This is a genomic window from Nocardioides albus, assembly GCF_014648255.1.
Taxonomy (GTDB): Bacteria; Actinomycetota; Actinomycetes; order Propionibacteriales; family Nocardioidaceae; genus Nocardioides; species Nocardioides albus.
Map to the genome: position 1 here is coordinate 56375 of NZ_BMQT01000002.1, position 56696 is coordinate 113070.

A 56696-nucleotide genomic window follows, 5' to 3' on the forward strand; every position below is an offset into this window, starting at 1 on the left:
GCTCACCGCCGACGACCTCGCGGTGCTGCGGGAGGTGAGGGTCGATGCCCGGCCCCATGACGTCGAGCTGCCCCACCACGGCACCTACCGGGTGATCGCCCAGGCGGCCGTGAACACGAGCACGGGACAGACGATCGTCGTCGTCACCGGTCACTCGACCGCAGAGGTCGAGAAGACCATCGGGAGCCTGATCTTCTGGGAGGTGCTGCTGACCCTGCTGGGCGTCGTGGCCGCCGCGGGCGTCGGCTACGTCGTCGTACGCCGCCAGCTCAGCCCGCTGCGAGAGGTGGCCGCCACCGCGCACGCGGTCGCCGGACTGCCGATGTCCTCGGGCGAGGTCTCGGTGACCGAACGGGTCCCCGAGCGGCTCACCGACGAGGACACCGAGGTCGGTCAGGTCGGGGCCGCGCTCAACTCGCTGCTCGACCACGTGGAGACCTCCCTGGCCGAACGCCACCGCAGCGAGCAGCAGGTGCGTCAGTTCGTCGCCGACGCCTCCCACGAGCTGCGTACGCCGCTGACCACCATCCGCGGCTACACCGAGCTCGCCCAGCAGCGGCCCGAAGCGGTCCCGATGGCGCTCGGCAAGGTGGAGGAGGAGTCGCTGCGGATGACCACGCTGGTCGAGGATCTGCTCCTGCTCGCCCGCCTCGACCAGGGCCGGCCGCTCGCCCGAGAACCCGTCGACCTGACCAGGTTGCTCCTCGAGGCCGTCGACGACGCCCGGGTCGTCGCCCCGTCGCACAGCTGGCGGCTCGAGCTGCCGGCCGACGTCGACGCCGACTCCGATGCCGACTCCGATGCCGACTCCGATGCCGTCGAGGTGATCGTCACCGGAGACGACCAGCGACTCCACCAGGTGATCAGCAACCTGCTCACCAACGAGCGCCGACACACGCCCGCCGGCACCACGGTCACCGTCCGCGTACGTCCCGACGGGTTCGACGTCCACGACGACGGGCCCGGCTTCCCGCCGGACCTCGTCCCGCGGGCCTTCGAGCGCTTCACCCGCGCCGACGAGGCCCGTCAGCGCGACGGCGGTGCCGGCCTCGGGCTGGCCCTGGTCCACGCCATCGTCTCCGCCCACGGCGGCACGGTGACCCTCGAGAGCGCACCCGGCGACACCACCATCGCCGTACGTCTCCCGCGCTCCTCCGAGGGGTGAGGTGGGGTTTTCCCTACCCGGGTCGGCTCCCTGAGCCCATCGTGGGCTGACGACGCATTCCATAGCGTCGAGGGGTGACATCAGCCACCCCGAACCCCAGGAGCCATCCCATGACCACACCTGCCTTGGAGGTCGTCGGCCTCACTCGGATCTACGGCACCGGAGCGGCCGCCGTGCCTGCGCTCAACGGACTCGACCTGGCGTGCGCGCCGGGTACGTTCACTGCCGTGATGGGGCCTTCCGGCTCCGGCAAGTCCACCTTCCTGACCTGTGCCGGAGCGCTGGAGCAGCCGACCGAAGGCCGCGTCCTGATCGCCGGCCAGGACGTCACCGAGCTCTCCGAGGCGCGCCGCACCAGGATGCGCCGCGAACGCATCGGGTTCGTCTTCCAGGGCTTCCACCTGCTGCCCTACCTCACCGCCGAGCAGAACGTCGCGCTGCCGCTGCGCCTGGCGGGGCGTCGGATAGATGCGGCCGCCCGTCGGCGGATCCGCGAGCTGCTCGACCGGGTCGGTCTGGGAGATCGCGCCGGTCATCTGCCGACCCAGCTCTCCGGCGGCCAGCAGCAGCGGGTCGCGATCGCCCGGGCATTGGTGACCGGCCCCGACATCGTGCTCGCCGACGAGCCCACCGGGGCCCTCGACTCCCACACCGCCGCTTCGGTGCTCGCCCTGCTCCGCAGCCTCGTCCACGAGCTCGGCGCGACCGTGGTGATGGTGACCCATGACCCGGTCGCCGCCGCGTACGCGGACAGCGTGGTCTTCCTCGTCGACGGCCGCGCCGTCGGGCGGATGGAGAACCCCGTTGCCGAGGCTGTCGCCGGCCAGATGGCACACCTCGACGAGCTCACCGCCCGGACCGAGCGGGAGATGGTGTGATGTTCACCCTGGCACTGCGCTCGCTACGGCACCGCGCCACCGCCATGACCGCGACCTTCGTCGCGATCCTGCTCGGCACGGCGGTGATGGGTTCCTTCACGCCGCTGATCCAGGTCGCTCTCGATCCCGGCACGCCGAGCGCCGAGCAGGAGACCCTGCTCGTCCTCGGCGGCGTGGTCGGAGCCTGGGGGACCGTCATCGCGCTCTTCTCGGTGGTCTCCACCGTCGGCATCACCGTCCGACAGCGAGAGGTCGAGATCGGGCTGCTGCGCACCGTCGGTGCCGAGCCCCGTCAGGTCCGTGCGCTGGTGCGGGCCGAGACGCTCGTGGTCGCGCTCGTCGCTGCGGTCCTCGGCGCGCTCGTGGCGAGCCTGACCAGCCGCGCGCTCCTCGAGCTGCTGCAGTCCGGTGGCGTCGTCGGTGAGCAGGTCGTCCACTCCGGGGGAGGGGTCGCGCTCGCGGCAACCGTCGTCCTGCTCCTGGTCGTCTCCTTGGCCGCGGCCGGCCTGGCCGGATCACGCGCTTCCCGGGGGCCGGCGACGGTCGCCCCGTCCGAAGGCCGGGCCGGGTCCGGCCGGATCGCCTGGTGGCGTTGGGCGGTGGCCCTGGTCGCGGTCGGCCAGACCGCGACCATGGTCGCGATGACCATGGCCACGGGCAAGGACGCCGCCAACCCCTACGACGCGATGGCGATGACCGGCTCTCTCGGTCTCCTGCTCGCGGTAGGGCTCGCCGCCCTGGCACCGCTGCTGCTGCGGGCCGGCAGCTGGCTGCTGCGACCGCTCCTGGTCGGGACGAGCGGTCATCTGGCGGCGTACAACACCTCGCGAAGGTCCCATCTGCTCGCCGGAGTGCTCGCGCCGGTGATGGTGCTCTCGGCGGCAGCAGTGAGCATCCTGATGCTGGTCGGAATCGACGAGCGTACGCTCCCCGCCGGTCTGTCGCCGGAGCTCACCGAGGAGTTCGAGACGATCAACCTGCTCAACAACGTGGTCACCGCGATGATCTGCGCGTTCGCGGCGATCATGGTCGTCAATGCCTTCGCCGCGGTCCTCGCCGACCGGCGCCTGGAGCTGCACCGGCTGCGGCTGCTGGGCGCCACCCCCGGTCAGGTGCGCGGCTCCGTCCTTGCCGAGGCCGGCATCGTCGCCGCGGTCGGCGCCGTCGTCGGTCTGCTCGCCGCCCAGGCGACGATCGTCCCGTTCGCCTACGTCCGCGGTGAGGGCGTGGTCCCCGACGCACAGCTCTGGCTGCCGCCCCTGCTGCTCGCCGGTGCGGTGGCGCTGACGTTGGCCTCCGCGGTCGGCGCGACGAGCCGGGCATTACGCGCGACGTCCGACGCCCGCTGATGTCACACTCACTCCTGATGACCGAGTGGGATGCACCGATCCGGAGCGTGCGGCCGGAGCCGTTCAGCGGGCAGGCGCTCGTCGAGCGGCTCCGGCTGACCGGGCTGTCGCTGGGCTATGCCCTGATGATGGCGCCGGCCCTGGTGCTGGCGATCCTCACGCTGCTCTCGATCCCGCTCGGCCTGGTGTTCGGGGTCGGCATCGTCATCGCCCTCGGCGCGGTGCCGGCGACCCAGGCCGTCACCCGCGTGCATCGGCGGGTGAGCGGGAGCCTCCTCGGGGAGACCATCCCCGAGACGTACGCGGACCTGAGCTCGCAGCCGGTCCTCGGCCGTCCGTTCCGATGGATCAGGGAGCAGCCTCGGTGGCGCGACTTCGCCTTCTGCTGTTTCTCCGCGACCGGCGGATTCGTGCTCTCCTTGCTGCCCGCTGCACTCCTGACCACGCCCCTGACCTGGCTGATCCTGGCCCTCACCGGCATCGGCTGGGTGGCTTGGCTGCTGATCCTGCTCACCGGTCCGCTGCTGCTGGCGTGGTGGGTCGCGACCCCGGCGATCGTCCGGGCGCGTGCGCTGGCCGAGCGCGGCATCTTCGGTCAGGGCGACGCCGCTGCGTTGGCCGCCAGGGTCGAGAAGGTCGAGTCGACCCGTGCCGAGACGCTGGACCACTCCGCGGCCGAGCTGCGCCGTATCGAGCGTGACCTCCACGACGGTGCCCAGGCCAGGATCGCCGCCGTGGGGATGAGCGTGGGGCTGGCCGAGAAGCTGATGGCGACCGACCCCGATGCCGCCGCCGCGCTGCTGCGGGAGGCCCGTGAGACCACTGTGTCGGCGCTGGAGGACCTGCGGGGAGTCGTACGCGGCATCCTGCCGCCCGTGCTCGCCGACCGTGGTCTCGTGGGGGCCGTCGAAGCCTTGACCGCCGGGCTGCCGCTGCCGGTCACCGTCGCCATCGAGCTGCCCGGGCGCCTGCCCGACCCCGTCGAGTCGGCGGCCTACTTCGCCGTGGCCGAGTGCCTGGCCAACGCGGTCAAGCACTCCGACGCCGACCGCGCATTCGTACGCGGCAGCCACAATGGGCAACGGCTGCGGATCGTCGTGGGCGACAACGGCCGCGGCGGCGCCGATGCCTCCGGCCACGGGCTCGCCGGGGTGGCGACCAGACTGGCCGCCTTCGACGGAACCGTCGAGGTCGAGAGCCCGTTCGGCGGACCGACCCTGATCACGCTGGAGGTGCCTTGCCGGATCTGAGGGTGGTTCTGGCAGAGGACCAGGCGCTGCTTCGTGTCGGTCTCACCCGGATCCTCGAAGCGGGTGGCATCGAGGTCGTCGAGGCCGTCGACAACGCGCCCGCGCTGGCGCGGGCCCTGGTCCGACCGGACGTGGACGCGGCGGTGGTCGACGTACGCCTTCCTCCGACCTTCACCACCGAGGGCATCACCGCTGCGATCGAGGTCAGAAGGGTGCGGCCAGGGTTTCCCGTGCTGGTGCTGAGCCAGTACGTCGAGCCGCTCTACGCGCGCGACCTGCTCGCAGGCGGAGAGGGTGCGGTCGGCTATCTGCTCAAGGACCGCGTCGCCGACGTCGACGCCTTCCTCGGGGCGGTCGGCCAGGTCGCCGGCGGCGGGACCGTCCTCGACCCTGAGGTCGTGGCCGCCCTCCTCACCCGCCGCGAACGCCCGCTCGACCGGCTGACCGAGCGAGAGCGCGAGGTGATGACCCTGATCGCCGAGGGCCGCTCCAACGCCGCCATCGCCGCCCGGCTCTTCGTCACCGAGAAGGCGGTCGGCAAGCACATCAGCTCGATCTTCACCAAGCTCGACCTGCCCCAGGCGAGCGACGACAACCGTCGCGTGCTCGCCGTCCTGGCCTGGCTCAACGACACCTGAGCGAGACGTCACTCCCGTCGGCCGAGACGTCGCTTACGTCGGCCGAGACGTCACGCCGGTGACAACTCGGCCGACGTAAGTGACGCTTCGGCCGACGTACCTGACGTCTCGGCCGACGTACCTGACGTCTCGGCAGTGCTCGTTGGTCAGTCCTTCTCGGTCTTGCCGGGGAGGTCGAGCATCCGCTGGAGGGCGAGCTCGGCGTAGTGAGCGGTGTCGGGGTCGACCTCGATGCGGTTGACGACCTGGCCCTCGACGAGGGACTCCAGCGCCCAGACGAGGTGGGGGAGGTCGATGCGGTTCATCGTCGAGCAGTAGCAGACGGTGCGGTCGAGGAAGACGATCCGCTTGTCGGAGTGGGCGGCGGCGAGACGCTTGACCAGGTTGAGCTCGGTGCCGATCGCCCAGGCCGACCCGGCGGGGGCGGCCTCGATGGTGTTGATGATGAACTCGGTCGAGCCGACCAGGTCGGCCTTGAGGACGACCTCGTGCTGGCACTCGGGGTGGACCAGGATCTGCACGCCCGGGATCTCGGCGCGCAGATCGTCGATGGTGTCGGGGGAGAAGCGACCGTGGACGGAGCAGTGGCCCTTCCACAGGATCACCTTCGCCGCGCGCAGCTCCTCGGCGCTGAGGCCGCCGCCGGGCTTGAGCGGGTCCCAGACCACGCAGTCGCCGAGCGACATGCCGAGCTTGAGCACGGCGGTGTTGCGGCCGAGGTGCTGGTCGGGGAAGAAGAGGACCTTGGCGCCGCCGTCGACATCAGCCTTCTGGTCGAAGGCCCACTCCAGCACGGCCTGCGCGTTGGAGGAGGTGCACACGACGCCGTCGTGACGTCCGCAGAACGCCTTGATGTCGGCGGAGGAGTTCATGTAGGTCACCGGCACGACCTGGTCGGCCACGCCTGCCTCCTCCAGAGCCGACCAAGCCTTCTCGACCTGGCCCAGTCGCGCCATGTCGGCCATCGAGCACCCGGCCGCGAGGTCCGGAAGGATGACCGCCTGCGACGGCGAGGTGAGGATGTCGGCCGACTCGGCCATGAAGTGCACGCCGCAGAAGACGATGTATTCCGCGTCCGGCCGCGCGGCCGCGTCGCGGGCGAGCTTGAAGGAGTCGCCCATGACGTCAGCGAACTGGACGACCTCGTCGCGCTGGTAGTGGTGTCCGAGGACGAACACGCGTTCGCCGAGCTTCGCCTTGGCGGCGAGCGCGCGCTCGACCAGGTCGGGGTCGGAGGCGGCCGGCAGGTCGCCGGGGCACTCGACGCCACGCTCGGAGTTCAGGTCGACGCCGCGCCCCAGGGGGAGCAGCGGGAGGTCCACAGTCGTCATGATGACGATAATACATGTCGCGGGGTCGATGCCTGGGTGGCGTAGGTCACACGGTGGACCGCGCTCAGGCGCGGAGCGGGCGGACGGCCTCCCACGCCGGGTCGGTGTCGACCCGGGTGACGACGTCGCCGTGGGCCCAGTCGCCGACCGTCGCCTCCAGTCGCTGCGGAGCCGAGGTGGTCGGGTCGACGTAAGCATGGAGAAGACGGACCCCGTTGGTGGTCTCGTGCGCGACGACACGGCCGTCGGGCCCCAGGGTCGAGGCGAGGCGGTCCTCGAGCCGGCCGAGATCGCGCAGCGCATCGGCCGAGGGAAGACCGCGCTCGGCGAAGCCGACGTACGGGACCATCACGCCCACGTGGTGGGTCAGGTTGGGGGCGATGACCGGGTGCAGCGGGACGACCGCGCTCGCCACCACCGGACCCTGTGGGCTCTCCCCGCGGAGCAGGACCCAGGCCGGGTTGCCATCGGGGTCGACGTACTCCTTGCGGAGATTGCGTACGGCGGCACGCAGCCCGTCGAGGCCGAAGCCGTCGCGGGGGCGGGCCGCGGTGGTCTCGACCTCGCCGATCCACAGCTCGGTGCTGGACTCGCCCAGCGTGGTGTCGAGGGCGTGGAAGGCGACCTGCAGGCGGGCGTCGTCGGCAAGATCCGCGAAAGCCGGGTGGAAGAGCGTGAGATCGAAGTGGGCGCCGTTCTGCCGAGCGCTCACCAAGACGTCGGCCAGCCGGATCGCGGCTCCGTCTGATGTGGTGAGCACCGTCTGAGCCGGCTCGTCGACCGGCGGTCGCTGGTCGCTGAACTCCCAGGGCGAGACACCGTCAGGCTCGGGGGCGGCGAGCAGCCAGCGGCGGGCCAGCGCGCGATGGTCCGGGTTCCCACCGGCAGAGACGACCAGCAGCCGTCCGCCCAACGGCCCGGGCCCGACCTCCCAGCTCAGACCCGCCTCCATCGCGTCGACCCGTCTGGCCAGCAGGTTGACCAGCGCGTCCTGGTCGTCGGCGTCGAGCGCGGCACCGCAGGCGAGCGCGCCCTTCTGCGCCCACCAGGTCCAGAAGCCACGGATCCGTCTGGTCTCTGAGTCGCTGGCTCCGCGCCGCCGGAAGATCCCCACGAAACGACCTTAACCCGACGCATGCGCAATGGTCGGTGCATTGAGTTGCCCATCGAACGCCCGCTGGAACGGGTGGCAGCTTCGGTGCGCGGGTAGGTTTCGGCCATGCGAGTCCTGATCGCCCCCGACAAGTACGCAGGCACGCTCTCCGCCTCCCAGGCTGCCGCCGCGATCGCCGAGGGGTGGCGGCGTACGGCTCCCCGCGACGAGCTCTCGCTGGTGCCGATGGCGGACGGAGGACCGGGGTTCCTCGCGCTGCTGCACGAGGCGCTCGGCGGAGTCCTCCACGAGCTCGAGGTCAGCGGCCCGCACGGTGAGCCGGTGGCCGCACAGCTTCTGGTCGAGGGCGAGACCGCCTACGTCGAGTCGGCCCAGGCGGCCGGCCTGCACCTGACCGGCGGGAAGGGGGCCGAGCAGGCCTCCTCGTACGGTGTGGGCCAGCTGATCCTCGCCGCTCGGGACGCTGGAGCGGCCAAGGTCGTGGTCGGCCTCGGTGGGTCCGGCACCAGCGACGGGGGAGCGGGCCTGCTCGCCGCGTTGGGCGCCACGGCGGACCGTCCGCTCGACGCCGGTCTCGTGGGGCTCGAGGGAGTCACCGAGGTGGCGCTGCCGGCGCCACTGGGCCTCGAGATCGTGGTCGCCAGCGACGTGGACAATCCGCTGACCGGGCTCTTCGGTGCAGTCAAGGTCTACGGCGCGCAGAAGGGGTTGGCGGAGGACGTCATGCCCCGCTGGGACGGTGCGCTCCAAGACCTCGCAGCCGCCACCTCGCGCAAGACCGCGACCGAGAAGGGCGCCGGAGCAGCCGGCGGGATGGGATTCGCGCTGCTGCTTCTCGGAGCCAGGCGGCGGCCGGGTTTCGAGGTCGTCGCCGATCTGCTCGGGCTCCCCGAGCAGGCCGCCTGGGCTGACCTGGTGATCACCGGTGAGGGATCCTTCGACCCCCAGAGCACCGCCGGGAAGGTCCCGGTCGGGGTGGCTCGCCTGGCCGAGCAGTCGCTGAGGCCCTGCATTGTGCTGGCAGGGAAGGCCAGCATGAGCGGACGGGAGCTGCGAACGCTCGGCATCGATGCCGCCTACTCGCTCGTCGACAGCGTCGGCGAGGAGCGGGCGCTCGGCGAGGCGTACGACTCCCTGGTCCAGGTCGCCGCCAGGGTTGCCCGGACCTGGTCCGCCGACCACTGGGAATAACCGAGGATGTGCGACGATTGAGCCTTAAGACACACCCGCACCCACGCACAGGGAGCCCAGCTACATGACCGAGCAGACGACCGAACGCCGCGCCGACTCCATCAACGTGAGCGACGTTGCCGCCGCGAAGGTGAAGAGCCTCCTGGAGCAGGAAGGCCGCGACGACCTCAGCCTGCGCATCTCGGTGCAGCCCGGTGGCTGCTCCGGCCTGCGCTACCAGCTCTTCTTCGACGAGCGCACCCTCGATGGTGACGTCGTCACCGACTTCGACGGTGTCTCCGTCGTCGTCGACCGGATGAGCGTTCCCTACCTCAACGGCGCCATGATCGACTTCGTGGACAGCATCGAGAAGCAGGGGTTCACCATCGACAACCCCAACGCCACCGGTTCGTGCGCATGTGGAGACTCTTTCCACTGAGCCGAACCTGGCCCCAGTACGTCAGCAGCCCCTGCCGCGTAGGCAGGGGCTGCCGGCATTTGGTGGCCCCCTCGGTGCGGGAGGCCGGCGCGATCAGGTCAGGGCGAGACCGTCGGCCACGTGCTCGCAGGCCTCGAGCATGGCGGTGTCGCCCGGCTCGCGGTCCTGCATCCGGACCGTCGGCGCCGGGCGATACGCCGCACGCACTCTCGGCGCGGGCAGGCTCAGCGCGTTGTCGGCGGCGGCACAGTCGGAGCAGAGCTGCGCCGGGCTGTCGGGGTCGTCGTACGGAACGCGCTTGTCTGTCATGCAAACGACGGTAAGCACTACCAACCGGTAGCAGAAGGCCGACTCGACGGTAATATTCATCTCCCGTCCACGGCCGAGTCTTACCGTCGCCCGAGGTCTCGCCGGTAGGGTTCCGCGCATGTCCGGTTCACTCCTGATCGCAGGCTCCATCGCCACCGACCACCTGATGAGCTTCGGTGGAAAGTTCGCCGACTCGCTGGTCGCCGACCAGCTCGACAAGCTCTCGGTGAGCTTCTTGGTCAACGACCTCGAGATCCGCCGTGGCGGCGTCGGCGCCAACATCTCCTTCGGCCTGGCCAACCTCGGTCTCGCGCCCGTGCTCGTGGGTGCGGTCGGCGAGGACTTCGCCGACTACCGCTCCTGGCTCGAGCGCCACGGCGTCAACTGCGACCACCTGCGGGTCTCCGAGACGCTGCACACCGCGCGGTTCGTGTGCACCACGGACACCGCGATGGCGCAGTTCGCCAGCTTCTACCCGGGTGCGATGGCCGAGGCCCGTGAGATCGAGCTCGGCCCGATCGCGGAGAAGGTCGGCGAGCCGTCTTTCGTGCTGGTCGCGCCCGACGACCCCGACGCGATGAAGCGCCACACCCAGGAGGCGCGCCAGCGCGGCTACACCTTCATCTCCGATCCGAGCCAGCAGCTCGCCTTCGGTGACGGTGAGCTGATCCGCGAGCTCGTCGACGGCGCCGCCTACCTGTTCACCAACGAGTACGAGTCCCACGTCCTCGAGCAGAAGACCGGCTGGTCGGCCGAGGACGTCCTCGCCCGAGTCGGCACCCAGATCACCACCCTCGGCAAGGACGGCGCCCGCATCCAGGGCAAGGGCGAGGATGCGATCGAGGTCCCGGCCGCGAAGAACGTGAACGCCATCGAGCCCACCGGCGTCGGCGACGCCTTCCGGGCAGGCTTCCTGGCTGCGCTGGCCTGGGACTGCGAGCTGGAGCAGGCCGCGGAGGTCGGCTGTGTCCTGGCCGCCTACTGCGTCGAGACCGTCGGCCCGCAGGAATACTCCTTCACGGCCGAGGAGTTCGTCGCTCGCGTCCGCGAGTCCTACGGCGACACCGCCGCGGACCAGATCGCCCCGCACATCAAGAACTGAGCTTCTCCGGCCGTCCCTGCTCAGCTCAGACGGCGTATCCGATACACGGGTACGCCGTCTTCTGCTTCCACCTCGCCGACGAACTCCTGTCCGCGCATCCGGGCCCAGGCGGGCACGTCGTGGTGGGCGGCGACGTCGTCGGCCGCGACGGCGATGACCTCGCCGACCTCGACGTCGCCGAGGTGGCGGCCGAGCTCGATGATGGGCCGCGGGCAGGCCTGTCCGCGACAGTCGAGGGTGAGGATCTGCTCGCTCACAGGCCCGCCTCGGCGCGCAGGTCCTTGATGATCCCGGGCAGTGCGTCGAGCACGCGCTCCACATCCTCTCGCGTCGTGTCGCGGGTCAGCGACAGCCGAACGTTACCGTGCGTCAGCGCTCCCATGGCAGCAAGGACGCGGGAGGGCTCGCGGGTGTCGGAGGTGCAGGCAGAGCCGCTCGCGACCCCGGCGCCGAGGCGGTCCAGCGCGGTGACCAGCGCCTCGCCATCGACGTACAGCGCCGAGAACGTCACCAGGTGGGGGAGTCGCTCGTCGGCAGGACCGGCCACGTCCACGTCCGGGACCTCTGCCCGGACCCGCTGCCTGACCAGGGAGATCAGCTCGTGCTGGCGGGCGTTGACGGCTTGGCGCTCGGCGACCACAGCCTGCAGCGCCGCCGCGGCGGCGAGCGCCCCGGGGATGTTGGAGAACCCCTGGTCCGTACGCGACCACTCATCGCCCGGGAACGGCCAGCGCCACCTCGCCGACCTACGTACGACCAGCACTCCCACGCCGCCGGGGCCGCCCCACTTGCGAGCGGAGCCGGCGATCACGTCTCCGACCGAGGGCAGCGGCAGCCGTCCCATGGCTGCGCAGGCGTCGACGAAGAGCGGCACCGGGCCGGCGGCGGAGGCGACCTCGTCGAGAGGCTGCAGCGTGCCGACCTCGTGGTTGGCCTGCTGGACGGCGATCACGTCGACCTCTCCGGCGTGGACGGCGTCCCGCACGGTGCCCACGTCGACCCCTGCCTCGCCGTCCACGGCGAGCTCGGTGACGGGGGAGCGCTGCGACCATCTCGCGGCGTCGATGACCGCCTGGTGCTCCACGGCACTGTGACCGATGCCACGCGATCCGAGGCCCAGCAGGCCCGCGTGCACGGCGGAGGTGCCCGACGATGTGAAAAGCACCTCATCGCGGCGTACCCCCAAGGCCTCGGCCACGACCTCGCGAGCGTTCGAGAGCAGCAGCCCTGCGTTGCGAGCCGGCCGATGGAGGCGGCGGGGGTCGGCGTACCCCTGATCCGCCGCGGCCAGAAGCACTTCCCGCGCGGCGGGATGGAGCGGTTCGGCCGATGCGGCGTCGAGGTAGGTGAAGCGTTCGGTCACAGAAGACAACGGTAGCCAAGCACGACATGAGGAACCCCTGAAGATGAATCCGGAGCCGCTCGCGGTAGTCTGCCGACATCTGAGTGTTCGCATGAGAGAGAGGCTCGTAGTGGGTCTGCACTTGCCAGGGACCGGATCGACTCCGTCCCACGCCCGCGCCCGACGTGGTGCGCTGGTGGCGACGCTGACGGCCGGCGCCCTCCTGCTGAGTGGCTGTTCGGACGAGGCGGCGCGTTTCGGCTTCCCCGAGCCACGTTCTGAGCAGGGGGAGCACAACCTCGCCCTGTGGCAGGGTGCGTGGATCGCCGCGTTGATCACAGGTGTCCTGACCTGGGGGCTCATCTTCTGGGCGATCTGGCGCTACCGGCGCCGCAGTGACGCCGACATCCCGGTCCAGACGCGTTACAACCTGCCGTTGGAGATCTTCTACACGATCGCCCCGGTCCTGATGGTGATCGTGTTCTTCGACCACACCGTCAAGGTCCAGAACGAGATGTTGGACAACGGCAACCCGACCAACGTGGTTGAGGTCACGGGCCAGCAGTGGCAGTGGACCTTCAACCACGGCATCGGTGAGCCCGACCTGAGCGCCGACGACAACCTCGTCGACGACGAGTACGCCTACGACAGCTACGGCTACGTCGTGGGCACCGGCTCGCACATCCCGACGCTGGTCCTCCCCGAGAAGACCACCACGCGGTTCAACCTGCGCTCGGCCGACGTCATCCACAACTTCGGTGTCCCGGACTTCGGCATGCGGATGGATGTCGTCCCCGGTCGGGTGAACCACTACTCGATCACCACGAAGGAGGCCACGGCCACCTTCGACCCGAACGCCGAGGACCTGATCGAGGGCAAGACGTTCCGTGGCGCCTGCTATGAGCTCTGCGGCGTCTACCACGCCCGGATGATCTTCAAGGTCGCGATCCTCTCCGAGGCCGACTACAAGTCCTACGTCGACACGTTGGCGCAGAACGGCTTCGAGGCCGAGCGCCCGCTGCTCGGTGGCGGCAAGTCCACCCGCACCACCGACGACATCGCCAGCCACAACGAGGAGGAGGGCGAGTGACCGCCACCGCTGCGCGCCCGGTCACCGGGGGCCCCAAGCCGCTCGGCAAGCAGATCTACCAGCTGCTGACCACCACCGATCACAAGCTGATCGGGAAGATGTACCTGGTCACGTCGTTCTTCTGGTTCCTCGTCGGCGGCCTGATGGCGCTGCTGATGCGTTCCGAGCTGGCGTTCCCGGGTCAGCAGGTCGTCAACGACGAGCTGTTCAACCAGCTGTTCACGATGCACGGCACGATCATGCTGCTGCTGTTCGCGACGCCGCTGTTCTTCGGCTTCTCCAACGTCATCATGCCGCTGCAGATCGGCGCCCCTGACGTCGCCTTCCCGCGGCTGAACATGTTCAGCTACTGGCTCTACCTCTTCGGTGGCCTGATCGCGGCCAGCGGCTTCTTCACCCCGACCGGTGCAGCCGACTTCGGTTGGTTCGCCTACACGCCGCTCTCCAGCGCGCAGTACTCGCCAGGCGTCGGTGGCGACCTGTGGATCATGGGCCTCTACATGAGTGGTCTGGGCACCATCCTCGGGTCGGTCAACTTCATCACCACGATCATCTGCATGCGCGCACCGGGCATGACCATGTTCCGGATGCCGATCTTCACGTGGAACACCCTGATCACCGCGCTGCTCGCGCTGATCGCGTTCCCGATCCTCGCTGCCGCGCTGCTGATGCTCGAGTCCGATCGTCAGTTCGGGTCCCACGTCTTCGACGCCTCCCACGGCGGACCGATCCTGTGGCAACACCTGTTCTGGTTCTTCGGCCACCCCGAGGTCTACATCATCGCGCTGCCGTTCTTCGGCATCATCTCCGAGATCCTCCCGGTCTTCAGCCGCAAGCCGATCTTCGGCTACGTCGGTCTGGTGGCCGCGACCCTCGGCATCGCGATCCTCTCGGTGGCGGTGTGGGCGCACCACATGTTCGTCACCGGCGCGGTCAACCTGCCGTTCTTCTCCGGGATGACATTCCTGATCGCAGTGCCGACAGGTGTGAAGTTCTTCAACTGGATCGGCACGATGTGGGGCGGGTCGGTCAGTTTCGACACCCCGATGCTGTGGTCGATCGGCTTCCTGACGACCTTCCTCTTCGGTGGTCTGACCGGCATCATCCTGGCGAGCCCGCCGCTCGACTTCCAGGTCTCCGACTCCTACTTCGTGGTCGCGCACTTCCACTACGTGGTCTTCGGGACCGTCGTGTTCGCGATGTTCGCCGGCTTCTACTTCTGGTGGCCGAAGATGACCGGTCGGATGCTCGACGAGCGCCTCGGCAAGGTCCACTTCTGGCTGCTGTTCGTCGGCTTCCACGCCACCTTCCTGGTCCAGCACTGGCTCGGTGTCGAGGGCATGCAGCGGCGTATCGCCGACTACCTGCCCAGCGACGGGTTCACCTTCCTGAACCAGTTCTCGACCGTGGGTGCGTTCCTGCTGAGCCTGTCGATGCTGCCCTTCTTCTACAACCTCTACATCTCCCGCAAGGCGCCGCTGGTGACCGTGGACGACCCGTGGGGTTGGGGCCGCTCGCTGGAGTGGGCCACCGCCTGCCCGGCGCCGCGCCACAACTTCGTCTCGATCCCGAAGATCCGCTCGGAGTCCCCGGCCTTCGACCTCCACCACCCGGAGATCGCCGCGCTGGAGCACGATGAGGACGATCTCGTCTCCACCAGCTCCAACAAGGAAGGCTGAGCCCGATGAAATCTGAAGCCTGGATCTTCGTGGTCTGCACCGTCTTCATGGTGCTGGTCACCCCGGCCTACTGGTTCATCACCGCGGCCTCCGAGGAGGGCGGCGACTGGACCGGCACCTCGGCGCTGGTGATGTGCACGCTGCTGTTCGCGATGATCACCGTCTACCTCGGCTTCCACGCGATCAAGATGGACCCGCGTCCGGAGGACCGTGGGGACGGCGACATCGCCGAGGGCGCCGGGGAGTACGGCTTCTTCCCGCCGTTCTCCTGGTGGCCGCTGTGGGCCGCGCTGACCTTCGGTCTGGTGGTTCTCGCGGTTGCGATGGCCGCCTGGTGGCTGGTCATCATCGCCGCTGTGCTCGGCATGCTGGCCACCGCCGGCTGGAATTTTGAGTACTACCGAGGCGAGTTCAAGCACTAGGCGCCGCCCGGCACGCACGCTTGCGGCGTTGTGGATGCTCGACGACCGGCTTCGCCCTGAAGGTCGCCTTCGCACCCACGCCTTGCGATCGCACGCACCGGACGACGCCTAACAGACCGTACGCGGGGCCCGATCCAGCTGGATCGGGCCCCGTTGGTTTTTCTTGGGCAGCTCTTGGAGATGCCCGGTAGGGTTATCGCGCCCGCGCCCCTGATTCGGGGCGTCGGGGGTAAATAAACAGGTCTGGAGCAGTCTCACCGTGTCAACGCAGTCACCGTTTCGCCGTTCGTCCCCGCTAGCCCGCCGTCGGGTGCTGTTGACCACCGCGGCAGCGGCTGCTGCGCCGGTGCTCGCTGCGTGCGGGGCTGACCCGGCCTCGAAGGAGCCCAAGAAGCCCGCCGAGCCAACGGTGCAGATCACGCCCAACATCGAGGACAACGCGGCGGGGGTGGCGGTCGACAAGGTGGTCAAGGTCGACGTGGCCAAGGGGCGCCTCGACGAGGTCATGCTGACCGGCGCCAAGGGCACCAAGGTGCGCGGCACCATCACCGAGGACGGTCTCAGCTGGAGCGCGGGTGAGGTGCTCGAGCCGACCGCGTCCTACACCCTTGCGGTGACCGCCACCGGTGACGACGGTCTGCAGAAGAAGAGTCAGATCACGTTCGCCACCGAGGATCTTGGCCTGGATCGCCAGGCCTACCCCTCGATCGCACCGCTCGACGGTGAGACCGTCGGGGTCGGGATGCCGATCATCGTGACGTACGACCTTCCGGTGAAGAACAAGGCTGCCTTCGAGAAGAAGATGATCGTCGAGTCGACCCCGAAGCAGGAGGGGTCGTGGTACTGGGTGAGCGACAAGGAGGTCCACTACCGTCCGCGCACCTACTGGCAGGCCAACTCCACGGTCAACGTGAAGCTCAACATCAACTCGGTCCCCGCCGGCGGCGGCATCTTCGGTCAGAAGAACCGCCAGATCACGTTCAAGACCGGCGACGCGCACATCTACCGCGCCAACGCGCAGACCCACCAGATGGAAGTCTTCAAGAACGGGCAGAAGATCAAGACCATCCCGATCACGACCGGCAAGGAAGGGTTCATCACCCGCAGCGGCGTGAAGGTGATCATCGAGAAGTTCAAGCGCAAGACCATGAACTCCGAGACCATCGGGATCAATGAGGGCGACCGGGAGTACTACAACATGGAGGGCGTCAAGTGGGCCATGCGGCTGACGTTCTCCGGTGAGTTCATCCACGGCGCCCCGTGGTCGGTCGCGCAGCAGGGCAACGCCAACGTCTCCCACGGCTGCACCGGGATGAGTGACGAGAACGCCAAGTTCCTCTACGACATGACCCGTCGCGGTGACGTCGTCGAGACGGTCGGCACCAACCGCGGGATGACCTTCAGCAACGGGTGGGGCGACTGGAACACCTCCTACGCGGACTACCGGGCAGGGTCCGCGCTCGCCTGACCGGCGGCACGCCGGACGTCGCCTGACCGGGGGAAGCGGCTCGGGCCGATATCCTGGGCAAGGTAGGCAACGCGTGACAACACGGTCGTTGCCGCTTGCGTCCGGAAGAGTCTTCACCGGCCTTCCGTTCACGACGTGATCGCGATGCGCAGGGTCGACCCCGACGGCCCGCGCCCTGGAAGGTGGACTCGTTGCCTCGGCCTGTGCTGGTGCTCGACCTGGACGGAACGGTGTGTCTGGGAGACACGCCGGCACTTCTCTACGCCACCCGGGTGGCGGCCCTCACGGACGCCCCTGAGGTGCTCCTGGAGACCACGGAGGCCTTTCTCGGGCAGAGACTGCCCGAGAATGCCTCGAAGACGCTCACAGGCGCTCAGGACGGCTACGAGGCCGTCAAGATCCTCGGCCTGGCGGCCGGGGTCTCCGAGGAGGAGCTGAGCGCGGCGTACGTCTGGAGCCGGACGGCGATGAGCGAGCAGCCAGGTGACATCCGCACGCCGGAGGGACTGGTCGATCTGCTCGCCGGGGTCGACGCCCACCGGGTGATCATGACCAACTCGCCGGCCAAGGGGCTGGACGCGATCCTGGAGCATCTCGGCGTGCGCGACGTGGTCGACGAGGTGCACACCGACGCGCTCAAGCCGACCCGGATGAGCAGGCACCTGGACGAGCTCCTCGATGCCGTCGGTGCGGCCGACAGGCCGGAGTGGCTGATGTCGGTCGGCGACATCTGGCGCAATGACCTTGCTCCAGCCGTCGAGCGTGGTTGTGTTGCTGCGTACGTTGACGTCTTCGACCGTCGGCAGGGCCCGGCACATGTTCGTGCAGGATCGCTGGTGGACCTGTACTCCGCGGTCTTGGACTGGTCGAATGACCCGTCAGCCTTCATCGCAGCTCACCCCCTCAAGGAGTCTGTCCAATGTTGAGAACCCCCAGGCTGTTGGCGGTCGGTGCCGCCGCATCGCTCGTCCTCTCGCTCGCCGCGTGCGGCGGCAGCGAGGACAGCACTGCGCCCGCGGAGGACCCCGAGGAGCTCGTGCTGTCTCTGGTGCCCTCCGGCGACGTCGACTCGATCACCGAGAGCGCGAAGGGTCTGGAGTCGTTCCTCAGCGACAAGATCGGGATCCCCGTACGTGCGGAGGTGACCGAGAGCTATGCCGCCGCGATCGTGGCGATGAAGTCGGACCAGGCCCAGGTCGCGATGCTCGGGCCGATCGGCGTGGTCCAGGCCGAGGACCAGGCCGGTGCGGTGCCGGTCCTGCAGTCGGTCCGCTACGGCTCGGTGAGCTACCACACCCAATGGTTCACCAACGACCCTGAGACCTACTGCGCCGACGAGGTCACGGTGGTCGACGGCCTGAAGTACTGCAACGGCACCGACGCCGCCAAGACCGGTCCCGCCGGCGAGATCGCACTCGCCAAGATCAAGCCCGGCACACCGATCGCCTTCGTCGACCAGGGCTCGGCGGCCGGCTACTACTACCCGGCCACCCAGTGGGGGGCGGTCACCGGAGGCGACGCCCTGGTCGACCTCGACGCGCAGTTCGCCGGCGACCACGACGCCGCGGTCCTCGCCGTGGCCCGCGGTGACTACCCGGTCGGGGTGAGCTTCGACGACGCCCGGGAGGACGTCCTGGCCGACGAGCCGAAGGTCGCCTCCGACGTCGTGGTGTTCGCCTACTCCGCCGAGATCCCCAACGATGGCGTCGTCGTCGCCGGCGGGCTCTCCAAGGAGCTGCGTACGAAGGTGACCGACGCGTTCACCACGATGGCGAAGGATCCCAAGGGCCTCAAGACCCTGAAGGCGGTCTACGACATCGAGGGCCTCGTGAAGGTCGACCGGGCCGCGCTGAAGAAGGCGAAGTCCGTGGAGGAGAACTTCGGCGAATGAGCGGCTCGGATCTCGGGGATCGGGCCGGTGGCGGTTCCGATCATGGGTCCGCGGGTGGGCCCGAGGGTGGGCACAGCATCGTCTTCGACGATGTCTCGGTGGTCTACCCCGACGGCACCCGCGGGCTCGACGGGGTCTGCCTGACCATCCCACCGGGGGAGTTCGTCGTGGTCGTCGGGCTCTCCGGGGCCGGGAAGTCGACGCTCATCCGCACGATCAACGGCCTGGTGCCGGTCACCTCGGGATCGCTGTCGGTCGGCGGGATCGAGGTGGCCACGGCGCGCGGGCGCCGGCTGCGTCGGCTGCGTGCCGAGATCGGGATGATCTTCCAGGGGTTCAACCTGGTGACCCGCCGCTCGGTGATGGGCAACGTGCTCACCGGGCGGCTGCACGCCCAGTCGTGGGTGCGGTCGGCGCTCGGGATGCACACCAAGGCCGACAAGGAGATCGCCTTCGAGGCGCTGGAGCGCGTCGGGATCGTCGAGAAGGCGTGGGTACGCGCCTCTCAGCTCTCCGGCGGGCAGCAGCAGCGGGTCGCGATCGCCCGCGCGCTCGCGCAGCGGCCTTCGGTGGTGCTCGCCGACGAGCCGGTCGCCTCCCTTGACCCGCCGACGGCCAATCTGGTGATGCGTGACCTGCAACGGATCAACCGCGATCTGGGTATCACCACTGTGGTCAACCTGCACTTCCTCGATCTCGCTCGGCGCTACGCCGACCGGATCATCGGCATGCGCGCGGGTGAAGTCGTCTTCGACGGCCCTGCGGCCGAGGCCGACGACGACGTCTTCGAGAGGATCTACGGCCGCTCGCTGACCGCCGAGGACCTCCTGGCATGAGCGAGCGCAAGCGAGCGACCATAAGCCTCAGGCCGCCGCGTCCGTATTCTCCGCCCCTCCGCACGGAGGCGGCGACATGAGTCAGGCCACTCTCGAGCGCCCCGGCGGTTCGCCGAAGCAGGTACGCCCGGCTCAGCCGCCGCCGAGCCCGCTGCTCATCGGGGGCATCCTCGGCGCCGTCGCCGTCACCGTGGTGGCGGGTTGGGCGATCGACTTCTCGCTCGCGCCGGTCGTCGAGCAGTGGCCTAAGCTGGCGATGATCCTCGAGGACGTCGTGCACCCCGAGTGGTCGGAGATCACCGACCCGTCCTCACGGCTGTGGACTGCGCTGAAGGAGACCGCGGCCATCGCGATCATCGCGACCTTCGTGGGCTCCCTGATCGCCCTCGGCGTGGCTCTGCTGGGCTCCAAGGTGAGCGCGCCTCCCGCGGTCTACCGGGTCACGAAGCCGGTGATGTCGGTGATCCGGTCGCTTCCCGACATGGCCTACGCGCTGGTCTTCGTCGCCGTCGTCACCGGCCCGCTTCCGGGGATCCTGGCGCTGACCATCTTCAACATCGGAATCGTCGCCAAGCTGACCGCGGAGAGCATCGACGCCGTCGATCCCGGCCCGCTGGAGGCGCTCGACGCCGCCGGTGCGACCCGTTGGCAGCGGGCCCGCGTGGCGATCGTGCCCGCCGTGCTGCCCAACTACGCCTCGTACGTCCTCTATGTCTTCGAGCTCAACATCCGCGCCTCGGTGGTGCTGGGCGCGGTCGGGGCCGGCGGGATCGGGCAGCTGATCATGCTCTACTTCAACCGGGCCGACTATCCCCGGCTGGCGGCGGTCGTGATCGTCATCTTCGTGGTGGTCATCGCGATCGACCTGCTCTCCCAGTTCCTGCGCCGGAGGCTGGTATGACCTCCGTGACCGCGACGACGCGGCCGAAGCCGCCGCCGAAGTGGCCCTACACCGCGGTCGGCCTGGCGCTGATCGGCATCGTGCTGGTCGCCGGGTGGTCTCTGGACGACGCCAAGTGGGAGCGGCTGCCGCAGCTCCCCGGAGAGATCCTCCAGTACGCCGGGCAGATGCTCGATGGCGTGCTCACCTGGCCGGGAGCGCATCCCGAGGGCCAGGCCGACCCGGAGCTCACCTACGGGGACTGGTGGCTGCAGGCGCTGAAGCTGATGGGGGAGTCGGTGGCGCTCGCTTGGGTCGGCACCTGCGTCGGGGCGCTGTTCTCGTTCCCGCTGGCGTTCTTGGCCGCTGCCAACACCGCGCCATGGTTCCTACGTGTACCGGTGCAGACGTTCTTCAACGCGATCCGCGCCGTCCCCGAGATCCTGCTCGCGGTGATCGTGATGCTGCCGCTGTTCGGGCTCAACCCGATGGCAGGAGCGATGGCGATCGGCATCCACTCGATCGGCTCGCTCGGAAAGCTGACGCTGGAGAACATCGAGGCGGTCGACCCGCGCCCCGTCGAGGCCGTCACGGCCGCCGGCGCGACGTGGTGGCAGCGGATCCGCACGGCGGTCATCCCGCAGATGATGCCGGAGACCGTGGCGTTCTGGCTCTACCGCTTCGAGGTGAACATCAGGGCAAGCGCGATCCTCGGCGTCGTGAGCGCTGGCGGAATTGGTGCGTTATTAAACCGTGTCCTTCGGGGCCGTGAATGGGAGTGGGGTGGAATCATGCTAGCTGTGATCATCATCGTGACGATCCTGGTAGACCAGCTGTCAGCAACGCTGCGTCACCGGATCCTGCACGGCGCCGAAGCCACCGCGGTGGCGGCATGAGCGAGCGCCAGCGAGCGACCATCAGGGTCAAGCCCACACGTCCGTATTCTGTGCCTTCTGCGACGGAGGTGTGGGCATGACGAGTGCGCCGGTTCTTCCCGCCATCCGGGCCGCGATGCCGCGGCTCAACCCTTCCGAGCGCGCCGTCGCCGAGGTCGTGCTGACCCGCTCGGAGTGGGCCATCGAGGCGACCACCGCTGAGATCGCCGCCGAGGCCTCGGTCTCGACCGCGACCGTGGTCAGAGCCGCGCAGAGACTCGGGTTCCGCGGCTTCCCGCACCTCAAGGTGCTGTTGGCGCGTGACCTGGGTTCGGCCAAGACAGAGACGACCGAGGGAGGCAGCCCGCTGACGGTGGTGCGCTCCTTCTTCGCCGACATCGCCGACTCCGCCTCCGACATGGTCGGCCTCCTCTCCGAGGAGCAGGTCAGCAGGGCAGTGGAGCTGCTGGCTGAAGCGCGCTCGATCCTGGTCGCCGGAACGGGGGTCTCCTCGCCGGTCGCCCAGGACATCGCGATGAGGCTGGCGTCCCAGGGCCTGAGCACGGTGGCTCCCGCTGACCACCTCGACCAGCTCATCCGCGCTCGGCTGCTCCAGCCGGGCGACGTCTGCGTCGTCGTCAGCGGCACCGGGGCCACCGCACCCACGATCCAGGTCGCCCAGGCGGCCGTCGCCGGGGGAGCGGCCGTCATCGCGCTGACCTCTTTCACCGGCACGCAGCTGACCAAGCTCGCCGAGGTCGAGCTGGTCACGCCGCAGGGTGGTCGTGCCGGCTTCCGTCAGGAGCTCGACTCGATCATCCGGATCCCACAGCTCATCCTCGGCAACGCCCTCGTCGCCGCGGTGGCGGCCCGTGACCCCGAGGCCTCGGCGAACGTACGCGCCCGGGTGCTCGAGGTCGTCGGCGGCGAGCTCGACCCGCTGGGCTGAAGCCCGGTTTCGACCTACAGATAGACCGAGAGCAGCTCCGCCTCGGCGCGGAGCTGCTCGGCCTTTTCCGCTGCACCGTGGGACTCGAGGTCCGTCGCTGCGCTCATCCGCTCGGCCTGCTCGCCGGAGATGATCGCGCGGATGTCGTCGTCGGTGAGAGCCCGGCGGACAGCCTCCGTGGCCCCCACGCCCGTCGCGGCCCCGGCGATCGGCCCGTCACCCGTGAGCGAGGCCTCTGCGACCGGCAGCGCCTCGGCGTTGGAGATCGCGGCCAGCGTCGACCGCAGCACCGCTGTGGCGGCCGCGTCGCGGGCCTTGCGGGCGGTGAGGAGGTCGGCTCGGAGGCGAGCCTGGAGGTCGGTCATGTGCTGGACCCTAGGTCTGCGGCATAGCCGACGGCAACCGTGTTTCAGCCCGCGGAAAACACACGTGGCGCCGCCCCCGGAGGAACGGCGCCACGTGGCGTACAACGGTCGTGCTCAGTGGCTGAGGGGCTCCTCGACCGCCGAGTGACGGTGGTCGTCGAAGTCGTGCCCGTCGACGACGTGACCCTCGTGCGCGGCCAGCTCGTGCGCCTCGTGCTCGGCGTGGCGGTGGGCCTCGCTGAGCTCCTCGGTGGTCGGCTTGTCCACGTCGTGGTCGTAGTAGAAGGCACGGAGCTTCGCCCGGAAGGTCGGCTTGCCGTTCTTCTTCAGCTCCGGCTCCTCGCCGACCCGACCGCGGTCGCGGACGGTCATGGCGTAGGCCTCGTCCTCGTGAACCGGCAGGTGCTTCTCGTGGTAGGCACCCTCCGGCGTACGGATGACCGTGCCGGTCTCGTAGCCGTGCAGCAGCTTCTCGTTGTCCTTGCGCTGCAGCGAGATGCACCAGCGACGCGTGATCATGAACGCCACGATCGGACCCAGGAACACGAACGCCCGTAGGAAGTAGGTGATCTGGTTGATCGAGAGGTCGAACTTGATCGCGATGATGTCGTTGCCGCCTGCAGCCCAGAAGCCCGCGTAGAACGTCATCAGGGCGACGAACGTGGCGGTGCGCGTCGGAGCGTTGCGCGGGCGCTGGAGCAGGTGGTGCTCGCGCTTGTCGCCGGTGATCCAGGCCTCGATGAACGGCAGCATCAGCACGACCATCCAGGCCAGCATCGGCAGCACGATGACCGGGAAGAAGATGTTCCACGACCAGGTCGAGCCCCAGAAGTGCGACTCCCAGCCAGGCATGATCCGCAGTGCGCCGTCGGGCCAGCCCATGTACCAGTCAGGCTGCGAGCCCGCGGTGACCTTGGTCGGGTCGTACGGGCCGAACTTCCACACCGGGTTGAGCGAGAAGAACGCGCCGAGCAGAGCGGTCACACCGAAGGTGATGAAGAAGAAGCCGGTCATCTTGGAGATGTAGTTCGGCACCATCGGGTAGCCGACGACGTTCTTCTCGGTGCGGCCGGGTCCAGGCCACTGGGTGTGCTTGTGGTAGATCAGCAGGATCAGGTGGGCACCGATCAGCGCCAGCAGGATCGCTGGGATGAGCAGCACGTGGATCGTGAAGAGGCGTGGAATGATGTCGTCGCCTGGGAACTCGCCTCCGAACAGGAAGAACGAGAGGTACGTCCCCACGATCGGGATCGCCATCATGAACCCGTCCGCGGCCCTGATGCCGGTGCCGGAGAGCAGGTCGTCGGGGAGCGAGTAGCCGGTGAAGCCCTCGAGCGTGCCGAGCAGCAGCAGCGTCGCGCCGATGACCCAGTTGATCTCACGCGGCTTGCGGTGAGCGCCGGTGAAGAACACGCGCATCATGTGGATCATCATCGAGGCGATGAACAGCATCGCCGCCCAATGGTGGACCTGACGCAGCAGCAGACCGCCGCGTACGTCGAAGGAGATGTCCAGCGTCGAGGCCATCGCCTCGGACATGTCGATGCCGCGCAGCGGCGCGTAGGACCCCTGGTAGGTGATCTCGGCCATCGAGGGCTTGAACCACAGGGTCAGGAAGGTGCCGGTGACCAGCAGGACCACGAAGCTCCACAGCGCGATCTCACCCAGCATGAACGACCAGTGGTCGGGGAAGATCTTGCGGGAGAGGAACTTGCTCAGGCCGCCGATGCCGAGGCGCTCGTCGGCCCAGTTGGCGGCCGCACCTGCCTTGGTCGGCTTGCCCGCCGGGGCAGCGGCGTCGGTGCCGTTGCTGGCGGCAACCTTGGACGTGTCGGTGCTCACTGGCCGCCCTCCTTGTAGCCGTACTGCTCAGCATCGGCGGCGTGGTTCTTTGACCAGTCGTCGAAGATCGTGTCGATGTCGTGGGTGTTGCGCTCCCAGTAGCTGACGCCCACGGGCTCAGGGTAGTCCGAGAGGGCAACCAGGAAGCCGTCCGCGTCGACGCCCAGAGGCAGCTGCGGGAGGTGGCGGCCTGCCGGGCCGAAGATGACCTTGCCGTGGTCGGCGAGGTCGAAGGTCGACTGGTGGCACGGGCACAGCAGGTGGTGCGTGGTCCGCTCGTTCAGCGAGATCGGGCAACCGACGTGGGTGCAGATCTTGGAGTAGGCCACGATGCCGTCGACCGACCAGTTGCGGGTCACGTCGTTGTCGATGTCGTTGGGGTCCATCCGCAGCAGGATGGTGGCCGCCTTCGACTTGGCGATCTGCAGCGGCGCGCCGTGCAGGCTGCCGTCGAAGATCGTCGCGGGCTCGGCGTTGACCAGGTCACCGATCTCCAGGTCGCCCGGGCGGATCGGGGTGCCGACCACGTCGCGCACGACGCGGACGCCGGCGTCCCAGACGGTGTGCTCGAGGCCGGCGCCGGGGTAGGGCTGCTCCGCGGTGATCTGGGCGTTGGTCTGGCCCAGGTCCTTGAGCATGACGATCGCAGGCAGGCCGAGCAGAGCGGCCGAGCCGATCATCGCGTTGCGGATGAAGGGGCGGCGGGCCATACCCGACTCGTTGAGCGCGGCCTTCAGCTCGGCGATGGCGACCTCGCGGGTTGCCGGGGAGGACGCGGCCGGGTGGCGGTCCTCGGAGTGCTCGATGTCGACGACGAGCTTGCGGGCCCACTGGATGACACCGATGCCGAGGAAGAGGAGGGCGAAGCCGAGGGTCGATCCCAGCGCCAGGTTGGAGGCGCCGTAACCGGCCCAGACGTCACCGTCGTAGCCGGGCTCGACCGCGAAGTAGGCCACCACGAACAGCACCGAGCAGAGCGCGGAGAGACCGAAGAAGAGGCTCACCTGGCGCTCGGCGCGCTTCTCCGCCTTGGGGTCGACGTCGGTGGGACGCCAGTGATGCTCGTGCATACCCGGGTCGGGCAGCAGCGCGTCGGTGTGCGCGTTGAGCTCGGGGTGCGAGTCGTCGTGCTTCTCGATCTCGCTGAGGTCGCTGCTCACTTGGCAGATCCCTTCTTGGTCTGGTTGGTGCGCGTGGTGTGCGCGGCGATCCACACGGTGAAGGCCACCAGGACGCCGAGACCGACGACCCAGGCGACGATTCCCTCGGTCACCGGACCGAGCGCGCCGTTGTTGAAGCCGCCGTAGTCGGGCTGCTCCTTCATCGTCTCGATGTAGGCGATGACCGCCTTCTTCTCCTCCGGGCTGATGTTGCCGTCGGAGAAGGTGTCCATCGACTGCGGACCGGTCAACATCGCCTGATAGATGTGCTTCGGGTCGGTGTTGAGGATGCTCGGAGCCTCGCCACCACGCGGCATCGCGCCGCCGGCACCGGTGAAGTTGTGACAGGCGGTGCAGTTGGTCAGGAAGATCTGACCACCGAGAGCGACCGCCGCGTCCCTCTCCTCCTCGGACTCGAAGGTCTCCGGGTCGTACTGCTCCGGCTCCGGGACAGCCGGTCCGGGGCCGAGGCTGGCCACGTAGGCGGCCATGGCGTCGATCTCGTCCTGGTTGAAGCTGGGGTCCTTGACCTCGACCTGGGCGCCGGGCTGGGCCATCGGCATCCGGCCGGTGCCGACCTGGAAGTCGACGGAGGCGGCACCCACACCGATCAGGGAGGGGCCGTAGAGCTTCCCGTTCTGAGTCGTGATGCCCTCACCGTTGGCGCCGTGGCAGGTGGAGCAATTGATCATGAAGAGCTCTTTGCCCTCAGCGATGAGGGCGGCGTTGTCCTTCTCGACCTCGGCCTGCGAGGCCGGGGCGAGGGCGGCGTACGCGCCGCCGGTGCTCAACAGGGCGACCAGGAGCACGGCGGCACCGGCCAACGGGCGGCGACGGTGCCGCGACAGTCGACCGACGGAGCGGTTCAGTAGACGCACATTCAGTCCTTGGTCACTTGAGGAGGTAGATGGTCGCGAACAGGCCGATCCACACCACGTCGACGAAGTGCCAGTAGTAGGACACGACGATCGCGGAGACGGCCTGCTCGTGGGTGAAGCGCTTGGCGACGTACGTCCGGCCGAGCACGAACAGGAAGGCGATGAGGCCGCCGGTGACGTGGAGGCCGTGGAAGCCCGTCGTCAGGTAGAAGACTGAGCCGTAGGGGTCGTCGGGGCCGGTGATGCCGCGGTTGAGGGCGATGCCCTCCTGCACCAGGGCTGCGTACTCCGTCGCCTGACCGGCGATGAAGACCGCGCCCATGAGGTAGGTGAGGATGAACCACTCACGCAGGCCCCACAGACGGACCGCAAGCAGGGAGCCCTTACGTCCGACCTGGCCGCGCTCGGCTGCGAAGACGCCGAACTGGCAGGTGAACGACGACAGCACGAGGATGGTCGTGTTGACCGCCGCGAACGGGATGTTGAGCCCGTCGGTGTTGGCTGCCCACACCTCGGGGCTGACCGCGCGGATCGTGAAGTAGGCCGCGAACAACGCCGCGAAGAACATCAGCTCGCTTGCGAGCCAGATGATCGTCCCCACGCTGACCATGCTCGGACGGTCGTGGTGCCCGTGCAGGCGGGCTGTTGGAAGAGTCGATACTGTCGCCACGCCCGCCATTATGTCCTGCCCCTTCCTCAGAGTCTCCTTGGGACCCTGTGTGTCGTGTTTCAGAGGGTGCTACACCCTTGAGACACCGCTCAGGTTCAGGCTGTGACATCTAGCCGTCGGCCATGGTGTTGGCGCTAGCATTCGGGTGTGACCGATACCACCTCGAACTCACTGAAGATCCTCGTCTACAGCGACGACCGTGACGTCCGCAAGCAGGTGATCCTCGCGCTGGGGCGTCGCCCGCACCCGTCTCTCCCGGAGGTCGAGTACATCGAGGTGGCCACCGAGCCGGCCGTGCGCGCACAGCTCGACGCCGGCGGCCTGGCGCTCGCCGTGCTCGACGGTGAGGCGGCTCCGGCCGGCGGGCTGGGGGTCGCGAAGGCGGTCAAGGACGAGGTGCGAGACGCTCCGCCGATCGTCGTCCTCATCGGTCGTCCGCAGGATGCATGGCTCGCCACCTGGTCGCGTGCGGAAGCCACCGTGCCCCACCCGCTCGATCCGTTCGAGCTGGCCCGGACGGTCGTGGGACTGCTGCGGCCCGTTAACGTTGGCGCATGACGTCCGCCTCAGACTCCTGGCCCGAGGTCCTCACCACGCTGGTCGCTCGACGGTCCCTGTCGGCGCACCAGGCGGCGTGGGCGATGGGGGAGATCCTCTCGGGCGAAGCGACGCCGGCCCAGGTCGCTGCCTTCGCAGTGGCGCTGCGTGCCAAGGGCGAGACCGTCGACGAGCTCGCCGGGGTCGCCGACGGGATGCTCGCCAAGGCCAACCCGATCTTCGTGCCCGGACGCGTCCTCGACATCGTCGGCACCGGCGGTGACCGGTCCTTCTCGGTCAACATCTCCACCATGTCGGCGATCGTCGCGGCCGGTGCCGGGGCCAAGATCGTCAAGCACGGCAACCGGTCCGCCTCGTCGAAGTCCGGGTCGGCCGACGTGCTCGAGGCGCTCGGCATCCGGCTCGACCTCGACGTCTCGCGGGTCGGCGAGGTGGCCGACGAAGCCGGGATCACGTTCCTGTTCGCCGCTGCCTTCCACCCGGCGTTCCGCCACACCGCGGTCGCCCGCCGAGAGATCGGCATCGCCACCGTCTTCAACCTGCTCGGCCCGCTGACCAACCCGGCCCGCCCGGCGTCCTCCGCGATCGGCTGCGCCGATGCGGCTGCCGCACCGATCATGGCCGGCGTCTTCGCCCGCCGCGGCTCGGACGCGTGGGTCTTCCGCGGCGACGACGGCCTCGACGAGCTCACCACCACGACGACCTCCCACGTCTGGATGGTCTCGCAGGGTGTCGTCACCGAGGCGACCGTCGAGCCGCTCGACCACGGCATCGCCCGGTCCACCGCCGAGGCGTTGCGCGGCGCTGACGCGGCCTACAACGCCGCCGTCGTCCGCCGTGTGCTCTCCGGGGAGAAGGGCGCCGTACGCGACGCAGTGCTGCTCAACGCGGGTGCCGCCCTCGCGGTCCACGACGCTGGTTCCGGCAGCGTCGACGAGCGGCTCGCTGGGGGTATCGCTCGTGCGGCGGAGTCGATCGACTCGGGGGCTGCTCAGGGTGTGCTCGAGCGGTGGGTTGAAGCAACCTCGCGTTGAGGTAGATGATCTCGCGCCGAGTCGGCTACGCCTGACGGGCTGCGCCCGTTAGTCCAGGCCGATCGAGAACGCGGCTTCCAGGTCGACCTGGGAGTAGGTGCGGAAGGCGATGTGGGTCTCGGTCTCGAGGACGCCGGGGACCTTGTTGACCTTGTCCGCGACTACCGTGGCCACCTGTTCGTGGTCGTGGACACGCACCAGGGCGATCAGGTCGATCTGACCGGTGACGGAGTAGACCTCGCTGACGCCCTCGATGGCGGCTACGGCCTCGGCCACCTCGGGGATCTGGGAGACCTCGGCATTGATGAAGACGATCGCTGTGATCACGCGGGTCACGTTAGCCGATCCGGCTAAAGCGTGTTCGAGGACCCGGCATCGGCTCCGCGTCGCCCAGCACGCACTCTCGCGGCGTTGACGCTTCTCGAATTACGCCCGGTAGTCCTTCGAAGCGTCGCCTTGCGAGAGCACGCACTGGACGACGCGGCGCTCGATGCCACGTCCTCAAACACGCTCGAGCGCCGCTGCCCGACGGCCCGCGCCGCCGATCGGACAGGTCCACTCGCCCTCGATGTGGGCGAGGCGTACGCCGGGGGACTCCAGCCAGCGCAGCACCAGCTCGGTCTCCTCGGCGCTCGCCGCCGGCACCGGCCCTGGCGCAGGCAGGACGGTCTCCGCGCTGAGCTGGAGAGCGGCGACGTAGGAGTGGGCGTTGGCCTCGCGCGGGATCACCCCGGCGCCGGCGAGGCGCCCGTGACGGACGACGTGGACAGCCCAACGGCCGTCGTCCTCGCGCCGGATCGCGGTGAGGTCGGGAAGTCTGGTGATCGCGGAGAGCCGCTGAGTGCGGGCGGCGGCACGCAGGTAGGAGGTCAGTCGGTCGCGGTGGACGGCCGCCTCCTCGAACCGTTCCTGCTCGGCCAGGCCGGTGAGCCGCTCGGTGACCGTCTCTACGACCTCGTCGGGCCGATGGAGCAGGGACTCACGGACCCGGGCGACCAGGGCCGCGTACGTCTCCGAGGGGACGCTCTGGTCGCACGGGCTCAGGCAGCGGTGGAGCTCAGCGAGGACGCACGGGGTCCGTCGCGGAAGCAGCGGGAGCCGGTCGGAGCACTGCCGGATCGGGAAGGTGTCGTGGAGCGCCTGGAGTGCCTTCTCGGCGACCTTCCTGGACCCGAAGGGGCCGAGATAGTCCGCCTCGTCGTCGAGCACCTGCTTGACGAGCGACAGCCGGGGCCACGGCTCCCGGGTGAGCTTGACGAAGTGCATCTTCTCGGGCCGCCGTGAGCGGCGGTTGTAGGGCGGCTTGTGCTCGGCGATGAGGCGCAGCTCGCGCACGCCCGCCTCTAGCGCCGTCGCGCACTCGATGCCCTGCACGGTCGCGGCGAGCCCGACCATCTCGCCCATCCGGGACCGCGTCTCGGAGGCGGTGAAGTAGGTGCGTACGCGGGTCCGCAGGTCTTTCGAGGTGCCGATGTAGAGCGCCCGCCCCTGGGCATCCTTGAACAGGTAGACGCCCGGCGCGTGCGGCAGGTCCTCGGCCAGGTGACGCTTCTTGCGCTGGGCGGTGGTGACCTTCGCCGAGAAGGCGGCCAGGTCCTCGAGGGTCTGCACCCCGATGTTGCCGAGGCGCTCCATCATCCCGTGGAGGACGTCGACGGTCGCGCGGGCGTCGGAGAGAGCGCGGTGGTTGGGCGTCGTGGGGGAGCCGAAGACCCGGGCGAGCGAGCCGAGCTTGTGGTTGGGCGCCTCGTCACGAGTCACCACCCGGCGGGCGATCTTCACCGTGTCGAGCACCTCGAACCGCGGCCACGGACGCTCCTGCTTCGCGGCGAAGTGCTTGAGGAAGCCGACGTCGAAGGGGGCGTTGTGGGCGACGAGCACGCAGCCCTCGGCGAACTCGAGGAAGGCCGGCAGCACCGACTCGATGGTGGGGGAGGAGGCGACCATGGAGTTGGTGATCCCGGTCAGCACGGCGATCGAGGGCGGAATCCCGGTGTGCGGGTTGACCAGGGTCTGGAACTCGCCCAGCACCTCGCCGCCGCGCACCTTCACCGCGCCGATCTCGGTGATCATCCCGCCGTTGTCGGGGCTGTTGCCGGTGGTCTCCAGGTCGACCACGCAGAAGGTGAGGTCGCGCAGGGGTCTGCCGAGCTCGTCGAAGCCCCGCTGCGCCTCCCAGCCTCCGGTCGTCTGCGCGCGCTGGCGGCGGGCGACCGCGCGGGCACGCATCTCCAGACGTGCCTCACGTACCGCCGAACTACTGCCCATGCGAACACATTAGCGAGTGCCACGGACAGTCTTCGACCACTAGGGTGTGGCGCACCTGACACGGGAGGTGTGGGCGATCGCTCCGAGAAACGGCAGCAACGAGGGGTCTACGGGCGGCAACGAGGACCGGCCGTGGGCACGCTGGTTCGCTCGCTCGGGCTCGTTGCAGGTCGAGCCGGCCGAGGCCGGCGAGCAGGCCAGGAGGCTGCTGGACGCGGACGGGCTCGCTGCGGCGCTGCGGTTCAACGAGCGAGTCCTCGACACCCTCACCGGCGATCTGGCGGGTCTGGTCGACTACGTCACAGTGCTCGACGGCGCCACGACCGACGAGGTCCTCAACACCCAGAAGCTGATCGACAACGCCTTCGCCCGGGTCGCCGCCCACGGTGTCGACCGGTTCGTGGCGTGGCTCGCGGAGCTGCGTACACAGGGTCATCCGGCGATCGCGGTCCAGGCGCTGCATGCGTACGGCCGGATCGCTGACAGCGACCCGGCTGCCGCGGCGACCTCCCTGGACTCCGCGGCCGACAGGGTGATCCTGATCGCGGCCGCTGCGCTGCACCGCCCGCCCGAGGACGCGGCCCGGTTGGCCATCGAGACCGAGCACGACGCCTCCATCGCCTACGCCGTCATCCACGACGTGCTGCGTCAACGCACCGTTCCCGACATCGCTCGGTTCCTCCGGGCCCTGCATCTGCTCGGTGCGACGGCACTGGTCAACGACACCGTCAAGCAGTTCGCTGCTCTCTCCAGCGGCCGCTCGAACCTCGACAAGGCCCTGCTGTACGTCGCCCTGGATGCCACCCCGCGACTTCGCGAGATAGCGCTGGACCTGCTCTGGCGCACCCTCGGTGCGATCGGCGACCTCGGTCGTACGCCGGGTCCTGGGCAGCAGCATGACCTCGTCGCGGCGTTCTGGGCGCTGTGTCCGGGAGGCCGTGTGCTCGAGGACTGGTTCAAGGTGCGTCTCGACGGCAGCGAGAACGCCGAGGAGGCCCGCGAGCAGGTGGTCCTGCTGCTGCGCGGGAGCCGGGGACCCGGCCGCGACCGCCTGGTGGCCGCGCTGGCCGCCGACGCGACGCCGACGAACCTGAAACGGATCTGCGACACCCTGATGGACGAGGGGAGCGAGGCCGAGGCGGCGATGATCGTCCGCGCGCTCGCCCGCAGCGGCCACATCGAGCGTCTGGGGGACTTCCTCGACCGGTGGTCGTGGGCGCAGGCCTCCGGCGAGACCACGCGGAACCTGCTGGAATGGGTCCTCACTCCCGATGGCCCGGACCGCGAGCCGATGGGGTCAGCGGTCGTGGAAGGGATCGTCAGCCATCTCGCCGACGCCCACGGCAAGACGCTGGGCGAGGACCTTCGCCGGCAGGCTGCCACCTTGGTCAGGCTCCGCCCGCCCGAGGAGATCGTGGGTCTGCTCGACCGGGTGCCGTCGCGGGTCGGCAGACGCGGTCGCTCGGCCGTGGCTGCCGACGTCGGCTGGAGGCTGGCCGAGGTTCTGCTCGTCTATCCGGCGCCGACCGAGGAGCGGTACGTCGCGTGGTACGCCGACTGTCTCGCCGCCCTGACAGCCGCCGGGTTCGCCGATGCGGTGCGTACATCCTGGCACCACCTCGCCGACGAGGCGATCGACCGGCGCGGAGCCGGGCCGACGATCGCCGAGACCGCCCACCAGCTCCGGCGGGCGGCGTCCGCGGCCGGCGAGGGGCATCGCCAGGAGCTGGCCGGCACGGCCGACCGGCTGCTGGTCCGCTACCTCGACCAGGCGCAGAGCGTCACGCCCACCGACATCGTCGGCATCACCACCCGGCTGCGCCTGCACCGCTATCCGACGGCGAGCCGCGCCGAGGTGCTGCGGCGCTCGGTGGGGCGGTGGCAGGACCGCGCCCGGGTCGTTGCCGTCGTCGAGAGCCTGGTCGCCGCGGGTCAGGACGAGGAGGCCGAGTGGGTCAGGTCCGGGTCGTCGTGAGCCGGGTCTGCCGCAGGTAGCGCCGGCCGGCCCCGACCAGCAGGACGAACGCGCCCGAGGCGACGATCATCACCAGGACACGCAGGCTCCACACGCTCCAGACGGAGTCGTCGTCGATCCGGTGGCGGACGGCGCTGAGCAGCGTCAGCGCGGCGAGATACACCGCGAGCACGACGAAGGGGCGGTTCGCCGGGTCGCGGGAGAACAGCCGCGCGCCGTGGTTCTTCGCGTCGTACCAGCCCAGGCCGGGGACCCGAAGACGGTGGAGCCACGGGAGCACGAGGAGGGCGAGCGATCCCCAACCGATGACGGCGACGCCCTTCCACACCCGGTCCCAGGCGGACTCGTTGACGACCAGCGCGATGGCGACGAAGGCCGCGTACGCCGCGACGGGGAGGAGCTGCTGGAGACCCGTCCCGAGCAGCTCCGAGCGCACCGCCAGGACGACGCAGGTGACCGCGTAGAGGATCAAGATCGGGATCGTGTTGAGCACGGCCAGGGTCTGCCAGTCGCCGCCGACCGCCACCAGCACGACCAGCGCGAGCACCAGGTTGACGAGCAGGATCAGCCAGAAGGAGTCGCTGGTGCGGCCCGGGAGCCGTGAGGCCCGCTGCTCGTGGAGCCCGCTGGGGACGTACCTCTCCGCGCTGAGCGTGTAGACCTCGCGGCTGAGGGCGTAGGTGAACACGATCCCGGAGCCGATCGGGGCGATGATCGCCGCGAGGCGCACCAGCACGACCAGCCAGTCGAGCGGCGCCCCGACCAGCGCGGCCGAGTCGGTCAGGAGTGCGTACGAGGTGCCGTGCTCGGCTCCGGAAGCCGCCATGTGCTCGGTGTAGACCAGCTGCAGGGCGGAGTAGAGCAGGAACGATCCGACGACCGTGCCGTAGACCGCCCAGCGCACGCGCCTGGCGACCGCGCGCGGGCCGCCACGGACCTCACCGGTCACGTCCAAGGGTGCCTGGAAGCCGATGTAGGCGTAGATCACGCCGCTGGTGATCAGCGCGCTCAGCACGCCGGTCGTCGTGGGCCCGGGAGCCGGCCCGGGGTCGGTGGGCCGGCCGGGGACCGCGAGTGCCAGGAACACCACGAGGACCACCGGGATCGCGATCTTGAGCAGGGTCAGGGCCGCGTTGGTGCGGAGGACGAGCCGCCGTGGCAGCAGGACGAAACCGATGATCGCGGCGGTCACCACCACTGCCAGGGCAGAGCCGGTCCCGGTGAGCCCGTCAGGGTCGGCCAGGGCGGGGAAGATCTCGGCCAGCCCGCTGACCGCGGCCGCTGCCTGGGCGGCCGGGTTGATGGCGTAGGAGATCCACAGCGACGCGGCGAGGATGATCACGACCAGCGGCCCGAAGGCGTCGTGTGGGTGGAACAGGAGTCCGCCGGTGCGCTGGGAGATGAGCCCGAACTCGACCATCACGACGGCGATGGTGAGCATGAGTACGCCGCCCGCGGCCCAGCCGAGGAGCGCGGCCTCGCCCAGGCTCTCGTGCAGGCCGGGGACGGCCAGGAGCCAGCCGGACCCGATGACGCCACCGGCAGCGAGACCGACGACCTCGACGAGACTCAGCTTGTCGCCGTCTTCGGCGGTGCTCTCGTTCTCGTCCTTCCCGGATCCCGTGCGAGCCGTTGTGGTCTCCACGGGCCGGGGCGCACGCCCCGCAGTGTGCTGGGCCCGCTGCATGAACGCGAAGGCGGTCGCCGCCAGCAGGCTTCCGAAGACCGTCACCCAGAAGATCGGCTCTCGCAGAACCTCACGAAGGCTCAACGACTTGAGCGGGTCGAGCTGGAGGGTGCCGTAGGTGGCCATCACGAGCCCTGCGGCGCACAGCAGCACCCTGGCGATCGCGTTGAGGGCGTGCCGCACGCGTTTGGTCTCCCACTCCCGATGGTCCGAACGTCCGCAGAACCTACCGAATCAGGTCGGTGGCCCGCAGGAAGCCGGCTGAATCAGCCGAGCAGGGGCGAGAGGGAGGAGAGCGGGACGGTGCGGGCACCGGCGCGGCGTACGTCCTTGACGATCTCGGCATCGTCCGTGGCGACGAGGATGATGCGGCCGGCGGGCTCGGCGTCGACGAGGTCGCGGATGACGTCGTCGGCGATGACGCCCTCGGGGGAGAAGAGGACCTTGACGCCGCGAGGAGGCACGGCGGTGGGGCGTACGGATGCGGAGTGGGCGTCGAAGACGACGGTCGTCTCGGCGCCGGTGCGGGCGGCGATCGGCGCGACCGCTCGCAGCAGCCGGAGCCGTTGGGCATCGAGCGCCGAGCCGGGCCACAGCGCCTTGGAGACGTTGTAGCCGTCCACGATCAGCCGAACCCGCGGCATGGACAGGAACTGCTCGAGGTGTGCGCTGCTGGTGACCCCGGCACCGGCGACCGTGTCCGCCGCGGCCAGCTCGGCCTCGATCCGCTCGCCCGGGGTGCCGGTGACCGGCGGCAGCGCCAGCTCTCGCCGGAGCCCGCCAGCGGCATCGAGCAGCGTGTCGAGCAGGAACCGCGCCCGCAGCGAGGCGTCCTCGCGATCCGCCTTGGACGTACGCCGCTCAGCGGCCGCCTCGCGCTCCAGCTTGTCGATCTGGCTGCGGAGGTGGCGCACCTGTCGGTCGCGTGCGGCGATCTCGTCCTCGGCGCGGGCGAGCGCCTCACGGGCCTCGGTCAGGGCCTCGTCCAGCCCGGTGCCTGCCTGGCGGGCGGCGGTCCGGGCCTCGCCGAGCTTGCGCCGCAAGGTGGTGTTGTCGGCCTTGAGGTCGTCGATGCGGGCCTTGCGGTCGGCACGCACCTCACGGATCTCGTCCTCGGCCGCGGCGAGCTTGACGCGCAGGCGGGCGACCTCGGCGTCGACCGCGGGCACCGCGGCGGCGTCCAGCCGGTCCAGTGCCTCCTTGAGGGATACCTCCCAGCCGTCGGGGCGGACGAGCCAGACGACGGCCGCGGTCTCGGCGGGATCCTCGGGCAGGACGAGGTCCTGGGTGTCTTCGGAGACGTACGCCGGGCGCAGCTGAGTGCCGATCTTCGCCCGCACCTCGTCGTCGCCCTCGAGCACCGAGGCGATCATCGCGCCGCCGGCCTTGGCGCGCCTGGCGGGTGCGAAGTCGGCGATCCGCTTGAGCGCGGGTGGGAGCCGCGCCACGTCCGGAAGCACCCCGGCGGTGAGCGCGACGATGCGCCCCCGGACCGTGTCGGGGAGCGTCGCGTACGCGGAGACCTCCATGGTCCAAGTGTAGGGACCCCACCCGCGATCTCCGCTTCGATTAGAGATCGCGCAGGTGCGGCCGCCTGCTACGCGCCGCGATACGGGCGCGCTGGCGGCGTTGCCGCCTCTCGATGGTGCAACCAGACCGCCTTCGAGGCGGCGCCTTGCCAGCACACCCGTCTCGCGACGCTCGCGACGGCGTCCCCACCCGCGCGATCTCTAGTGCCCTGCGATGGTGATGACACGCCGCACGCAAGCGTACGAAAGCAAAAATGTCGGTGCTCGGTGAGACCGTCACAACATGACGACGAGAATCGACTGTGACACCTGCCTGGTGCGGGGACTGGCGTGCCACGACTGCGTGGTCACTGTTCTTCTGGGCCCGCCGCCCGAGCTGACCATCGAGGACGAGGAGCGCCGGGCGCTCGATGTGCTGGCCGACGGTGGGCTGGTTCCGCCGCTGCGGATGGTGGCTCTGCCGTTGGTGGAGGGTATGTAGCCGAACTTTTGGGCGTGGGTGGTTGGCAGGTGGGGGATCGCGTCGGCTAGTGTGCGCAGGGAATTGGCGCTCGTGGAAGTGGGTCAACCGGCCCACGCGGGTGCCGCGCTCAATCCAGGTCCGCTTCGGGGCGGGCCAGGAGCCGGGGAACCACACCGGTCGGAGGCCGCAACATGGCCTGCGATCACCTGGGGTGCATCCGCCGCGAGGACGATCTGGGAGACCGGATCGAGGAGCGGTGGTAGGGCAGGTCGTGCCTGAACCCGTCAGCTCACCCGGTAGGCGCCAACGACTACACAAGGAGACCGTCCGCTCGTGACACGCGACCGGAAGCGACTCATTGCCGGAGCAGCCGGCATCGCCGCCATCGGTGTCGCCGGGATCATTCCCGCCGCGACCCCCGCCCAGGCCGACCCAGACATCGACGACGTTCGCAAGAAGGTCGACAAGCTCTACACCCAGGCCGAGGCCGCCAACGAGGACTACAGCAACGCCAAGCTGCGGCTGCAGGACCTCAAGGACCAGCTCGAGGACCTCAGCGCCGACGAGAAGCGGCAGAGCAAGGATCTGGACAAGATCCGTGCCGAGCTCCGTGACTCGGTGCTGCGGCAGTTCGAGGGCTCCGACGTCTCTGCCGTCGGCCAGGTGATCACCTCCGAGGACCCGCAGGAGTTCCTCGCCGGGCTGTCCACCGTCTCGTCCTACAACGCGCTGCAGGCCGACCTGCTGGCTCGGTACAACACCGAGGCGAAGGCCCTCCAGGTGCGCCGGGAGGCCACCGAGGAGAGCAAGGCCGAGGTGGCCAAGGTCAAGACGACCATGCAGAAGAAGAAGAGCGAGATCGACAAGAAGTTCGAGGCCGCTCAGGCCGAGCTCGATGAGCTCGAGGCCGACGAGCTCGAGGAGTTCCAGGCTGCCGGTGCCGGCGCGGGCATCCCGGCCAACCTGCCGCCGCCCTCGGGCCGCGCCAAGGTGGCCGTCGACTACGCCCTCGCCCAGGTCGGCGACGCCTACGTCTACGGTGCCACCGGCACCTCGTCGTGGGACTGCTCGGGCCTCACGATGGGTGCCTGGGGCGAGGCCGGTGTCGGGCTCCCGCACTCCTCCTCGGCGCAGTACAGCAGCGGACCCCAGGTCTCGCGTGACCAGCTCGCCCCCGGCGACCTGGTCTTCTACTACAGCCCGATCAGCCACGTCGGCATCTACATCGGCAACGGCATGATCGTGCACGCGTCCAACCCGAGCACCGGTGTGAAGGTCTCCCCGATGGACGAGATGCCCTACACGGGCGCCGTCCGCCCGGGCTGAGCTTGACCCAGGACACCGAAGAGGCCGATCGTTCGCAGGTGCGAACGGTCGGCTCTCTTGTCTCTCGCCCGGCCCTGATCGGGGCCGTGCTCGTCGTGGTGATGCTCCTTGCCGGGTTCGTCGGGTGGCGGTTGACCGGCGGGGGCGAGTACGTCGCGCCCACACCCTCCATCGCGCCGGTCGTGCGCGCCGACACCGAAGGTGCCCGGGCCTCGCTGGACGAGCTGGTCGACGGCGTACGTGAGGGGGCGGAGCCCGACGGCGAGGACCCCGCCTCGGTGGCGGTCCGCAACGCGAACGCCATCGGCATCGAGGACGTCACCGCCAGGTATGTGGCCGAGGCGGACAACGTGGAGCCGAACGGCTCCTGGACCGCTGACGTCGAGATGTCCTGGCGCGCCCCCGGCGACCCGGCGCTGACCGAGGAGTTGAAGGTCGGCTTCGACGCCGACGGCGCGATCACCGGGTTCTCGGCGGCCCAGGGCACCCGGCTGCCGTTGTGGCTCAGCGGCCCGGTCGAGGTGCGCCGCACCGGCTCCACCCTCGTGCTGGTCCAGGGCTCCGCTGAGGTCGCCGACCGCTACGCCGAGCTGGCCGCCACCGCGGTGGACGAGGTCCGTGAGGTGATCTCCTGGGACGATCCGCGCCTCGTCCTCGAGGTGCCGGCGGCCGGGCTCGAGTCTGCGCTCGGAGCGCAGCCGGGCGCCTACTCCGCGGTCGCCGCCGTGACGGCGACCGTCGACGGATCCACGAAGGCCGGTACTCCGCTGCACGTGTGGGTCAACCAGGGCGTCATCGGTGACCTGGACGCCCCCGGCGCCCAGGTGGTGATCACCCATGAGGCCACCCACGCGGCCACCGACGCCCCGACGAACACGCGCCGACCGATGTGGCTGGTCGAAGGCTTCGCCGACTACGTCGCGCTCCGTGACACCGAGCTGCCGCTGTCCAAGACCGCCGGCCAGATCATCGCCCAGGTTCGCGAGAACGGCGCCCCCGAGAAGCTGCCGGGCACGGCCGAGTTCAACACCCGCTCGGAGCACTTCGGTGCCGAGTACGAAGCCGCCTGGCTCGCCTGCGAGGTGCTCGTCGAGGCCGGCGGTGAGCAGGCCCTGGTCGATCTCTACGAGGAGACCGGGCGCGGCATCGCTCTGGAGAAGGCGCTGCAGTCCGGCTTCGGCTTCGGGGAGGATGAGCTGACCGCCCGCTGGCGGACCCATCTGTCAGACTCTGCGAAGTGAGTTCGACAAGACGTACGTCCTGGGTGGTTCTTGGCATCGGGACGGTCGCGTTCGTGGTGCTCGCGTGGCTGCTGATCCCGTGGCAGCCTTACCCGGGCGGCGCGCTCGAGCTGCCCGACGAGCGTGACGTGTTCGCCCCCGAGGAGCTGGAGCGGATGCTGGCGTACTCCGGCGCCGCGCGCTGGATCAGTCGGGCCGGCCTGGTCGTCTCGCTGGTGGTCGCCTGCGTGCTCGGGTTCACCTCGCTCGGACGCCGTCTGGTGGCGAGGCTGCGCGGGCCGTGGCTCCTGCGGGTGGTGCTGGCGGTCGCGGTGGTCACGCTCCTCGGCTGGATCGCGACGCTGCCGTTCGGGGTGGCGATCCAGCGGTTGCAGGTGCGCTACGGGCTCTCCAGGCAGGACTGGGGATCGTGGCTGACCGACTCGCTGCTCAACCAGGTCGTCGGCATCATGACCACCTCCCTGGCGCTGCTCGCCCTGTTCGCGTGCATCCGCCTCGGCCGGCGCTGGTGGCCGGCGCTCGCCGCCGTCCTGGTCGGCGCCCTGGTGGTGCTCGGCTCGTTCGTCTACCCGGTCGTCATCGAGCCGCTGTTCAACGACTTCGAGCCGCTACCGCGGGGCCAGTTCCGCACCGAGGTGATGGCGATCGCCGAGCGTGAGGGCGTCGAGCTCGACGATGTCCTGGTGGTCGACGCCTCCCGGCGTACGACCTCGCTCAACGCGTACGTCACCGGCTTCGGCTCCACCCGCCGGGTGGTCCTCTACGACAACCTCATCGACTCGCAGCGGGGCGCGGCCGCGCGCGGTGCGGTCCTCTCTGTCGTCGCCCACGAGCTCGCCCACGCCAAGCACGACGACGTCCTGGTCGGGACGGTCATCGGCGCCGCCGGCGCGGTCACCGGCGTCGGTCTGCTCGGCCTGCTGCTGTCCTACCGGCGCCGAGACGAGTACGCCACCCCCGAAGCCGTCCCGATGCTGATGGCGGTCTTCGCGCTGGCGAGCCTGCTGGCGATGCCTGTGCAGAACGGGCTCAGCCGGCACGTCGAGGCCCGCGCTGACGTCGACGCGCTCCATGCCACCGGCGACCTGGAGTCGTTCACGAGGCTGCAGCACGACCTCGGCGTACGCTCGCTCTCCGACCCGTCCCCTCAGGCCTGGTCGCAGTGGTGGTTCGGCTCCCACCCGACGACCCTGCAGCGCATCGCGATCGCCCACCGCATCCTCGACTGACGCCGAGTCGGCTCACACTGACCAAAAACGCCGCCGAGTCGGCTCGTCATGACGAGCCGACTCGGCGGGGATCTCGGTCAGGATGCGCCGACTCGGCGCGGCCAGAACTACTTTGCGTAGAGCGCGTCAACCTCGTGGCTGAACTCGCGCAGGACCACGTTGCGCTTGAGCTTGAGGCTGGGGGTGAGCTGGCCACCCTCCTCGGTCCAGGAGTCGGGGATGATCGCGAACTTGCGGATCGACTCGGCCTTCGAGACGGCCTTGTTGGCGTCGTCGACGGCGCTCTGGATCGCGGCGCGCAGGTCCTCGTCCTCGACGAGGGCCTCGATGTCGCCGGACTTGCCGTTGGCCTCGGCCCAGGTGGGCAGGGCCTCGGGGTCGATGGTGACGATCGCACCGATGAAGGGCTGACCGTCGCCGACGACGATGCACTGGTCGACGAGCACGTGGGCGCGAAGGCGGTCCTCGAGGACGGCCGGGGCGACGTTCTTGCCGCCGGCGGTGACGAGGATCTCCTTCTTGCGGCCGGTGATCTTCACGAAGCCCTCGTCGTCGACCTCGCCGAGGTCGCCGGAGTGGAACCAGCCCTCCGCGGTCTTGGCCTCGGCGGTCGCCATCGGGTTCTGCCAGTACTCCTTCAGCACCTGGCCACCCTTGAAGAGCAGCTCACCGTCGTCGGCGACCCGCACCGAGGTGCCGGGCAGCGGCCGTCCGACGGTGCCGATCTTGAACGCCTCGGGCAGGTTGACGGTGAGCGCGGCGGTCGTCTCGGTGAGGCCGTAGCCCTCCAGGACGGTGACGCCGATGCCGCGGTAGAAGTGGCCGAGGCGGTCACCGAGCGGGGCGCCGCCGGAGACGGCGTAGGAGCAGTTGCCGCCGAGCGCGGCCAGCAGCTTGCCGTAGACCAGCTTGGAGAACAGCTTGTGCTTGGCCGCCAGCAGGAAGGACGCCTTGCCGGTCTCGGTGGCACGGGAGTACTCGATCGCGACCTCGGTGGCCAGGTCGAAGATCTTGCCCTTGCCGTCGGCGACCGCCTTCTGCGAGGCGGTGTTGTAGACCTTCTCGAACACGCGCGGCACCGCCAGCACGAAGGTCGGCTGGAAGGTGCCGAGGTCGGCGACGAGGTTCTTGATGTCTGGGGTGTGGCCCAGGCGGGTGCGCGACTTGATGCAGCCGATCTGGATGATCCGCGCGAAGACGTGCGCCAGCGGGAGGAACAGCAGCGTGCTGCGGCCCTCGAAGGTGAACAGCTCGTCGAGCGAGTCGACGACGACGCCGAGCTCGAACATGAAGTTGCCGTGGGTGAGCACGCAGCCCTTGGGGCGCCCGGTGGTCCCGGAGGTGTAGATCAGGGTCGCGGTGTCCTCGGGGGTGACCGCGATGCGACGGGCCTCGAGCTGCTCGTCGGTGATGTCGGTGCCGAGCTTGCCCAGCAGCTCGACCGCGTTGTCGTTGATCGACCAGACGTTGTTGAGCGCGGGGCAGCCGGCGCGGACCTCGCTGATCCGGCTCATGTGCGCGGCGTCCTCGGCGATGACCGCCACGGTCGCGGAGTCCTGGAGGATCCACTCGATCTGCTCGGCCGAGGAGGTCTCGTAGATCGGCACCGTCGTCGCGCCGGCGAACCAGATCGCGTAGTCGATCAGCGTCCATTCGTAGCGCGTCTTCGAGAGCAGAGCGACCCGGTCTCCAGCGCCGACACCCGCCGCGATCAGGCCCTTCGCGACCGCCGATACCTCGGCGAGGAACTCCGAGGAGGTGACGTCGGCCCAGGAGCCGTCTGCGCCTGGGCGGCTGAGGACGGCCACACCGGGCGCCTCGGCGGCGTTGCGCACGACGTCGTCGGTCAGGTTGCCGGTGGGGGGAACAACGTACGTCGCGGGCGTGGAGAACTCGCGCACTAGGGCCTCCGCATACTGATGGTAGGTGGGTACGAACCGGAGGTTACCCCCGTCACAGCCCGACCATTTCACCGGGATGCTATCCGGTACGCTCCATGGCACCTAGCAAGTCAGGGAGTGAGGACACCACCGATGGCCGATCAGACCACCTCGACGATCGTGATCGAGGCCGCGCCCTCGGACGTGATGGCGGTGATCGCAGACTTCAAGTCGTACCCGGCCTGGGCCAAAGGCATGCAGGAGGTCACCGTCGTCGAGACCGGCGTCGACGGGCGGGCCGAACAGGTCCGGTTCGTGCTCGACGTCGCGCCGATCAAGGACGAATACACCCTGGCGTACGACTGGGACGGCGACCGCCAGGTGACCTGGTCGCTGGTGAAGGGCAATCTGCTGCGGTCGATGGACGGTGCCTACGTGCTGCGGGACCTCGGTGGTCGCACCGAGGTCACCTACCGGCTCGCGCTCGACCTGAGCATCCCGCTGATCGGCATGCTCAAGCGCAAGGGCGAGAAGGTGCTGATCGACACCGCCCTGCGTGGCCTCAAGCAGAGGGTTGAGAAGCCCGCGTGAGGATCCTCCTCTTCACCGGCAAGGGCGGCGTCGGCAAGTCGACCGTCTCGGCCGGCACTGCAGCGATGTCCGCAGCCCACGGCCTGCGCACCCTGGTCCTCTCGACCGATGCCGCACATTCCCTGGCTGACGCATTCGGCCTCTCGAACGGTCGCAGCGAGGGCGTACTCGGCTCGGAGCCCGTCCAGGTCACCGAGCACCTCTACGTCCAGCACGTCGACACCCAGCGCCGCTTCGAGCAGTCCTGGGCGGAGGTGCAGGGCTACCTGCTGAGCGTGCTCGACACCATCGGGGTCGACCGGATCGCTGCCGAGGAGCTGACCATCCTCCCCGGCGCGGAAGAGGTCTTCGCGCTCCTGGAGCTGCGCCGGATGGCGCTCTCGGGGGAGTGGGACACGATCGTGGTCGACTGCGCCCCGACCGCCGAGACGCTGCGGCTGCTCGCGCTCCCCGAGGCGCTGGGCTGGTACCTCGAGCGCATCCTTCCGGTACAGCGCAAGATGGTGAAGGCGCTCAAGCCGGTGCTGACCAAGGCTGCGGGGGTGCCGATGCCCGGGGACTCCGTCTTCGACGCCCTGGTCCGGCTCCACGACGAGCTCGCCGAGGTCCGCGTCCTGCTGTCGGGCCCCGAGGCGTCCGTACGCATCGTGCTGACCCCCGAGCGGGTCGTGCTCGCCGAGGCGCGACGGTCCTGGACGACGCTCTCCCTCTACGGCTACCGCGTCGACGGTGTCGTCGCCAACCGGATCTTCCCGGCCGGCGGCTCCGACGACTGGCGCGCGGGCTGGGTCAAGGCCCAGGACGACGTGCTCGCCGACGTCGAGGCCTCCTTCGACGGGCTGCCCGTCTGGCGCTCGTCCTACCGGCCCACCGAGCCGGTCGGGGTCGAGGATCTGCGTGAGGTCGCCGAGGCGGCGTACGCCGGGTCCGGACGTTTCGACCCGCTCGCTGTCCCCGAGAGCGCGGCTCCGTTCCGCACCGAGACCGACGGCGCGACGACGGTGGTCCATCTGGCGCTGCCCGGGCTGGCCCAGTGGGTCGGACGCGAGCAGGTGCAGCTGGGCCGCAACGGCGCCGACCTGGCGATCACCGTGGGCGCCTACCGGCGTCTGCTGACCTTGCCCGCCGCACTCGCCCGCATGGACGTCAGCGGGGCGCGGGTCGAAGGCGGAGAACTCCGGGTAACGTTTTCTCGCCAGACGACGAACACCGAGAGCGAGTAGTGTCGCGTGAGCGAGCAGCAGCACCGCCACGAGTGGGCCGACGAGCCGTTGGGGTCGACCGCCGAGGAGCTCGGCCGGCTGATGGAGGCGATCGGGGAGTGGGCCAAGGACTCCCGGTTCGCCCACTTTGCCGAGTCCTTCGGGGAGCATCTCGACACGGGAGCGCCGGAGTGTGCCTACTGCCCGCTGTGCCGTACCGTTCATGTCCTCCGGGAGTCGAGCCCGGAGGTCAAGTTGCATCTGGCCAGCGCTGCCGCATCGTTGATGCAGGCCGCGGCCACGGTGCTCAACGCGGCCACGAGTCCGGGTGCTGGCCCTAGTGAAGACGAGGATGCTCACAGTGATGGCGTGCGGGCTGAGGAAGACGCGACCCGGGACCGGGCGCAGCGCTCGGAGAGGGTCGACCGGATCGATCTCGACGGCTGGAGCTGAGGCATGACGACGAAGAAGAAGCTCGCCTGCGGCGTCGACGTCGGGGGCACCAAGATCCTCGGTGGCGTCGTCGACCACCATGGCAACATCATCGAGGACCACCGCGTCGAGTCGCCGGCGAAGAGCCCGGAGGCCATCGAGGCCGCGATCATCGAGGTGGTCCTGGAGCTCAAGACCCGCCACCCGATCGAGTGCGTCGGCATCGGCGCGGCCGGCTACATCGACAAGGACCGTTCGACGGTCATGTTCGCGCCCAACATCGCCTGGCGCGACGTACCGCTCAAGGAGCGCCTGGAGAAGGTTCTCGAGCTGCCGGTCGTGATCGAGAACGACGCCAACGCGGCCGCGTGGGGCGAGTTCGAGTACGGCGCGGGTGCCGAGGTCGACAACATGATGCTCGTGACCGTCGGCACCGGAGTCGGCGGCGGTCTGGTGCTCGAGGGCGAGCTCTACCGCGGCGCCTTCGGCGTCGGTGCCGAGATCGGCCACATGCGGGTCGTGCCCAACGGACACCTGTGCGGTTGCGGCAACCGTGGCTGCTGGGAGCAGTACGCCTCAGGGTCGGCCCTGGTGCGCAACGTCCGTTCGGCGGCGCGTGGCGGCTCGCTGCTGGCACGCGAGGTCCTGGACCGCGCCGAGGGTGACCTCGACAAGATCAAGGGGCCGCTGATCACCGCGGCGGCTCGTGACGGCGACGCCTTCGCGATCGAGGCGCTGACCGACCTCGGCATCTGGCTCGGCGAGGGGATCGCCTCGATCGCCGCCGTGCTGGACCCGGCCGTGGTGGCCATCGGCGGGGGCGTGGCAGACGCCGACGACCTGCTGCTCGGACCGGCCCGCCGGGCCTTCGAGGCGCAGCTGACCGGCCGCGGGCACCGGCCGATGCTCGACATCCGCAAGGCGACGCTGGGCAACGACGCCGGGCTGATCGGTGCCGCCGACCTGGCCCGCAAGTGAGGGAGAGCGCGCCTGTCCACGTCGGGGTGGACATCGGCGGCACCAAGGTGCTCGCGGCGGAGGTCTCGCCGGCAGGTGAGGTGCTCCGCACCGCTCACCGCAGCACCCCGGGGCGCCGGGTCGAGCTCGAGCTCGTCGAGGACGCCCTGACAGAGGCGGTCACCGAGGTGGCCGCGGGGCGGCCCGTCGCCGGAGTCGGGCTGGCCGCGGCCGGGTTCGTCGACGCTGCCGGGGAACGGGTCATGTTCGCCCCCCACCTGCCCTGGCGGGGCGAGCCGACCCTGTCTCGGCTCTCCGAGCGCTGGGGCACTCGGGTGGCGCTCGACAACGACGCCAACTGCGCTGCCCTGGCCGAGCTGGAGCTGGGTGCGGCCCGTGGCGTCGACTCGGCCCTGCTGATCACCCTCGGCACCGGCATCGGCGGCGCAGTCGTCATGGGCGGCCGGGTCGTCCGGGGTCGCAACGGCATGGCCGGGGAGTTCGGCCACATGCAGGTCGTGCCCGGCGGGCTGCCGTGCGAGTGCGGTCTCACCGGCTGCTGGGAGCAGTACTCCTCCGGCAACGCGCTGGTCGCCTTCGTGCGCGCCCGCGTGGAGACCGAAGAGTACGCCGGCTGCGCGCTCGACGAGCTGGCGGCGGGCGACCCGCTCAAGATCACCGGCCCGGCGGTCACTGCTGCCGCGGCCCGTGGCGATGCGCTCGCGCTCGCGGCGTACGAGGCGGTGGGCTCGTGGCTGGGCGTCGGGATGGCCGGTCTGGTCGCCGCCTACGACCCCGAGTTGCTCGTCGTCGGTGGGGGAGTGTCCACCGCCGGCGACCTGCTCCTGGGTCCCGCTCGGACGGCGCTGGAGGGCTCGCTCGTCGGGCGCCACCATCGCGAGGTGCCGCGGATCGTCACGACGGCCTTCGGTGCGGAGGCGGGCGTCGTGGGTGCGAGCATCCTGGCTCGCCGGCTCACCTCGAGCGTGCGCTAGACGCGGGCGCCGTCGTCCCAGGGATCGCGGGGTTCGGACGGCATCGTCGCCAGCAGGTAGACGAACCCGGCCAGGAAGGCGGCGACCAGGCCGCCGATGACCCAGCTGCTGAAGTGGCGGTCGATGATCTGGGTGACCACGATCAGGACCAGCACGGCGACAGGTGCGCCGAGCACGCCGATCCAGGCGAGCAGGCGTGCCGGGGTCGGCTTCGGCAGCGGTGGCGGGGGCGGGGGGACGTACCCCTCGTCGTCGTCGCGCCACATGTCGTCGTGGGGTTCCGGCTCCTCGACCGACTCGACGATGTCGATCTTCTTCTCGAAGAGGCCACGGGAGACGGGCTCCTCGATGGCCGGGCGGTCGCCGTAGTTCTCGACGATCTGGCGCCAGGCCTCGTCGTCGTCCGACGGCTGGCCCTCCGAGGGCACGGAGGGGTCGTCGGGGGCCCCGGTCGCGTCCTCGGGCCGGTCGTCTCGGTCACTCACTCCTCCAGCCTAGCCGGATCCCATGACAGGGCGCGGGAGTAGAAGTACCTGTCTCGTTATAGGCTCATCGGTCGAAGGCAATAAGGGAAGGCGATGGGGTGTCGACGAAGCTCTTCTACTCGTTCTTGAAGTGGGTGGCGATCGGGCCTCTCCTACGGGCGGTTTTCCGTCCGTCCTATGAGGGCACGGAGAACATCCCGCGCAAGGGCCCGGCGATCATGGCGAGCAACCACCTCTCCTACGCCGACTGGCTCTTCATGCCGCTCGGGATGAAGCGGATGGTGCGTTTCGTCGCCAAGGCGGAGTACTTCACCGGAACGGGTCCCAAGGGCTTCCTGCAGCGGGTCTTCTTCTCGGGCACCGGTAACGTGCCGATCGACCGCTCCGGCGCCACCGCCGCCGAGGGGGCGCTCATCGCCGCCAAGCGAGTGCTGGCCGAGGGCGAGCTCTTCGGGATCTACCCCGAGGGCACCCGCTCCCACGACGGCAAGCTCTACCGGGGACGCACCGGCATCGCCAGGCTGGCTCTGGACACAGGTGCTCCGGTGATCCCGGTCGCCGTGATCGGCACCGATGTGATCGCGCCGCCGGGCAAGAAGTTCGGCAAGCTCGTGCATCCGCGGGTCGTCTTCGGTGAGCCGCTGGACTTCTCCCGCTACGAGGGCATGGCCAACGACCGCTACATCCTGCGCGCGATCACCGACGAGATCGTCTACGAGATCCTGAAGCTCTCCGGCCAGGAGTACATCGACATGTACGCGACCGAGGCGAAGAAGCTCGCCGACGGCGAGAAGCCCGCGAAGAAGTCCGCCGGGCCCACCAAGACTGGGCCTACGAAGGATGTAGCCTGACCATCCACTCGTCCCACCCGTTCCCGACGCCGGAGGATCCCGTACGCCGGTGGCGCGGGCGTCTGGGCGGGCGGGTGTCGCTGTGGACCTCCGGCTCTGCCGGTTCCTGGGCCGGGCTCACGGTCTCCTCGCTGATGATGGCCAACGGGTCGCCGGGCGCCGTGCTAGGGCTGCTCGATCCGGACTCGGACCTGCGCGACGAGCTCGAGGAGACGGGCGTCGGGGTCGTGTCGTTGCTCCACTGGCGTCACCGCGACCTCGCCGAGGCGTTCGGCGGCACCGCTCCCGCGCCCGGTGGCGCGTTCCGATCGGGGACCTGGGTCGAGACCGAGTTCGGCCGCCGTCTCGCCGACGCCCCGACCTGGGCAGGTGTCCGGCTGACGTCACTGACGGAAATCGGCTGGTCTGTGCTGGCGACGTGCGAGATCGTGTCGCTCGAGGTCGGTGACGACTCCGACCCGCTGGTCCACCGGCACGGAAGGTATGAACGATGATCGAGGGCTACCTGCGTCGGCTCGGCATCGAAGGACGGCCAGAGGCGACGTACGAGACGCTCGTCGATCTTCATCATCGTCATCTCGACACGCTTCCCTACGACAATCTCTCGATCATGCTCGCGGCCATCGGGGCCGTAGGGGCGCCGGATCCGGTGGACCCCGAGGTGACGCTGGCGCGGGTCGCGGCCGGGGGTAACGCGGGCTACTGCTTTCACAACAACGGCATCTTCTCGCTGGTGCTGGAGGAGCTGGGTTTCGAGGTCGTACGCCGCCTCGGCCAGATGCTCGAGGCGACCGGTCCCTCGGGGACCTTGGACCATCTGGCGATCGAGGTCCGTGGGCTGCCGACCTCGTCGAACCCGGAGGGCCGGTGGGCTGCCGACGTGGGCTACGGGGACGGCTTCCGCGAGCCGTTGCCGCTGGTCGACGGGCATTTCCGGCAGTCCGGCTTCGTCTACCGACTGGCGCGAGTGGGGGAGTTGGGGTGGACGTTCCACCATGACCCGCACGGCTCGTTCAACGGCTCGTTCGTCCGTGGACCGGTGGCCCAGGAGGACATCGAGGCATCGCACCTACGCCTCTCCACTCCGCCTGATGGCGCCTTCACCCGCAAGCTCGTCGTGCAGCGGCGCGACGCGTCCGGAGCCGAGACCGTCCGCTCCATCCGGCACCTGCGCAGCGGCAGCGGGGCCTTCGAGCGGGAGCTGCGCGACTTCGAGCAGTGGCGTACCGCTCTCGCCGGGATCGGGTTGTCCTTCCTCGGTGTCGAGGACGATGCGCTGCGCGAGCTCCACAAGCGACAGGCCGCCGAGTACGACGAGTGGCTGCTGACGCGGTAGCCCGCGACGTGCTGAGATGGCGGACATGAGCGACGACGCACCTGCCCCCGAGCTGCTGGACATCGCGGCGGAGCTCTACGGGCTGCCGCTGGCCGACTTCACCCCGGAGCGGGACGCGCGAGCCAAGGCGCTGAAGGGCACGCCGCTGGCAGGCTCCGTCAAGACGCTGAAGAAGCCCGCGACCGCCGCGTGGGTGGTGAACCTGCTCGTCCGCTACGAGACCGAGCAGGTCGAGCAGGTGATCTCGGTCGGCGCGCTGCTGCGCGAGGCGCAGAAGGGCATGGATGCCGCTCAGCTGCGCGAGCTCACCAAGCAGCGACGACAGCTGACCGCGGCGGTGACGACTCGTGCCCGAGGGCTCGCGCGTGAGCACGGTCTGCGGGTGACCGAGGCGGTGGCCACCCAGGTCGAGGCCACGCTGACCGCGGCCATGATCGACGAGTCCGCCGCCCAGGCCGTACGCAGCGGTCTGCTCGTCTCCGCGCTGTCCGCCACCGGGGTCGACGCCGTCGACGCCGCGGCCGCCGTCGCCCTCCCGGACGCGCTGGGCTTCGAGGTCCCCGAGGTCGTCCCGCCGCCCCGAGAGCCGTTGCGCGCAGTCCCGGACCTGCCTGACACGGCCGCACTCGACGAGGCCCGCGAGGCGCTCGAAGAGGCGGCCGCGGCGCTGTCCGGGGCCGAGAAGGAGCGCGACCGGGCGGCGTCGGCCTTCAAGGACGTCGAGGCCCGCTCGCTCCAGGTGAAGTCGGAGATGGAAGACCTACGCCGACGGCTGGCCGACCTGGAGGCGGCCGCGCTCGAGGTCGAGGACGAGCTCACCGAGGCGGAGGACGCTCGTGACTCGGCCGAGACCGCGGTGTCGGAGGCTGCCGCGGCCCGTGACGCTGCCGTGGCGGAGGTCGAGCGGCTCGGTGGGTAGGTGCCCCGGTCGCCGGTTCAGATGCTCTTACGCATCCGGACCAGCGGGACAGGGGCGCCGCCGCGGTCGTCGGTGATCCGCTCGACCGGCTCGAAGCCGTATGCCTGATAGAGCGGCTCGCCGGACAGGGTGCCCATCAGCTCCAGGGTCGTGAAACCTTCCGCCGCTGCTGCCTGCTCGCAGAGCTCCAGGATCAGCCTGCCTACGCCGCGCCGGGCGAAGGCGGGGTTGGTGTACATCGCTCTTACTCTGGCTGGGTCGCTGGCCGGGTCGAGAAGCGTTGGCTCCCTGCCCGGGGTGTGGTCGCCGCCGTAGAGCGTCGCCCTTCTGCTCCAGCCGCCGCAGCCGGCGATCTCGTGGTCCTCTTCGACCACGAAGTAGGTGCCGTCTTCGATCAGCTGGGTGTCGATGCCCATCACGGTCTTGCTCGAGATGATCTGTTCTGTGGTCAGGAACCCTTGTTGGAGCTCTGCGATCGACTTGTCCATGATCGCGGTCAGGGCTGGGATGTCTTCTGGGGTTGCTGTGCGGTAGGAAAATGCCACCTGGGGAGGGTGTCATGGTTCGTCTGCTCGGTGTCGGGTCGGCGCGTCTGTCCCGGTTGTGCTGGTCGAGCTTGTCGAGCCGCATCTCCCGCTGGTCGAGACCCATCTCCCGCTGGTCGAGCCGCCGGAGCCGCTAGGCGGAGGCGTGTCGAGACCAACACGGTTGGTTCGGGAAACCTTGCCAATGTGACCGTTTCTTCGTTTCTGGGTTCGCCGCCGACCCTTGATTGATTGTTTCTCGATCATGCGCCGCGTCAAGGACGGGCCTTCGGCCCGCCGGCTTCGCCGGCCGCGTTCGCGGTCCTTGACCCGGCACCCGATCGAGAAAAGATTTCGCCAGTATCGGGGCGGCGGCGAGGGTGTGGCGCGGAGATCACGTTACATGTTCGCGGACCGCGTAATCCGGGGTTGACCAGCATAAACAGGTAGCGGCGACGTGCTGTTTCGCATATAATTGGGGGTATGAACGAGATCGTCGACCAGCTCCTTGCCGGGCCACCTGTGGGTGCGTCCGAGGGGGAATTGGTCGACTGGATTTCTCGGCTCGAAGAGGTCAAGTGCGTCGCCGAGGCGGTGCAGGCAGAAGCGGCGGTACGTCTCGAGGACGCTGTCCGCACCCGGCAGGCTGAGGCTGGGGTTCCTGCCCGCAAGCTCGGCGAAGGGGTCGCCTCCCAGGTCGCGTTGGCGCGACGGATCTCACCCGCCAAAGGTGCAAGCGCGTTGGGGCTGGCGAAGGTGTTGGTGGCGGAGATGCCACACACCTTCGCATTGATGAAAGCCGGGTTGTTCTCACAGTGGCAGGCCACCATCCTCGCCCGCGAAACCGCCTGCCTCTCAGTCGAGGACCGCCGCGTCATCGACTACCAACTCTGCGCTCTCGACCCCGGCGGCGAACCGCCGGCGGTCGTGTCGATGGGGCTCAAACAGCTCGAGAACGCCGCGAAGAAGCTCGCGATCACCCTCGACCAGGAATCCGTCGTGGCTCGTGCTGCGAGCGCGGAGAAAGACCGTCGGGTCAGTGTCCGGCCGGCACCGGACACGATGACCTGGCTCGGTGCTTTGTTGCCGGTCAAGGACGGTGTCGCTGTCTACGCAGCATTGGATCAGGCCGCCAAAGCCGCCCAAGCGGCCGGGGATGAACGAACCCGGGGCCAGGTCATGGCCGACACCCTCATCGACCGAGTCACCGGACGCGCGGGCACCGAAGGGGTGAAGCCTCGGATCGAGGTCAAGATCGTGATGACCGCCGACACCCTCACCAACGACAGCAACCAGCCCGCCATGATCGAGGGCTACGGACCCGTCCCCGCAGGCTGGGCCCGCGAAGCACTCAACGACGCCGAGGTGTTCGTGCGACGACTGTTCACCGACCCCGCCGGCCAGCTCGTCGCGATGGAATCCCGAGCCCGGAGAGCGCCCGACGGGCTCGCCGAGTTCATCGCCACCCGCGACGGCGGGATCTGCCGCACCAACGGCTGCGACGCCCCGATCCGCAACGTCGACCACGTCGAACGCCACGCAGACGGCGGCGCAACAAGCGCCGAGAACCTCCAAGGGTTGTGCGAGCGATGCAATCAAGCCAAGGAAGCCCTCGGCTGGCAAGCCAGACCCGGACCAGACGGCAGCATCATCACCATCACACCCACCGGGCACACCTACACCAGCCCACCACCCGAGGCCTGGCAACCGGAGCCACCGCCGCTGTCAACAGCAGAGTTCGTGCTGCGCGACGTACTCCTCGACCACGACCTCGCCGCGTGAGCTTGCGGTGCTGGTCTGGTTCACCACCCAGCGTTGCCTTCGCCGTTGAAACCTTGGGTGGGGCTTTCACCGCGGGGCGGGTCTCCTGCTCCGCTTCCAACCGGCCGGAGTGCAGTTCGGACGGCCACGGTCGCCCATGACCTGCCGTTGCAGTGCGTCCTTGTGCTCCCGGTCCGCGCCCGCGGCGGCATGTTTCCGGCGTCGTCGAGGGAAAGGAGAATCACCTCCTCGGCGATCAGCATCAGCTCTCAGCCCTCCTCGGCTATGTCCTCTCCGGACGCGGCGTCGTAGAGGTAGATCTGCTCGCCCGCACGGGGGTCGCGGGCGGAGATCACGTGGAAGGCGGGGGAGGCGGGGTCGACGAGGTCGACGACCGAGGCGCCGGCGCCGAGCACGCCTCGTACGAGATGTGGCGGTGCGGTGGTGTCGATGCGGGTGACGACGCCGGGGGTCACCCAGACGGGTACGCCGGCGAGGAAGCCGCTGGCCTGGAAGTGCAGGTGTCCGGCGAGGATCACGCGTACGTCGCTGCTGCGGACCACGCGGCCCAGGGTCGAGATGTTCTGGAGGACGACGTCGGCGACCCACGGAAGGGACGCGAGATGGAGGGGCGGATGGTGGAGGACGAGGATCGTGCCGTCACGCGTCGGCGTGGCCAGCTCCTCGGTGAGGCAGGCGAGCTGGTGTTCGTCGAGGAAGCCGTGGGGCTTCCCCGGGACCAAGCTGTCCACGGTGACGATCCGGAGCTCACCCAGGAAGCTGACCGCCGCGCACAGATCCGAGTCGGGATGCAGCAGGCGGCCGCGGTCGCTCCCGTCGGGGTCGCGGTGTCCGCTGCCGAGCACCTCGCGGAACGGCCCGCGGGCATCGTGGTTGCCGGTCGAGTAGATGTGCGGGATGCCACGCTCGGCCGCGAACGCACCCACCCGATCCAGGACCGAGCGGCAGCCTTCGGCCGATCCATCATCGGCGATGTCGCCGCTGACGACGACCGCGTCGAGGCCGGGTACGTGGCGGGCGTCGCGCAAGATGCCCTCGAGCGCAGCCACGGCATCGACGCCGTCCATGTCGGGGCCGCCGGCGGAGACGTGGATGTCGGAGAGATGCAGGATCCGGGTCAACGTGGATCAGGCCCACTGACGGGAACGGTCGACGGCCTTGGTCCAGGAGGCGTACGCCTCATCGGCCGCATCGCGACGCGAGCTGTCGGGGGAGAAGGTGCGGTCCAGCGCCCAGGTGTCGCGGATCTCGTCGAACGAGGACCACACGCCGACCCCGAGACCGGCCAGGAACGCAGCCCCGAGACCGGTGGTCTCGACGTAGCGGGGGCGAGAGACGTCGACCCCGAGCTGGTCGGCCTGGAGCTGGCACAGCAGGTTGTTGGCGGCCGCACCGCCGTCGACGTTGAGCGAGGCGACGGGTGTCGGCATGGTGGCCATCACGTCGCGTACCTCGAAGGCGATCGCCTCCAGGGTCGCCCGCACGATGTGGGCACGGGTGGTGCCGCGGGTGATGCCGATGATCGTCCCGCGGGCGTCGGGGTCCCAGTGGGGCGCGCCGAGGCCGGTCAGGGCGGGCACGAACACGACGCCCTCGGAGGAGGTCACGGTGCGCGCCAGCGCCTCGGTCTCCGCGGCCGAGCCGATGATCTGCAGCCCGTCACGCAACCACTGCACCGCGGCGCCGGTCACGAAGATCGAGCCCTCGAGGACGTAGGTGACCTCGCCGGAGGGCGACATCCAGCCCGGCGAGGTGAGCAGTCCGGAGTCCGACCGTTGCGGTGTGGTGCCGGTGTTGGTCAGCACGAACGAGCCGGTGCCGTAGGTGCACTTGGAGTCACCGACCTCGAAGGCAGCCTGCCCGAACAGCGCGGCCTGCTGGTCGCCGGCCACACCGGCGATCGGCAGCGAGAGATCCAGGAAGGACCGAGGGTCGGTGACCACGCCCTCGCCCCAGTTGGGGCCGATCTCGGGCAGCGCGTCTCGGGGCACGCCGAAGAGCGAACACAGCTCGTCGGACCAGTCGTTGGTGTTGATGTCGAACAGCAGCGTGCGGGACGCGTTCGAGACGTCGGAGACGTGATGGAGCCCTCGGGTCATCCGGGCGATCAGGTAGGAGTCGACGGTGCCGATCGCGTAGCGCCCCGACTCCACATGGGCCCAGGTGTGCGGCTCGTTCTCGCGGATCCAGGCCAGCTTGGTCGCGCTGAAGTACGGGTCCAGGCGGAGCCCGGTCAGCTCGCGGACGCGGGCGTCGTGGTCGGCCATCGCGGAGCACATCGCCGTCGTACGCCGGTCCTGCCACACGATCGCGCGTCGCGGCGTCCCCAGAGTCTCCCGGTCCCACAGCACGACCGTCTCGCGCTGGTTGGTGATCCCGATGCCGACGAGGTCGTCCTTGCCGTGGGCCGCCAGCACCGTACGGCACGCCTCCAGGGTGGCCTGCCAGATCCCCTCCGGGACGTGCTCGACCCAGCCCGGGCTGGGGAAGTGCTGGTCGAACTCCTCATACCCCCTGGCCGCCACCTCGCCCTTCTCGGTGACGATCAGCGCGGTGACACCGGTGGTGCCGGCGTCGATGGCCAGGATCGCACTCACTTCGGGGTCCTGATGATGTCGAGGATGCGCCGGTCGATCCAGGACAGATCCTCGGCCACCCGCATCTCGTAGTTCTCGGTGGCGACCCAGGCGAGGAACCCCGAGGCGCCCTGCGCCGCGGCGTACGTCTCCAGCTCGGCCTCGATCTGCGGGGTGACCGGAACCTTCTCGGCCTCGGTCGAGGCGGTCAGATAGAGGTCGCTGAGGTCGAGGAGCCGTTTCAGCTCGGTGATCGGCGCGGCGTGGTCGTCGACCCGCAGATCGGCCGCGATGTCGTCGTTGCCGCCGTAGCCGGCGTCCTCGCGCACGACCAGAAGGGCGGCACTCTGCCGTCCGCGGCTGTCGCCGCCGGCCTCGTCGCCCGCGGCCAGGGCCGCCAGCAGCCGGCGCTGAAGCGGCTCGTCGGGGGAGGACGCGAGCCAGGCGGCCTCCATCGCCTCGACCACCTCGGGACCGGTCAGGATGTTGCCCTGGATCGCGTACGCCCCGTCCTCGGTCGAGCCGGTCAGACCGCCGGCCCAGTCGAAGCAGGACGGTCCGGTGTGGGACGCGGCGTTGCCGTCGACGTCGACGATGCCGACCTGACGGTGGTCGCGGCGCTCGTCCTCCTCCAAGAGCCGCTCGAGAGCGACCGAAGCGGTCGCACCCTCGTCCAGATGAGCGAGCGCGAGACCCTTGTAGGCGACGTTGGCCTCGGCCTGGGTGGCGATGGCTCCGACGCCCGCGACGGCGGCCGGGACGGCCGATCCGACGGCCAGGAACTTCGAAGCGACGGCCACACCCCAGGTGGGCTCCCCGGTGCCTGGATCAACTGCTCTGGCGACGATGGAGAAGGTCATGGCGCGACCCTATCCGTGAAATTTCGACCGGTTACGGCGTGTTTACGAATTGTCGTACACCTGACGGCAACGTTGGGCTTTGATTGAGGGATCCCTTCATCCCAATTTCGGAACTGAGTTTCGATCATGACCAGGAAGGACGTCATGACAACCGTGACGAAAGAAGAAACCCCCGAGCTGAAGAGAGTGATGGGGCCCTGGCTCCTGCTGCTCTTCATCGTCGGTGACATCCTGGGAGCCGGCGTCTACGCCGTGACCGGGACCATGGCCGGATACGTGGGCGGCATCTTGTGGCTGCCGTTCCTGCTCGCGTTCGTGGTGGCCACCATGACCGCCTTCTCCTACCTCGAGCTGGTGACGAAGTATCCCAGCGCCGCCGGTGCCGCGCTCTACACCCACAAGGCGTTCGGCATCCACTTCCTCACCTTCATGGTGACCTTCGCGGTCGCCTGCTCGGGCATCACCAGCGCGTCGACATCGGCCAACACGCTGGCGCAGAACTTCTTCGGCGGCCTGGAGATCAACGGCTGGATGGACGCCCCCAGCGAAGGCGTCGTCACCCTGGTGGCGTTGGGTTTCATGGTCCTGCTCGCGCTGATCAACCTGCGTGGCGTGGGCGAGAGCGTGAAGTTCAACATCATCCTCACCATCGTCGAGATGGTCGCGCTGAGCATCGTGATCGGTGTCGGCTTCTTCGTGATCGCCCAGGGCAAGGCCGACATGGCCGAGCTGGTCTCCTTCGAGGATTACAACAACATGGGCGCCGTCTTCGCGGTCACCGCGGCGACCTCGGTGGCGTTCTTCGCGATGGTCGGGTTCGAGGACGCGGTCAACATGGTCGAGGAGACCAAGGAGCCGGAGCGGATCTTCCCGCGCACCATGTTCATGGGCCTGGGCGCCGCCG

At 69.4% G+C, this 56696-nt stretch carries 56 protein-coding genes and 1 riboswitch (2 of these 57 running past the window's edge); of the genes, 36 read left to right on the top strand and 20 right to left on the bottom strand.

Going from position 1 to position 56696, the window contains the following annotated elements; genetic code table 11:
• The 5 genes from IEY84_RS03595 to IEY84_RS03615 all read left to right on the top strand — a co-directional run.
• Positions 1 to 1165: the 3' portion of a sensor histidine kinase gene (locus IEY84_RS03595; RefSeq protein ID WP_229788277.1), read on the top strand. 311 nt of this gene lie to the left of the window's left edge; the window shows 1165 of its 1476 coding nt (coding positions 312-1476); its start codon lies off the left edge, out of view; its stop codon occupies positions 1163 to 1165.
• A gap of 110 nt (positions 1166 to 1275) precedes the next feature.
• Positions 1276 to 2043 (top strand): ABC transporter ATP-binding protein, encoded by a 768-nt coding sequence (locus IEY84_RS03600; protein ID WP_183545367.1) that lies wholly within the window; start codon positions 1276 to 1278, stop codon positions 2041 to 2043.
• Entirely contained in the window at positions 2043 to 3392 is a 1350-nt protein-coding gene (locus tag IEY84_RS03605) for an FtsX-like permease family protein (RefSeq protein WP_183545366.1), read from the top strand. Before IEY84_RS03600 ends, IEY84_RS03605 begins: the two co-directional genes overlap by 1 nt.
• A gap of 17 nt (positions 3393 to 3409) precedes the next feature.
• On the top strand, positions 3410 to 4642 hold the full coding sequence (locus IEY84_RS03610) for a sensor histidine kinase (protein WP_183545365.1): 1233 nt from the start codon (positions 3410 to 3412) through the stop codon (positions 4640 to 4642).
• Entirely contained in the window at positions 4639 to 5280 is a 642-nt protein-coding gene (locus tag IEY84_RS03615; RefSeq protein ID WP_183545433.1) for a LuxR C-terminal-related transcriptional regulator, read from the top strand. Before IEY84_RS03610 ends, IEY84_RS03615 begins: the two co-directional genes overlap by 4 nt.
• Before the next feature lie 146 nt (positions 5281 to 5426).
• On the opposite strand, the gene nadA is transcribed toward IEY84_RS03615, so the two are convergent.
• Positions 5427 to 6611: a quinolinate synthase NadA gene (nadA, locus tag IEY84_RS03620; protein WP_183545364.1), complete on the bottom strand. Its 1185-nt coding sequence runs from the start codon at positions 6609 to 6611 to the stop codon at positions 5427 to 5429.
• A gap of 64 nt (positions 6612 to 6675) precedes the next feature.
• Entirely contained in the window at positions 6676 to 7725 is a 1050-nt protein-coding gene (locus IEY84_RS03625; protein WP_183545363.1) for a DUF695 domain-containing protein, read from the bottom strand.
• A 105-nt stretch (positions 7726 to 7830) separates the two neighbouring features.
• On the opposite strand from IEY84_RS03625, the gene IEY84_RS03630 reads away from it, so the two are divergent.
• Together IEY84_RS03630 and erpA are read left to right on the top strand one after the other, a co-directional pair.
• Entirely contained in the window at positions 7831 to 8916 is a 1086-nt protein-coding gene (locus IEY84_RS03630) for a glycerate kinase family protein (protein ID WP_183545362.1), read from the top strand.
• A 64-nt stretch (positions 8917 to 8980) separates the two neighbouring features.
• Complete coding sequence (erpA, locus tag IEY84_RS03635; RefSeq protein WP_141803852.1) at positions 8981 to 9334, top strand: iron-sulfur cluster insertion protein ErpA; 354 nt, start codon at positions 8981 to 8983, stop codon at positions 9332 to 9334.
• A gap of 93 nt (positions 9335 to 9427) precedes the next feature.
• On the opposite strand, the gene IEY84_RS03640 is transcribed toward erpA, so the two are convergent.
• Positions 9428 to 9643, bottom strand: coding sequence for a hypothetical protein (locus IEY84_RS03640; RefSeq protein ID WP_183545361.1), 216 nt, complete (start codon positions 9641 to 9643; stop codon positions 9428 to 9430).
• A 118-nt stretch (positions 9644 to 9761) separates the two neighbouring features.
• Here IEY84_RS03640 and IEY84_RS03645 point away from each other — a divergent pair, with 118 nt between their 5' ends.
• Positions 9762 to 10745, top strand: a complete 984-nt coding sequence (locus IEY84_RS03645; protein WP_183545360.1) for a carbohydrate kinase family protein — start codon at positions 9762 to 9764, stop codon at positions 10743 to 10745.
• 20 nt (positions 10746 to 10765) lie between these two features.
• Here the strand turns inward: IEY84_RS03645 and IEY84_RS03650 are convergent, their stop codons facing one another.
• Positions 10766 to 11002, bottom strand: a complete 237-nt coding sequence (locus IEY84_RS03650) for a sulfurtransferase TusA family protein (RefSeq protein ID WP_183545359.1) — start codon at positions 11000 to 11002, stop codon at positions 10766 to 10768.
• Entirely contained in the window at positions 10999 to 12108 is a 1110-nt protein-coding gene (locus IEY84_RS03655; protein ID WP_229788279.1) for a cysteine desulfurase family protein, read from the bottom strand. Before IEY84_RS03655 ends, IEY84_RS03650 begins: the two co-directional genes overlap by 4 nt.
• 175 nt (positions 12109 to 12283) lie before the next feature.
• Here IEY84_RS03655 and ctaC point away from each other — a divergent pair, with 175 nt between their 5' ends.
• The 10 genes from ctaC (at position 12284) to IEY84_RS03705 (ending at position 22177) form a co-directional block, all read left to right on the top strand.
• Positions 12284 to 13177, top strand: a complete 894-nt coding sequence (gene ctaC / locus IEY84_RS03660; protein ID WP_183545357.1) for an aa3-type cytochrome oxidase subunit II — start codon at positions 12284 to 12286, stop codon at positions 13175 to 13177.
• On the top strand, positions 13174 to 14856 hold the full coding sequence (ctaD, locus tag IEY84_RS03665) for an aa3-type cytochrome oxidase subunit I (RefSeq protein WP_183545356.1): 1683 nt from the start codon (positions 13174 to 13176) through the stop codon (positions 14854 to 14856). Before ctaC ends, ctaD begins: the two co-directional genes overlap by 4 nt.
• Before the next feature lie 5 nt (positions 14857 to 14861).
• Positions 14862 to 15278 (top strand): cytochrome c oxidase subunit 4, encoded by a 417-nt coding sequence (locus IEY84_RS03670; protein WP_183545355.1) that lies wholly within the window; start codon positions 14862 to 14864, stop codon positions 15276 to 15278.
• Positions 15279 to 15588: 310 nt separating this feature from the next.
• Positions 15589 to 16746 carry a L,D-transpeptidase gene (locus IEY84_RS03675; RefSeq protein WP_183545354.1) on the top strand — a complete coding sequence of 386 codons (1158 nt, stop codon included), beginning with the start codon at positions 15589 to 15591 and terminating at the stop codon, positions 16744 to 16746.
• Between the two features lie 191 nt (positions 16747 to 16937).
• Complete coding sequence (locus IEY84_RS03680) at positions 16938 to 17672, top strand: HAD family hydrolase (protein WP_183545353.1); 735 nt, start codon at positions 16938 to 16940, stop codon at positions 17670 to 17672.
• On the top strand, positions 17666 to 18637 hold the full coding sequence (gene phnD / locus IEY84_RS03685; protein WP_229788280.1) for a phosphate/phosphite/phosphonate ABC transporter substrate-binding protein: 972 nt from the start codon (positions 17666 to 17668) through the stop codon (positions 18635 to 18637). Before IEY84_RS03680 ends, phnD begins: the two co-directional genes overlap by 7 nt.
• On the top strand, positions 18634 to 19473 hold the full coding sequence (phnC, locus tag IEY84_RS03690) for a phosphonate ABC transporter ATP-binding protein (RefSeq protein WP_229788282.1): 840 nt from the start codon (positions 18634 to 18636) through the stop codon (positions 19471 to 19473). The genes phnD and phnC overlap by 4 nt, the downstream gene beginning before the upstream one ends.
• A 76-nt stretch (positions 19474 to 19549) precedes the next feature.
• Complete coding sequence (gene phnE, locus IEY84_RS03695) at positions 19550 to 20374, top strand: phosphonate ABC transporter, permease protein PhnE (RefSeq protein WP_183545352.1); 825 nt, start codon at positions 19550 to 19552, stop codon at positions 20372 to 20374.
• Positions 20371 to 21249: a phosphonate ABC transporter, permease protein PhnE gene (gene phnE, locus IEY84_RS03700; RefSeq protein WP_183545351.1), complete on the top strand. Its 879-nt coding sequence runs from the start codon at positions 20371 to 20373 to the stop codon at positions 21247 to 21249. The genes phnE (IEY84_RS03695) and phnE (IEY84_RS03700) overlap by 4 nt, the downstream gene beginning before the upstream one ends.
• 76 nt (positions 21250 to 21325) lie before the next feature.
• Entirely contained in the window at positions 21326 to 22177 is an 852-nt protein-coding gene (locus IEY84_RS03705; protein WP_183545350.1) for a MurR/RpiR family transcriptional regulator, read from the top strand.
• 14 nt (positions 22178 to 22191) lie between these two features.
• On the opposite strand, the gene IEY84_RS03710 is transcribed toward IEY84_RS03705, so the two are convergent.
• The 5 genes from IEY84_RS03710 to ctaE form a co-directional block, all read right to left on the bottom strand.
• The gene (locus IEY84_RS03710) at positions 22192 to 22542 is read right to left on the bottom strand and encodes a GatB/YqeY domain-containing protein (protein WP_183545349.1); all 351 of its coding nucleotides are present in this window, start codon (positions 22540 to 22542) and stop codon (positions 22192 to 22194) included.
• Positions 22543 to 22656: 114 nt separating this feature from the next.
• Positions 22657 to 24384 (bottom strand): cytochrome bc1 complex cytochrome b subunit, encoded by a 1728-nt coding sequence (gene qcrB, locus IEY84_RS03715; RefSeq protein ID WP_183545348.1) that lies wholly within the window; start codon positions 24382 to 24384, stop codon positions 22657 to 22659.
• Complete coding sequence (qcrA, locus tag IEY84_RS03720; protein ID WP_183545347.1) at positions 24381 to 25544, bottom strand: cytochrome bc1 complex Rieske iron-sulfur subunit; 1164 nt, start codon at positions 25542 to 25544, stop codon at positions 24381 to 24383. The genes qcrB and qcrA overlap by 4 nt, the downstream gene beginning before the upstream one ends.
• Positions 25541 to 26422 (bottom strand): cytochrome bc1 complex diheme cytochrome c subunit, encoded by an 882-nt coding sequence (gene qcrC / locus IEY84_RS03725; protein WP_229788284.1) that lies wholly within the window; start codon positions 26420 to 26422, stop codon positions 25541 to 25543. The genes qcrA and qcrC overlap by 4 nt, the downstream gene beginning before the upstream one ends.
• A 13-nt stretch (positions 26423 to 26435) precedes the next feature.
• Complete coding sequence (gene ctaE / locus IEY84_RS03730; RefSeq protein WP_183545346.1) at positions 26436 to 27101, bottom strand: aa3-type cytochrome oxidase subunit III; 666 nt, start codon at positions 27099 to 27101, stop codon at positions 26436 to 26438.
• A 138-nt stretch (positions 27102 to 27239) separates the two neighbouring features.
• Between ctaE and IEY84_RS03735 the strand changes: the two genes are divergently transcribed.
• Positions 27240 to 27650: an Rv3143 family two-component system response regulator gene (locus tag IEY84_RS03735; RefSeq protein ID WP_183545345.1), complete on the top strand. Its 411-nt coding sequence runs from the start codon at positions 27240 to 27242 to the stop codon at positions 27648 to 27650.
• Positions 27647 to 28684 carry an anthranilate phosphoribosyltransferase gene (trpD, locus tag IEY84_RS03740; RefSeq protein WP_183545344.1) on the top strand — a complete coding sequence of 346 codons (1038 nt, stop codon included), beginning with the start codon at positions 27647 to 27649 and terminating at the stop codon, positions 28682 to 28684. The genes IEY84_RS03735 and trpD overlap by 4 nt, the downstream gene beginning before the upstream one ends.
• 48 nt (positions 28685 to 28732) lie before the next feature.
• Here trpD and IEY84_RS03745 read toward each other — a convergent pair whose 3' ends face one another.
• Positions 28733 to 29011, bottom strand: a complete 279-nt coding sequence (locus IEY84_RS03745; protein WP_183545343.1) for an Lrp/AsnC family transcriptional regulator — start codon at positions 29009 to 29011, stop codon at positions 28733 to 28735.
• Between the two features lie 174 nt (positions 29012 to 29185).
• The gene (locus IEY84_RS03750; protein ID WP_183545429.1) at positions 29186 to 30913 is read right to left on the bottom strand and encodes a DEDD exonuclease domain-containing protein; all 1728 of its coding nucleotides are present in this window, start codon (positions 30911 to 30913) and stop codon (positions 29186 to 29188) included.
• Positions 30914 to 30998: 85 nt separating this feature from the next.
• On the opposite strand from IEY84_RS03750, the gene IEY84_RS03755 reads away from it, so the two are divergent.
• Positions 30999 to 32927: a hypothetical protein gene (locus IEY84_RS03755; protein ID WP_183545342.1), complete on the top strand. Its 1929-nt coding sequence runs from the start codon at positions 30999 to 31001 to the stop codon at positions 32925 to 32927.
• Here the strand turns inward: IEY84_RS03755 and IEY84_RS03760 are convergent.
• Both IEY84_RS03760 and IEY84_RS03765 read right to left on the bottom strand, forming a co-directional pair.
• On the bottom strand, positions 32908 to 34797 hold the full coding sequence (locus IEY84_RS03760) for an APC family permease (RefSeq protein WP_183545341.1): 1890 nt from the start codon (positions 34795 to 34797) through the stop codon (positions 32908 to 32910). The two genes, IEY84_RS03755 and IEY84_RS03760, sit on opposite strands and share 20 nt — an antisense overlap.
• Positions 34798 to 34880: 83 nt before the next feature.
• A complete protein-coding gene (locus IEY84_RS03765) occupies positions 34881 to 36143 on the bottom strand; it encodes an NYN domain-containing protein (RefSeq protein ID WP_183545340.1) in 1263 nt (420 codons plus the stop codon).
• A gap of 283 nt (positions 36144 to 36426) precedes the next feature.
• Here IEY84_RS03765 and IEY84_RS03770 point away from each other — a divergent pair, with 283 nt between their 5' ends.
• The 4 genes from IEY84_RS03770 to IEY84_RS03785 all read left to right on the top strand — a co-directional run bounded on the left by IEY84_RS03770 (position 36427) and on the right by IEY84_RS03785 (position 40402).
• Positions 36427 to 36624: a hypothetical protein gene (locus IEY84_RS03770; RefSeq protein WP_008363129.1), complete on the top strand. Its 198-nt coding sequence runs from the start codon at positions 36427 to 36429 to the stop codon at positions 36622 to 36624.
• A gap of 96 nt (positions 36625 to 36720) precedes the next feature.
• Positions 36721 to 36924: riboswitch (cyclic di-AMP (ydaO/yuaA leader) on the top strand.
• Between the two features lie 15 nt (positions 36925 to 36939).
• Positions 36940 to 37932 (top strand): C40 family peptidase, encoded by a 993-nt coding sequence (locus IEY84_RS03775; protein ID WP_183545339.1) that lies wholly within the window; start codon positions 36940 to 36942, stop codon positions 37930 to 37932.
• 38 nt (positions 37933 to 37970) lie between these two features.
• Complete coding sequence (locus IEY84_RS03780; RefSeq protein ID WP_183545338.1) at positions 37971 to 39173, top strand: gluzincin family metallopeptidase; 1203 nt, start codon at positions 37971 to 37973, stop codon at positions 39171 to 39173.
• Positions 39170 to 40402, top strand: coding sequence for a M48 family metallopeptidase (locus IEY84_RS03785; RefSeq protein WP_183545337.1), 1233 nt, complete (start codon positions 39170 to 39172; stop codon positions 40400 to 40402). The genes IEY84_RS03780 and IEY84_RS03785 overlap by 4 nt, the downstream gene beginning before the upstream one ends.
• 107 nt (positions 40403 to 40509) lie before the next feature.
• Here IEY84_RS03785 and IEY84_RS03790 read toward each other — a convergent pair whose 3' ends face one another.
• Positions 40510 to 42303, bottom strand: coding sequence for an AMP-dependent synthetase/ligase (locus tag IEY84_RS03790; RefSeq protein WP_183545336.1), 1794 nt, complete (start codon positions 42301 to 42303; stop codon positions 40510 to 40512).
• A 132-nt stretch (positions 42304 to 42435) separates the two neighbouring features.
• On the opposite strand from IEY84_RS03790, the gene IEY84_RS03795 reads away from it, so the two are divergent.
• Genes IEY84_RS03795 through IEY84_RS03815 form a run of 5 tightly spaced genes read left to right on the top strand, consistent with a single transcriptional unit; the run spans position 42436 to position 46459 of the window.
• Positions 42436 to 42873, top strand: coding sequence for an SRPBCC family protein (locus IEY84_RS03795; protein ID WP_183545335.1), 438 nt, complete (start codon positions 42436 to 42438; stop codon positions 42871 to 42873).
• Positions 42870 to 44096, top strand: a complete 1227-nt coding sequence (locus IEY84_RS03800) for an ArsA family ATPase (protein ID WP_183545334.1) — start codon at positions 42870 to 42872, stop codon at positions 44094 to 44096. The genes IEY84_RS03795 and IEY84_RS03800 overlap by 4 nt, the downstream gene beginning before the upstream one ends.
• Before the next feature lie 6 nt (positions 44097 to 44102).
• Entirely contained in the window at positions 44103 to 44528 is a 426-nt protein-coding gene (locus IEY84_RS03805; protein WP_183545333.1) for a DUF5304 family protein, read from the top strand.
• Between the two features lie 3 nt (positions 44529 to 44531).
• Positions 44532 to 45485 carry an ROK family glucokinase gene (locus IEY84_RS03810; protein WP_183545332.1) on the top strand — a complete coding sequence of 318 codons (954 nt, stop codon included), beginning with the start codon at positions 44532 to 44534 and terminating at the stop codon, positions 45483 to 45485.
• Positions 45482 to 46459: an ROK family protein gene (locus IEY84_RS03815; protein WP_183545331.1), complete on the top strand. Its 978-nt coding sequence runs from the start codon at positions 45482 to 45484 to the stop codon at positions 46457 to 46459. Before IEY84_RS03810 ends, IEY84_RS03815 begins: the two co-directional genes overlap by 4 nt.
• Here the strand turns inward: IEY84_RS03815 and IEY84_RS03820 are convergent.
• On the bottom strand, positions 46456 to 46944 hold the full coding sequence (locus tag IEY84_RS03820) for a hypothetical protein (protein WP_183545330.1): 489 nt from the start codon (positions 46942 to 46944) through the stop codon (positions 46456 to 46458). The two genes, IEY84_RS03815 and IEY84_RS03820, sit on opposite strands and share 4 nt — an antisense overlap.
• 98 nt (positions 46945 to 47042) lie before the next feature.
• On the opposite strand from IEY84_RS03820, the gene IEY84_RS03825 reads away from it, so the two are divergent.
• Genes IEY84_RS03825 through IEY84_RS03840 form a run of 4 tightly spaced genes read left to right on the top strand, consistent with a single transcriptional unit; the run spans position 47043 to position 50050 of the window.
• A complete protein-coding gene (locus IEY84_RS03825) occupies positions 47043 to 47795 on the top strand; it encodes a lysophospholipid acyltransferase family protein (RefSeq protein ID WP_183545329.1) in 753 nt (250 codons plus the stop codon).
• Between the two features lie 2 nt (positions 47796 to 47797).
• Complete coding sequence (locus IEY84_RS03830; RefSeq protein ID WP_268244436.1) at positions 47798 to 48289, top strand: flavin reductase family protein; 492 nt, start codon at positions 47798 to 47800, stop codon at positions 48287 to 48289.
• Complete coding sequence (locus IEY84_RS03835; RefSeq protein ID WP_183545328.1) at positions 48286 to 49131, top strand: arylamine N-acetyltransferase family protein; 846 nt, start codon at positions 48286 to 48288, stop codon at positions 49129 to 49131. Before IEY84_RS03830 ends, IEY84_RS03835 begins: the two co-directional genes overlap by 4 nt.
• A gap of 25 nt (positions 49132 to 49156) precedes the next feature.
• Positions 49157 to 50050 carry a hypothetical protein gene (locus IEY84_RS03840; RefSeq protein WP_229788292.1) on the top strand — a complete coding sequence of 298 codons (894 nt, stop codon included), beginning with the start codon at positions 49157 to 49159 and terminating at the stop codon, positions 50048 to 50050.
• Positions 50051 to 50067: 17 nt separating this feature from the next.
• Here the strand turns inward: IEY84_RS03840 and IEY84_RS03845 are convergent, their stop codons facing one another.
• Positions 50068 to 50595, bottom strand: a complete 528-nt coding sequence (locus IEY84_RS03845) for a GNAT family N-acetyltransferase (RefSeq protein WP_229788294.1) — start codon at positions 50593 to 50595, stop codon at positions 50068 to 50070.
• Positions 50596 to 51057: 462 nt separating this feature from the next.
• On the opposite strand from IEY84_RS03845, the gene IEY84_RS03850 reads away from it, so the two are divergent.
• The gene (locus IEY84_RS03850) at positions 51058 to 52356 is read left to right on the top strand and encodes an HNH endonuclease (RefSeq protein WP_183545326.1); all 1299 of its coding nucleotides are present in this window, start codon (positions 51058 to 51060) and stop codon (positions 52354 to 52356) included.
• 248 nt (positions 52357 to 52604) lie between these two features.
• On the opposite strand, the gene IEY84_RS03855 is transcribed toward IEY84_RS03850, so the two are convergent.
• Genes IEY84_RS03855 through IEY84_RS03865 form a run of 3 tightly spaced genes read right to left on the bottom strand, consistent with a single transcriptional unit; the run spans position 52605 to position 55792 of the window.
• Positions 52605 to 53477: a metallophosphoesterase gene (locus tag IEY84_RS03855; protein ID WP_183545325.1), complete on the bottom strand. Its 873-nt coding sequence runs from the start codon at positions 53475 to 53477 to the stop codon at positions 52605 to 52607.
• A gap of 6 nt (positions 53478 to 53483) precedes the next feature.
• Positions 53484 to 54953, bottom strand: coding sequence for an FGGY family carbohydrate kinase (locus IEY84_RS03860; RefSeq protein ID WP_183545324.1), 1470 nt, complete (start codon positions 54951 to 54953; stop codon positions 53484 to 53486).
• Complete coding sequence (locus IEY84_RS03865; RefSeq protein WP_183545323.1) at positions 54950 to 55792, bottom strand: DUF1028 domain-containing protein; 843 nt, start codon at positions 55790 to 55792, stop codon at positions 54950 to 54952. Before IEY84_RS03865 ends, IEY84_RS03860 begins: the two co-directional genes overlap by 4 nt.
• A gap of 144 nt (positions 55793 to 55936) precedes the next feature.
• Between IEY84_RS03865 and IEY84_RS03870 the strand changes: the two genes are divergently transcribed.
• Positions 55937 to 56696, top strand: the 5' portion of a protein-coding gene (locus IEY84_RS03870) for an APC family permease (protein ID WP_183545322.1). The gene runs 704 nt beyond the window's last position; 760 of the gene's 1464 nt are visible here — the first part of the coding sequence; its start codon is at positions 55937 to 55939; its stop codon lies off the right edge, out of view.

Coding starts and splice junctions, on each gene's coding strand:
- IEY84_RS03705 (WP_183545350.1), top strand. CDS start 21,326: ATGACGAGTGCGCCGGTTCTTCCCGCCATCCGGGCCGCGATGCCGCGG.
- phnE (WP_183545352.1), top strand. CDS start 19,550: ATGAGTCAGGCCACTCTCGAGCGCCCCGGCGGTTCGCCGAAGCAGGTA.
- IEY84_RS03795 (WP_183545335.1), top strand. CDS start 42,436: ATGGCCGATCAGACCACCTCGACGATCGTGATCGAGGCCGCGCCCTCG.
- IEY84_RS03710 (WP_183545349.1), bottom strand. CDS start 22,542: ATGACCGACCTCCAGGCTCGCCTCCGAGCCGACCTCCTCACCGCCCGC.
- ctaE (WP_183545346.1), bottom strand. CDS start 27,101: ATGGCGGGCGTGGCGACAGTATCGACTCTTCCAACAGCCCGCCTGCAC.
- IEY84_RS03810 (WP_183545332.1), top strand. CDS start 44,532: ATGACGACGAAGAAGAAGCTCGCCTGCGGCGTCGACGTCGGGGGCACC.
- IEY84_RS03770 (WP_008363129.1), top strand. CDS start 36,427: ATGACGACGAGAATCGACTGTGACACCTGCCTGGTGCGGGGACTGGCG.
- IEY84_RS03670 (WP_183545355.1), top strand. CDS start 14,862: ATGAAATCTGAAGCCTGGATCTTCGTGGTCTGCACCGTCTTCATGGTG.
- IEY84_RS03765 (WP_183545340.1), bottom strand. CDS start 36,143: ATGGAGGTCTCCGCGTACGCGACGCTCCCCGACACGGTCCGGGGGCGC.
- IEY84_RS03645 (WP_183545360.1), top strand. CDS start 9,762: ATGTCCGGTTCACTCCTGATCGCAGGCTCCATCGCCACCGACCACCTG.
- IEY84_RS03610 (WP_183545365.1), top strand. CDS start 3,410: ATGACCGAGTGGGATGCACCGATCCGGAGCGTGCGGCCGGAGCCGTTC.
- trpD (WP_183545344.1), top strand. CDS start 27,647: ATGACGTCCGCCTCAGACTCCTGGCCCGAGGTCCTCACCACGCTGGTC.
- IEY84_RS03600 (WP_183545367.1), top strand. CDS start 1,276: ATGACCACACCTGCCTTGGAGGTCGTCGGCCTCACTCGGATCTACGGC.
- nadA (WP_183545364.1), bottom strand. CDS start 6,611: ATGACGACTGTGGACCTCCCGCTGCTCCCCCTGGGGCGCGGCGTCGAC.
- IEY84_RS03640 (WP_183545361.1), bottom strand. CDS start 9,643: ATGACAGACAAGCGCGTTCCGTACGACGACCCCGACAGCCCGGCGCAG.
- phnE (WP_183545351.1), top strand. CDS start 20,371: ATGACCTCCGTGACCGCGACGACGCGGCCGAAGCCGCCGCCGAAGTGG.
- IEY84_RS03865 (WP_183545323.1), bottom strand. CDS start 55,792: ATGACCTTCTCCATCGTCGCCAGAGCAGTTGATCCAGGCACCGGGGAG.
- IEY84_RS03835 (WP_183545328.1), top strand. CDS start 48,286: ATGATCGAGGGCTACCTGCGTCGGCTCGGCATCGAAGGACGGCCAGAG.
- IEY84_RS03605 (WP_183545366.1), top strand. CDS start 2,043: ATGTTCACCCTGGCACTGCGCTCGCTACGGCACCGCGCCACCGCCATG.
- IEY84_RS03750 (WP_183545429.1), bottom strand. CDS start 30,913: ATGCGTGCCCGCGCGGTCGCCCGCCGCCAGCGCGCGCAGACGACCGGA.
- phnD (WP_229788280.1), top strand. CDS start 17,666: ATGTTGAGAACCCCCAGGCTGTTGGCGGTCGGTGCCGCCGCATCGCTC.
- IEY84_RS03840 (WP_229788292.1), top strand. CDS start 49,157: ATGAGCGACGACGCACCTGCCCCCGAGCTGCTGGACATCGCGGCGGAG.
- IEY84_RS03630 (WP_183545362.1), top strand. CDS start 7,831: ATGCGAGTCCTGATCGCCCCCGACAAGTACGCAGGCACGCTCTCCGCC.
- IEY84_RS03850 (WP_183545326.1), top strand. CDS start 51,058: ATGAACGAGATCGTCGACCAGCTCCTTGCCGGGCCACCTGTGGGTGCG.
- phnC (WP_229788282.1), top strand. CDS start 18,634: ATGAGCGGCTCGGATCTCGGGGATCGGGCCGGTGGCGGTTCCGATCAT.
- erpA (WP_141803852.1), top strand. CDS start 8,981: ATGACCGAGCAGACGACCGAACGCCGCGCCGACTCCATCAACGTGAGC.